At 31.9% G+C, this 57,671-nt stretch carries 54 protein-coding genes, 3 tRNA genes, 3 pseudogenes and 1 riboswitch (1 of these 61 running past the window's edge); of the genes and pseudogenes, 34 read left to right on the top strand and 26 right to left on the bottom strand.

Going from position 1 to position 57,671, the window contains the following annotated elements:
• The 3 genes in view from B3792_RS08825 to B3792_RS08815 are tightly spaced (at most 6 nt apart) and all read right to left on the bottom strand, a layout consistent with a single transcriptional unit that may run on beyond the window.
• A protein-coding gene (locus B3792_RS08825) for a hypothetical protein (RefSeq protein ID WP_125349008.1) crosses the window boundary here: on the bottom strand, positions 1 to 253 show its 5' portion. Its footprint begins 8 nt before the window's first position; 253 of the gene's 261 nt are visible here — the first part of the coding sequence; its start codon is at positions 251 to 253; its stop codon lies off the left edge, out of view.
• A gap of 6 nt (positions 254 to 259) precedes the next feature.
• On the bottom strand, positions 260 to 1,249 hold the full coding sequence (locus tag B3792_RS08820; protein WP_125349009.1) for a cytochrome c: 990 nt from the start codon (positions 1,247 to 1,249) through the stop codon (positions 260 to 262).
• Positions 1,249 to 2,982 carry a cbb3-type cytochrome c oxidase subunit I gene (locus tag B3792_RS08815; RefSeq protein ID WP_291069387.1) on the bottom strand — a complete coding sequence of 578 codons (1,734 nt, stop codon included), beginning with the start codon at positions 2,980 to 2,982 and terminating at the stop codon, positions 1,249 to 1,251. The genes B3792_RS08820 and B3792_RS08815 overlap by 1 nt, the downstream gene beginning before the upstream one ends.
• Positions 2,983 to 3,386: 404 nt before the next feature.
• Here B3792_RS08815 and B3792_RS08810 point away from each other — a divergent pair, with 404 nt between their 5' ends.
• The 3 genes and pseudogenes from B3792_RS08810 to B3792_RS08800 form a co-directional block, all read left to right on the top strand.
• Positions 3,387 to 3,716 (top strand): ArsR/SmtB family transcription factor, encoded by a 330-nt coding sequence (locus B3792_RS08810; protein WP_125349011.1) that lies wholly within the window; start codon positions 3,387 to 3,389, stop codon positions 3,714 to 3,716.
• A gap of 77 nt (positions 3,717 to 3,793) precedes the next feature.
• Complete coding sequence (locus B3792_RS08805) at positions 3,794 to 4,258, top strand: DUF6428 family protein (RefSeq protein WP_125349012.1); 465 nt, start codon at positions 3,794 to 3,796, stop codon at positions 4,256 to 4,258.
• A gap of 15 nt (positions 4,259 to 4,273) precedes the next feature.
• Positions 4,274 to 4,876, top strand: a pseudogene (locus tag B3792_RS08800) (protein-tyrosine-phosphatase); the annotation flags it as partial.
• On the opposite strand, the pseudogene B3792_RS14125 reads toward B3792_RS08800, so the two are convergent.
• From B3792_RS14125 to B3792_RS08765, 8 genes and pseudogenes are all read right to left on the bottom strand, one after another.
• Positions 4,861 to 4,995, bottom strand: a pseudogene (locus B3792_RS14125) (IS3 family transposase); the annotation flags it as partial. The pseudogenes B3792_RS08800 and B3792_RS14125 overlap by 16 nt on opposite strands.
• A complete protein-coding gene (locus B3792_RS14120; RefSeq protein WP_376741540.1) occupies positions 4,992 to 5,105 on the bottom strand; it encodes a hypothetical protein in 114 nt (37 codons plus the stop codon). The gene B3792_RS14120 and the pseudogene B3792_RS14125, both read right to left, overlap by 4 nt.
• 278 nt (positions 5,106 to 5,383) lie before the next feature.
• Positions 5,384 to 6,970, bottom strand: a pseudogene (abc-f, locus tag B3792_RS08790) (ribosomal protection-like ABC-F family protein).
• Between the two features lie 197 nt (positions 6,971 to 7,167).
• Positions 7,168 to 7,374, bottom strand: coding sequence for a (4Fe-4S)-binding protein (locus B3792_RS08785; protein WP_180904884.1), 207 nt, complete (start codon positions 7,372 to 7,374; stop codon positions 7,168 to 7,170).
• A gap of 29 nt (positions 7,375 to 7,403) precedes the next feature.
• The gene (locus B3792_RS08780; RefSeq protein ID WP_291069385.1) at positions 7,404 to 8,798 is read right to left on the bottom strand and encodes a sensor histidine kinase; all 1,395 of its coding nucleotides are present in this window, start codon (positions 8,796 to 8,798) and stop codon (positions 7,404 to 7,406) included.
• Positions 8,791 to 9,474: a response regulator transcription factor gene (locus tag B3792_RS08775; RefSeq protein WP_291069383.1), complete on the bottom strand. Its 684-nt coding sequence runs from the start codon at positions 9,472 to 9,474 to the stop codon at positions 8,791 to 8,793. The genes B3792_RS08780 and B3792_RS08775 overlap by 8 nt, the downstream gene beginning before the upstream one ends.
• A 3-nt stretch (positions 9,475 to 9,477) precedes the next feature.
• On the bottom strand, positions 9,478 to 10,365 hold the full coding sequence (locus B3792_RS08770) for a diacylglycerol/lipid kinase family protein (RefSeq protein WP_291067232.1): 888 nt from the start codon (positions 10,363 to 10,365) through the stop codon (positions 9,478 to 9,480).
• Positions 10,355 to 12,319, bottom strand: coding sequence for an LTA synthase family protein (locus tag B3792_RS08765; protein ID WP_291059132.1), 1,965 nt, complete (start codon positions 12,317 to 12,319; stop codon positions 10,355 to 10,357). The genes B3792_RS08770 and B3792_RS08765 overlap by 11 nt, the downstream gene beginning before the upstream one ends.
• Positions 12,320 to 12,511: 192 nt before the next feature.
• Between B3792_RS08765 and B3792_RS08760 the strand changes: the two genes are divergently transcribed.
• The 11 genes from B3792_RS08760 (at position 12,512) to purD (ending at position 27,300) form a co-directional block, all read left to right on the top strand.
• Entirely contained in the window at positions 12,512 to 12,757 is a 246-nt protein-coding gene (locus B3792_RS08760) for a hypothetical protein (RefSeq protein ID WP_038332385.1), read from the top strand.
• A gap of 193 nt (positions 12,758 to 12,950) precedes the next feature.
• Positions 12,951 to 13,049: riboswitch (purine riboswitch) on the top strand.
• A gap of 104 nt (positions 13,050 to 13,153) precedes the next feature.
• Complete coding sequence (locus B3792_RS08755) at positions 13,154 to 16,861, top strand: phosphoribosylformylglycinamidine synthase (protein ID WP_125349019.1); 3,708 nt, start codon at positions 13,154 to 13,156, stop codon at positions 16,859 to 16,861.
• A gap of 546 nt (positions 16,862 to 17,407) precedes the next feature.
• On the top strand, positions 17,408 to 18,130 hold the full coding sequence (purC, locus tag B3792_RS08750) for a phosphoribosylaminoimidazolesuccinocarboxamide synthase (protein WP_038332381.1): 723 nt from the start codon (positions 17,408 to 17,410) through the stop codon (positions 18,128 to 18,130).
• Positions 18,131 to 18,149: 19 nt separating this feature from the next.
• Positions 18,150 to 19,655 (top strand): amidophosphoribosyltransferase, encoded by a 1,506-nt coding sequence (purF, locus tag B3792_RS08745; protein WP_125349020.1) that lies wholly within the window; start codon positions 18,150 to 18,152, stop codon positions 19,653 to 19,655.
• A gap of 53 nt (positions 19,656 to 19,708) precedes the next feature.
• Positions 19,709 to 20,701, top strand: a complete 993-nt coding sequence (gene purM, locus B3792_RS08740; RefSeq protein ID WP_114999539.1) for a phosphoribosylformylglycinamidine cyclo-ligase — start codon at positions 19,709 to 19,711, stop codon at positions 20,699 to 20,701.
• Between the two features lie 260 nt (positions 20,702 to 20,961).
• Complete coding sequence (locus tag B3792_RS08735) at positions 20,962 to 22,641, top strand: AAA family ATPase (RefSeq protein ID WP_280036522.1); 1,680 nt, start codon at positions 20,962 to 20,964, stop codon at positions 22,639 to 22,641.
• Positions 22,642 to 22,770: 129 nt separating this feature from the next.
• Positions 22,771 to 23,271 carry an FKBP-type peptidyl-prolyl cis-trans isomerase gene (locus B3792_RS08730; RefSeq protein WP_038332370.1) on the top strand — a complete coding sequence of 167 codons (501 nt, stop codon included), beginning with the start codon at positions 22,771 to 22,773 and terminating at the stop codon, positions 23,269 to 23,271.
• Positions 23,272 to 23,430: 159 nt separating this feature from the next.
• Positions 23,431 to 23,991, top strand: a complete 561-nt coding sequence (purN, locus tag B3792_RS08725; protein WP_038332368.1) for a phosphoribosylglycinamide formyltransferase — start codon at positions 23,431 to 23,433, stop codon at positions 23,989 to 23,991.
• A gap of 89 nt (positions 23,992 to 24,080) precedes the next feature.
• Positions 24,081 to 25,592: a bifunctional phosphoribosylaminoimidazolecarboxamide formyltransferase/IMP cyclohydrolase gene (purH, locus tag B3792_RS08720; RefSeq protein ID WP_280036526.1), complete on the top strand. Its 1,512-nt coding sequence runs from the start codon at positions 24,081 to 24,083 to the stop codon at positions 25,590 to 25,592.
• A gap of 57 nt (positions 25,593 to 25,649) precedes the next feature.
• Positions 25,650 to 26,021, top strand: a complete 372-nt coding sequence (locus tag B3792_RS08715) for a four helix bundle protein (RefSeq protein ID WP_125349023.1) — start codon at positions 25,650 to 25,652, stop codon at positions 26,019 to 26,021.
• Entirely contained in the window at positions 26,008 to 27,300 is a 1,293-nt protein-coding gene (gene purD, locus B3792_RS08710; RefSeq protein ID WP_125349024.1) for a phosphoribosylamine--glycine ligase, read from the top strand. Before B3792_RS08715 ends, purD begins: the two co-directional genes overlap by 14 nt.
• A gap of 57 nt (positions 27,301 to 27,357) precedes the next feature.
• Here purD and B3792_RS08705 read toward each other — a convergent pair whose 3' ends face one another.
• The 3 genes from B3792_RS08705 to B3792_RS08695 are packed head-to-tail and all read right to left on the bottom strand — an operon-like array spanning position 27,358 to position 28,961.
• Positions 27,358 to 27,744 (bottom strand): hypothetical protein, encoded by a 387-nt coding sequence (locus B3792_RS08705; protein ID WP_114999543.1) that lies wholly within the window; start codon positions 27,742 to 27,744, stop codon positions 27,358 to 27,360.
• Entirely contained in the window at positions 27,744 to 27,965 is a 222-nt protein-coding gene (locus B3792_RS08700) for a VF530 family DNA-binding protein (protein ID WP_038332359.1), read from the bottom strand. Before B3792_RS08700 ends, B3792_RS08705 begins: the two co-directional genes overlap by 1 nt.
• 51 nt (positions 27,966 to 28,016) lie before the next feature.
• Positions 28,017 to 28,961 carry an ADP-ribosylglycohydrolase family protein gene (locus tag B3792_RS08695; protein ID WP_114999545.1) on the bottom strand — a complete coding sequence of 315 codons (945 nt, stop codon included), beginning with the start codon at positions 28,959 to 28,961 and terminating at the stop codon, positions 28,017 to 28,019.
• Positions 28,962 to 29,169: 208 nt separating this feature from the next.
• Between B3792_RS08695 and B3792_RS08690 the strand changes: the two genes are divergently transcribed.
• From B3792_RS08690 to mtgA, 5 genes are all read left to right on the top strand, one after another.
• Positions 29,170 to 30,069, top strand: a complete 900-nt coding sequence (locus B3792_RS08690; protein WP_114999547.1) for a DnaJ C-terminal domain-containing protein — start codon at positions 29,170 to 29,172, stop codon at positions 30,067 to 30,069.
• 4 nt (positions 30,070 to 30,073) lie between these two features.
• On the top strand, positions 30,074 to 30,331 hold the full coding sequence (locus tag B3792_RS08685) for a chaperone modulator CbpM (protein ID WP_135834956.1): 258 nt from the start codon (positions 30,074 to 30,076) through the stop codon (positions 30,329 to 30,331).
• 67 nt (positions 30,332 to 30,398) lie between these two features.
• A complete protein-coding gene (gene rlmF, locus B3792_RS08680) occupies positions 30,399 to 31,313 on the top strand; it encodes a 23S rRNA (adenine(1618)-N(6))-methyltransferase RlmF (RefSeq protein WP_038332349.1) in 915 nt (304 codons plus the stop codon).
• 111 nt (positions 31,314 to 31,424) lie between these two features.
• On the top strand, positions 31,425 to 31,940 hold the full coding sequence (locus tag B3792_RS08675) for a c-type cytochrome (RefSeq protein ID WP_125349029.1): 516 nt from the start codon (positions 31,425 to 31,427) through the stop codon (positions 31,938 to 31,940).
• Between the two features lie 93 nt (positions 31,941 to 32,033).
• Positions 32,034 to 32,705, top strand: a complete 672-nt coding sequence (gene mtgA / locus B3792_RS08670; RefSeq protein ID WP_291049037.1) for a monofunctional biosynthetic peptidoglycan transglycosylase — start codon at positions 32,034 to 32,036, stop codon at positions 32,703 to 32,705.
• A gap of 41 nt (positions 32,706 to 32,746) precedes the next feature.
• On the opposite strand, the gene B3792_RS08665 is transcribed toward mtgA, so the two are convergent.
• Both B3792_RS08665 and B3792_RS08660 read right to left on the bottom strand, forming a co-directional pair.
• Complete coding sequence (locus B3792_RS08665; protein ID WP_286495800.1) at positions 32,747 to 33,229, bottom strand: N-acetyltransferase; 483 nt, start codon at positions 33,227 to 33,229, stop codon at positions 32,747 to 32,749.
• Positions 33,230 to 33,262: 33 nt separating this feature from the next.
• Positions 33,263 to 34,018, bottom strand: coding sequence for a glycerophosphodiester phosphodiesterase (locus B3792_RS08660; protein ID WP_125349032.1), 756 nt, complete (start codon positions 34,016 to 34,018; stop codon positions 33,263 to 33,265).
• A gap of 168 nt (positions 34,019 to 34,186) precedes the next feature.
• Here B3792_RS08660 and guaA point away from each other — a divergent pair, with 168 nt between their 5' ends.
• The 9 genes from guaA (at position 34,187) to B3792_RS08615 (ending at position 41,159) form a co-directional block, all read left to right on the top strand.
• Positions 34,187 to 35,719: a glutamine-hydrolyzing GMP synthase gene (gene guaA / locus B3792_RS08655; RefSeq protein ID WP_125349033.1), complete on the top strand. Its 1,533-nt coding sequence runs from the start codon at positions 34,187 to 34,189 to the stop codon at positions 35,717 to 35,719.
• Positions 35,720 to 35,792: 73 nt separating this feature from the next.
• Positions 35,793 to 36,362 (top strand): xanthine phosphoribosyltransferase, encoded by a 570-nt coding sequence (gene xpt, locus B3792_RS08650; RefSeq protein WP_219034709.1) that lies wholly within the window; start codon positions 35,793 to 35,795, stop codon positions 36,360 to 36,362.
• A gap of 74 nt (positions 36,363 to 36,436) precedes the next feature.
• Positions 36,437 to 37,609 carry a hypothetical protein gene (locus tag B3792_RS08645; RefSeq protein ID WP_286495801.1) on the top strand — a complete coding sequence of 391 codons (1,173 nt, stop codon included), beginning with the start codon at positions 36,437 to 36,439 and terminating at the stop codon, positions 37,607 to 37,609.
• A 145-nt stretch (positions 37,610 to 37,754) separates the two neighbouring features.
• Positions 37,755 to 37,825, top strand: a tRNA-Gln gene (locus B3792_RS08640).
• Positions 37,826 to 37,917: 92 nt separating this feature from the next.
• A tRNA-Gln gene (locus tag B3792_RS08635) sits at positions 37,918 to 37,988 on the top strand.
• Positions 37,989 to 38,027: 39 nt separating this feature from the next.
• Positions 38,028 to 38,098, top strand: a tRNA-Gln gene (locus tag B3792_RS08630).
• 81 nt (positions 38,099 to 38,179) lie between these two features.
• Positions 38,180 to 38,722, top strand: coding sequence for an RNA polymerase sigma factor (locus B3792_RS08625; protein ID WP_038334626.1), 543 nt, complete (start codon positions 38,180 to 38,182; stop codon positions 38,720 to 38,722).
• A gap of 44 nt (positions 38,723 to 38,766) precedes the next feature.
• Positions 38,767 to 39,324 carry a C40 family peptidase gene (locus B3792_RS08620; RefSeq protein WP_038334631.1) on the top strand — a complete coding sequence of 186 codons (558 nt, stop codon included), beginning with the start codon at positions 38,767 to 38,769 and terminating at the stop codon, positions 39,322 to 39,324.
• A gap of 8 nt (positions 39,325 to 39,332) precedes the next feature.
• Positions 39,333 to 41,159, top strand: a complete 1,827-nt coding sequence (locus B3792_RS08615; RefSeq protein WP_286495803.1) for a hypothetical protein — start codon at positions 39,333 to 39,335, stop codon at positions 41,157 to 41,159.
• A 44-nt stretch (positions 41,160 to 41,203) separates the two neighbouring features.
• Here B3792_RS08615 and B3792_RS08610 read toward each other — a convergent pair whose 3' ends face one another.
• Entirely contained in the window at positions 41,204 to 42,388 is a 1,185-nt protein-coding gene (locus tag B3792_RS08610; protein WP_221855976.1) for an ABC transporter permease, read from the bottom strand.
• Positions 42,388 to 42,747 (bottom strand): 30S ribosome-binding factor RbfA, encoded by a 360-nt coding sequence (rbfA, locus tag B3792_RS08605; protein WP_038334637.1) that lies wholly within the window; start codon positions 42,745 to 42,747, stop codon positions 42,388 to 42,390. The genes B3792_RS08610 and rbfA overlap by 1 nt, the downstream gene beginning before the upstream one ends.
• 94 nt (positions 42,748 to 42,841) lie before the next feature.
• On the opposite strand from rbfA, the gene B3792_RS08600 reads away from it, so the two are divergent.
• Positions 42,842 to 43,240, top strand: coding sequence for a group III truncated hemoglobin (locus tag B3792_RS08600; RefSeq protein ID WP_019975256.1), 399 nt, complete (start codon positions 42,842 to 42,844; stop codon positions 43,238 to 43,240).
• A 61-nt stretch (positions 43,241 to 43,301) separates the two neighbouring features.
• Here the strand turns inward: B3792_RS08600 and B3792_RS08595 are convergent, their stop codons facing one another.
• From B3792_RS08595 to B3792_RS08575, 5 genes are all read right to left on the bottom strand, one after another.
• Positions 43,302 to 44,675, bottom strand: coding sequence for an NAD-dependent succinate-semialdehyde dehydrogenase (locus B3792_RS08595; protein WP_219034703.1), 1,374 nt, complete (start codon positions 44,673 to 44,675; stop codon positions 43,302 to 43,304).
• Positions 44,676 to 44,822: 147 nt separating this feature from the next.
• Positions 44,823 to 45,080 carry a hypothetical protein gene (locus B3792_RS08590; protein ID WP_125349038.1) on the bottom strand — a complete coding sequence of 86 codons (258 nt, stop codon included), beginning with the start codon at positions 45,078 to 45,080 and terminating at the stop codon, positions 44,823 to 44,825.
• A 73-nt stretch (positions 45,081 to 45,153) separates the two neighbouring features.
• Positions 45,154 to 46,713, bottom strand: coding sequence for a replicative DNA helicase (gene dnaB / locus B3792_RS08585; protein ID WP_115001280.1), 1,560 nt, complete (start codon positions 46,711 to 46,713; stop codon positions 45,154 to 45,156).
• Positions 46,714 to 46,812: 99 nt separating this feature from the next.
• Complete coding sequence (locus B3792_RS08580; protein WP_038334644.1) at positions 46,813 to 47,766, bottom strand: acetyl-CoA carboxylase carboxyltransferase subunit alpha; 954 nt, start codon at positions 47,764 to 47,766, stop codon at positions 46,813 to 46,815.
• A gap of 157 nt (positions 47,767 to 47,923) precedes the next feature.
• The gene (locus B3792_RS08575) at positions 47,924 to 49,102 is read right to left on the bottom strand and encodes a thiolase family protein (protein WP_115001279.1); all 1,179 of its coding nucleotides are present in this window, start codon (positions 49,100 to 49,102) and stop codon (positions 47,924 to 47,926) included.
• A 193-nt stretch (positions 49,103 to 49,295) separates the two neighbouring features.
• On the opposite strand from B3792_RS08575, the gene B3792_RS08570 reads away from it, so the two are divergent.
• The 3 genes from B3792_RS08570 (at position 49,296) to B3792_RS08560 (ending at position 52,200) form a co-directional block, all read left to right on the top strand.
• Positions 49,296 to 50,600, top strand: a complete 1,305-nt coding sequence (locus tag B3792_RS08570; RefSeq protein WP_291049058.1) for a M28 family metallopeptidase — start codon at positions 49,296 to 49,298, stop codon at positions 50,598 to 50,600.
• Positions 50,601 to 51,063: 463 nt separating this feature from the next.
• A complete protein-coding gene (locus tag B3792_RS08565; protein WP_125349041.1) occupies positions 51,064 to 51,636 on the top strand; it encodes a hypothetical protein in 573 nt (190 codons plus the stop codon).
• 117 nt (positions 51,637 to 51,753) lie between these two features.
• On the top strand, positions 51,754 to 52,200 hold the full coding sequence (locus B3792_RS08560; protein WP_115001277.1) for a hypothetical protein: 447 nt from the start codon (positions 51,754 to 51,756) through the stop codon (positions 52,198 to 52,200).
• 60 nt (positions 52,201 to 52,260) lie between these two features.
• On the opposite strand, the gene B3792_RS08555 is transcribed toward B3792_RS08560, so the two are convergent.
• On the bottom strand, positions 52,261 to 53,214 hold the full coding sequence (locus tag B3792_RS08555; protein ID WP_125349043.1) for an isopenicillin N synthase family dioxygenase: 954 nt from the start codon (positions 53,212 to 53,214) through the stop codon (positions 52,261 to 52,263).
• Positions 53,215 to 53,486: 272 nt separating this feature from the next.
• Between B3792_RS08555 and B3792_RS08550 the strand changes: the two genes are divergently transcribed.
• Positions 53,487 to 53,927, top strand: a complete 441-nt coding sequence (locus B3792_RS08550) for a hypothetical protein (protein WP_125349044.1) — start codon at positions 53,487 to 53,489, stop codon at positions 53,925 to 53,927.
• A gap of 57 nt (positions 53,928 to 53,984) precedes the next feature.
• Positions 53,985 to 54,887, top strand: coding sequence for an oxygen-dependent coproporphyrinogen oxidase (gene hemF / locus B3792_RS08545; protein ID WP_115001274.1), 903 nt, complete (start codon positions 53,985 to 53,987; stop codon positions 54,885 to 54,887).
• 43 nt (positions 54,888 to 54,930) lie between these two features.
• Here the strand turns inward: hemF and B3792_RS08540 are convergent, their stop codons facing one another.
• The gene (locus B3792_RS08540) at positions 54,931 to 56,376 is read right to left on the bottom strand and encodes an RtcB family protein (RefSeq protein ID WP_291050565.1); all 1,446 of its coding nucleotides are present in this window, start codon (positions 56,374 to 56,376) and stop codon (positions 54,931 to 54,933) included.
• A 17-nt stretch (positions 56,377 to 56,393) separates the two neighbouring features.
• The gene (locus B3792_RS08535; protein WP_219034698.1) at positions 56,394 to 57,485 is read right to left on the bottom strand and encodes a slipin family protein; all 1,092 of its coding nucleotides are present in this window, start codon (positions 57,483 to 57,485) and stop codon (positions 56,394 to 56,396) included.
• Positions 57,486 to 57,671 lie beyond the last annotated feature (186 nt).

Below are 57,671 nucleotides of genomic sequence, written 5' to 3'. Positions count from 1 at the left end.
TTAAAACAATATTTTTGATATGTTTTTTATCTTTTTCGCCAGGTTTAATAAGAAATTTAAACGAATAAAATAATGTATATAATGTAATTATAGTAATCAAGATCACAATGAACCAATTCCAATTTGATTCGGGACCAGTTCCATGTGTAAAATCTTGCGTAATTTTTGGTTGTTGAAGTTTACAGGCATCACATGCTTTTGCATAGCTATATAAACCTAACAATAATATTGTTTTATATTTTGTCTGTTTCATTTTATTTTATTTAATTTTGTCCATGATAGCTTTCACTTCTTCTACTGTTACTTTTTTTCCATTATTTCCCCAGCTTGCTTTCTCATAATTTATAATTGCAGTAACATCTTCTGGTGTAAAATGTGCATTTTCTCCTACAGCTGGCATAGAAGCATATTCTGGTCTTGGATCGTAACCTTTCATGATAATCGTAATATAAAGTTCTAAATTTTCTCCTAAAACAATTGGGCTTCCTTTTAATGGTGGAAATGCTCCAGGTAAACCTTCTCCATTTGTTTGATGACAAGTTGCACAGTTTGTTCCAAATAGTGCTTCTCCGTCAGGAAGATTTGAATCGGTTGAATTTCCTTCAGATTTTTTTTCTTTTTTATATAAAAATTTCACAGGCTCAACATCTTCTGTAAGTTTTACTTGTTGTAGACTGAAGAGATAAGCTACTAAATCTTTTGCTTCTCTTGAAGGAACAATTTTTCCTTTAATTCCTATTCTAAATTCATCTGGAACATTTACTTCTATCTCTCCTTCGTCCAAATAATCTTTTACATTAAATAACCATTTATAAGAAGGCATTACAGATTCTGGTACAACAGATCTTGGATTATATAAATGTGAATATTGCCATTCTAAACTTGGTTGCTTACGACCAATATTAGTTAAATCAGGTCCTGTTCTCTCTGTTCCCATTAGTGTTGCTGTATTCTGAAAAAAGCTAATACGTTTATTTCGTGCATAATCTGCAGCAATACTTGGTCTTTCTCCAAAAACCTGATCCATATCTACATTTCTGATCTGTTGTGTATGACAAGCTACACAACCTTCTCTTATATAAATTTGCTTACCACGAACTTCCTCTTCTGTAGAGACATTACTTCCTGGCAAAGGACGATTTATTTTCTGATTATTAAGTGCAGGTAGAATACAAATAATCAATGTTAGAAAAAGAAAAAATGCCAATGCGGAAAGAAAAAGCTTTTTATGATTATTAAAAAAATCCATTATAATGTTGTTTTTTCTATATTAATAATATCTAAAAGTTCAGCTGGTGATTGCGGTATTTTTATTTCCTTTTTTGGTTTTAACATTCTATAAAAGTTATAAGCGAAAATAAAATGAGATATCCACATCATTGTACCTCCTATAGCCCTCCATAACCAATAGGGCATCATTAAAATTATACCTTCAAGAAACGGTTTTTTATCCATCCATAAAATTCCTTTTTCTGTAGATCCTATCATCAACGAAACAGTATAAACAAGTAAACCTATTAATGCAAACCAAAAATGTAAACCAACAGTAATACTTGGTGGTTCATGAGAAGTAAGTCTCGGTACAAGTGTATAAGTAAATGACCATAACATAAATGTGATAATACCATACATAGTTAAATGAGAATGAGCAACAGTGAAGTCGGTAAAATGCCAAACAAGATTAGTTACCCGAAATGCTTCTACAGTTCCTTGCATTGAACCAGTGAAATAGAAAATAATTGAAACGACATAAAATGGTAGTACATAACTTAATTTTAATCTGTACCAAGAACCTCGAATAGTCATCATAAAATTAATGCTTCCTGCAGCTACAGGTATTATCATACCTACGCTCGCTACAATTGCAATAGTTTGCATCCACCATGGAATAGCACTAAATATAAAGTGATGAGTTCCAATTAGAGTGTAAAATAAGATTTGAGTCCAAAAAGCAAGTATACTTAGACTATATGAGTACACTGGGCTATTAAGTTCTTGTGGAAGGAAAAAATACATTAATCCAAGATTAAAAAACATGAACCACATACCAACACCTTGATGCATAAAATAACCTTGTGTAATGGTTTCACCTAATCCATCTTGCCAAAACGGAAGATAAGCAACAAGTAATATGACAACAACAAACATCATTGCAGATACTATATACCAATTCGAGACATAAATTTCTTCTGTTTTTCTTGATGATATTGTTTGGATATGATTATAAATACTGATAATAATTCCTATTGCAAAAAGAAGCATAACTGGCCAAACATATTCTCTGTATTCTCCACCGCTATTATTTATCCCAACCATTAAACAAATACTTCCTAATAAAACAGCTGAATTCATTAAAATTAGTGAAGTATAAGCTATTTTTAAGCTAAAGATTTTTGTATTACCTACTCTTGGAATAACATAATACGAAAAACCGACCATAGCAACAGATGCCCAACCCCAGAAAACAATATTCGTATGTACGGGTCTTAATCGACCAAAGCTTAACCAACTAACATGATCAGCATCAGGTGCGACAAATTTTATTCCCAAATACTCTCCTACGGTTGTTCCTATAATAAGCCATAAAATACCACATCCTAAGAACCAAAGTATAAGTTTTTTTTCGTTGTTAGGAATAACTATATTTTTTCTTTCTTTTCGTTTGGTTTGTAAAAAACGAATATCATGTATTTCATTTGTTTGATCTACTAATCCACGTGGATCTTCAACAGAATTATTTAATGAAAGTTCGTTTCCTATTAGTTTAAACTCAAGTTCTATCTTTCGTTTTTCAAGAGCAGCCACTTCTCCTGGTTGAAGATTCTTTAAATCTTCATAGATTTTTTTTAATTCTTTTTTTCTTAACACATTTGATATAATGCTATTGATTTTAATTAAAATAAGAATCAAAGCAAAAAATACAGGAATAAAGAAAAACAAGATAGTCAATTGAAGACCAGGTTCATTTAATAAATTATCCATTATAGTTCTGTTTATATAATTTTGATTTTCTAATTTACATAGGATAGCGTAACAAGACTTATGCGTGTGGTCATAGGTGTGTTAAATAATTGTACTTGTGTCTTTTACAGAAATTATTTATTTAATATTCATCTTATGAAAAGAAGGAAGCCTTATGGAAGAATTATTATTAAATAGAAAAATAGAAGAGTCTTATCGTAGAAAATATTAACCAATAAATTAAAATTTAATTTCTGAAAATTTAATTCTCAATACTTATATCTACTTTTTACAATACTTTAATTTGCATCAAGATTTCTCGAAGGTCATATGAATTCATTTGAAAAATAATAAGAATAAAAAGAGAAAGGAAGTTTTACATTTTAAATTTAAAATCGTAATATTGCGATGTAATAAAAAGAGAAATGGGAATTACTAAAACAGAGATGTTTACAGAAGAACAAAATAGATTAGCCGTGCTGTTTAAGGTTTTGGGACATCCGGCTCGTATTGCTATTTTACAACATATTATCAATCAAAAAGCGTGTATTTGTAACGATTTGGTAGATGAATTGGGCTTAGCACAAGCAACTATTTCTCAGCATTTAAAAGAATTAAAAAATATAGGAATTATACAAGGTTCTATAGAAGGAAAGTCTGTTTGTTATTGTATTGAAGAAAAAGTATGGAATGAGATACAAAACGAATTAGTCACTTTCTTTAATCAAGAGGTGAAAGTTAAACAATGCTGTTAAAGGCATTTTTTTTTAATCTATATACATCGTAATATTACGATGAATAAAAAAGAAAATAAATTTAAAATTCAATTCATATGACACTTGAACAAATTAAAGAAATATTGCCAAATTTAGACAATGTTGAATTTCAATTAGAAGATGGAACATTTGTACCAGAACATTTCCATGTAACAGAAGTAGGGCAAATTACTAAAAATTTTATTGATTGTGGAGGAACAATACGAAACGAGAAAGCTGTGAATTTCCAACTATGGAATGCCGACGATTATGAACATCGCTTAAAACCAAATAAATTGCTTCATATCATCGAGCTTTCTGAAAAACAGTTGGGAATCGAGAACAGTGAAATAGAGGTAGAGTATCAAGCTGAAACAATTGGGAAATATGATTTAGAATTCAATGGTAAAAACTTTGTCTTAAAAAACAAACAAACAGCTTGTTTAGCAGAGGATGCATGTGGTATTCCAAATCAAAAACCAAAAGTGAAATTATCAGAGATTCAATCGTCTTGTTGCACACCAAATTCAGGATGTTGTTAAAATTCTAACTAAACAATGTATTCAATACTAAAAGAAAACATAATCAAGTTTCAAAATTTTGATCGAATATCTACCGACAGAAAGGCTGTTTTGCAGCCTTTGGTAGATTATATTCAACAGAAAATAAATGATAATCAAGCTGTAAATCTCAACTTTATTTGTACACACAATTCACGTCGAAGTCATTTTTCACAAGTTTGGGCACAGGTTTCTGCTTCGTTTTACAACATACAAAATGTATATTGTTATTCAGGTGGAACAGAAGAAACGGCGCTATTCCCGAAAGTAGTGGAAACATTAAGGAATCAAGGTTTTACTATTTTCAAAATTGAAGAAAGTACAAATCCGATTTATTCCATTAAGTTTGATGAAAATACACTTCCAATTATAGGCTTTTCAAAGAAATATGATCATCCATTCAATCCTAGAACATTCGCAGCTATTATGACTTGTTCGCAAGCAGATGGAGATTGTCCGTTTATTGCAGGAGCTGAAAAAAGAATACCGATAACATTTGAAGATCCTAAAGTTTCAGACCATACAGCAGAGCAATCAAAAGTGTATGCAGAAAGAAGTTTGCAGATAGCAACAGAAATGTTTTACGTTTTTTCTCGAGTTATATCACCCGATAATCGCTTTTTACCTGCTTCTAAAAATTCTTTATTCCACTTATAAAATTGAGATTGACTTATACTATATTTTCTACAAAGTTGGGCTATGGAGTTTCTGCTCGTTAAGCTTCCATTACAATTAAAATTTGTTCTTTGACTTCTTTTGCAAACTCAACACCATTACCATCAGGTAATTTTACATCACATAAAATAACTTCAGGAGTAAGTGTTTTAATTTTTTTTATCCCTGATTTTAAATTTTCTGCTTGATGTATTTCAAAACCTTCTAATTCGAGCTAGGAGTGTTCTGATTTTTGTTTTATCGTCTATGATTAAAATTGAATGCATTCTTATTACTTGTGAACAATGAAGGTATTATTTTATGCATATAGCTTTTATAAACTCATTATTTTTTTCTTCTTCAAACTTTTTCAAGAATTCCAAAAATATATCGAATGTGGGATTGAGTAACTTTTGAATCCATTGAAAGGAATTTGATTATTTACTATGTTTTTTATAAATCAATCGTCCGTTCTATTTTTATTTGTTCCAAAAATGCTTCGTCGTGTGATACAACGATTAGCGTTCCTTGATATTCGTTTATAGCTTTTGTCAAAATTTCAATGTTCTGAATATCCAAATTATTGGTAGGTTCGTCCAAAATAATAATGTCAGGAGCTTTACTGTTTATTGTTAAACAACAAAGTAATAAACGCATTCTTTCACCACCACTCAACATTAAGCAAGGTTTCTCTCAGTCGTCTTTTGAAAATAAAAATCGGTTTAAACGAATCTTGATTTCATGTTCTTGTAATGCTGAGGTATTGAATTGTTGTGCTTGCTCATAAACTTTTAGTTTATTATTAAGTAACGAATAATCTTGGTCAATGTAAATGGATTTATTTTCTGCTCGATAAATTGTTCCTTTTTGCGGTTTTATCTTACCTAAAATAAGCTTTATCAACGTGGTTTTCCCTGAACCGTTTTTTCCTTTTAATGCAATGCGTTCGCGACTTGTAATCTCAAAATTTAAGTTGTTTTTCCAAATCAGTTTATCGTTATAACTAAAGTTAACGTTAGTTGCGGTAAATAAAACTTTTCCTTTATGTAAGTCTGAATGATCAAAACCAAATTTCATTTTATCTAAAGGAGATAAAGAGGAGCGAAGCGTTTGTAAATCTTGAGAAATTCCATTAATTTTTTCTGCATGAACACCTTTTAATTTTGATGTACTATTTTCGGCATTATTTCGCAAAGTGTTCATCATTATTCGAGCAACACCTGATTTTTCTTGTTTACTTTTTCCACGATTATCCAATTTTTGTTGTCGTTCTAAAGTATCTCGTTCTTTCTCTTTGGCTTTCCGCAATGCTTTTTCTTTGCTTTGAATATCTTGATTCAAGGCATTGTTTTCAATCTGTTTTTGAGCTTTATAAAAGTCGTAATTTCCACCATAAACTTTAATCCCGTGTTTACTTAACTCATAAACACTATTTAGAAGGTTTAGAAGTTTTCTGTCATGGCTTACGATGATTAACGTGCTTTTTGTATCGAGAACTAGATCGTATAAAAGTTGACGGCTTACATTATCGAGATGATTGCTAGGTTCATCCAATAAAATTAATTCGGGCTGATGAATGGAAATTCCAGCTAAAAAAACCTTTGTTTTTTGTCCACCACTTAGAGTTTCCATTTTTTTGGATAAGTCTAAATTATTGAGTTGCCAATAACTTAATGCTTCATTGCAACGGTCTTCGATTGTCCAATCATCATCGAGTGAATTGAAATTATCTTCACTTGTGTTTCCGTTTAAAATTTCGTGCAATGCACTTAATTTATCTTCAATTTTCAGTACTTGAGCTATTGTTAACTGATCGAATTGTCCGAAAATTTGTGGAACATAATAAGGTTCGGTTTCAATGTTTATTATTCCGTTTGATGATTGACTTTTTTTGGCGATAATTTTCAATAAAGTAGATTTTCCTACTCCGTTATTACCAATTAAAGCAATTTTTTCTTGATTTTGTACTGTTAAATTAATGTCGCTAAACAGTATATCCTTGTTTGGATGTTGATATGAAATATTTTGTAAAGTAAGCATAATTCCTTTCTTTAGAAGTGAAACAATACAGCAACCGTTTTGAGGTTGTTGTTCTGATTTGTCTGAAAGAAATTATTTTTTACATTGTATCTTACTTAAATTTTGATTCTGCGAATATACGAAGTTTATTTAATTAATAAGAAATCAGAGGGAAGCTAAAGATTAGCTACATAGGAACATTAAATACTGATAAAATTTTACTTCTTTATACTCAACGCGCCTGAAGGACATTGGTGAACTTGTTTGATAAGTTCATCACTACTTGCATTTTCTGGTTTTAGCCAAGGTTTTTCTTTCGGATTATATACATTTGGAAGTAGTTTTACGCAAATACCTGCATGTTGACATAATTCAGGCTTCCAGATTATAGTAATTTCTCCGTTGGTATATTCGTGTTGGTTCATTTTGATATTTTTAGATGAATTGAAGTTACTTAAAAATTTTCAATATTCAACGTTAAAATAATTTTAGTTCCAATATTTTGCTTACTCTCAATTCGCATTTTAATATCAGACATTTTAGCTAATTGTGTTGCAATATTTAGTCCTAATCCAGAACCAGAAATATGGAGTGTTGAATCATTTTTAATTCGGAAAAATCGTTCTTGAACAAATTTTAAATCTTCTTGATTCATTCCAATTCCATTGTCTTCAAAAATCAATTCATAGCAATCATTTTCGATGTTAGAAAGAATTGTGATTTGACCTTTTAAGTTCGAATATTTTATGGCATTTGATAAAATGTTATCTATAATAATCTCAAAAAATTCTTGGAAATTATCAATTTCATAAGCTTGAAGTTGTTCCGTATCGACAGAAATTTGTTTTTCTTGTAACAAAACATCAAAACGTTCAATTGATTTTAAAACTTCTGATTTTAGTTCAAATAATGAAGTTTTTAGCTCCAAACTATTATTTTCGACACGAGAAAGCAATAAAAATTGTTCCACCAAACGATCCAAACGATTCACTTGTTTCAATGTGTAATCTATTTTTTCATTATATTGTTCAGGCGTACGTTCGCGTCGAATCAAAATTTCCAATGTTCCTTTTATAATTGCTAAAGGTGTTCGAAGTTCATGTGAAGCGTCAGCCGAAAACTGTTTAGCTTTTAAAATTTGAAACTCTAATCGATCTAACAGTGAATTTATTGTCGCTGAAAGTTGAAATAATTCATCTTTATTTTTAGGTAATTGAATACGTTCTGAAAGATTATTTTCTGTGATAGACTGCGCTGTATGAATCACATTGAAAACAGGTTTAATCGATTTAGCAGCAATAAAACGAGCTAAAAGAAACGTCAATAAAACCGAAATAGGAAAGATAATAAGTAAGGCAGTTTTCAAATAATCTAGCGCTAATTGATTGTGTTTTGTTGAAACGCCGACGACCAAATATCCCACAACTTCGCCGTGATGAATCAATTTTGCTTGAGAAATTAATAACTGAATTGAATTGTATTCAGCGTAAAAAGGCTTATTTTCTGGTTCTTCATTGTTCCAATCCAATTGATTTTGCACCATATTTGGAGAGCTCTCAATTAATTTGAAATTTTTATTATAAATCGAGATAAAAACAGGATTCAGTGCAATGTCTGTATGTTCAACTTCTTCCCATTCACGTGGTTGAACAAAGTTCTCTAATGTTGGTTCGTGTAAAACATAATCAACGTGACTGTTAATTTCTTCCTCCAACGTTTCGTACATTGTTTTGTTAATTCCCCTATTTACAACAAAGAAAATTAACCCAAAAATAATGAGTAAAACAGCAGAAAATAAAATGCTGTAAAAGGTTGCAATTCTATTTTTTACAGATAATTTTTTAAACATCGTTTGTTATATAACCCACGCCACGAATAGTATGTAAGCGCGGATCGTCTTTTTTTAGATTTAATTTTTTACGAATCGCGTTAATAAAAACATCAATTACACTTGTATCGTATTCAAAGTGAATGTCCCAAACGTTTTCAATGATTTCTTTGCGTGTACAAATTCGGTTTTTATTTTTGAAAAGGTAAGCTAAAAGTTGAAATTCTTTTAATGTTAATTCAACTAAATTATTGTCTAAAAAAGTCTGATGTGTTTCTGGATTGATTGAAATATTTCCGAAATTAAAAAGATTATTCGATTCATTTTGACGAAGATAAACGTTTATTCGTGCTACCAATTCATTAAAATCAAATGGTTTTTTGATGTAGTCATTTGCACCAGCATTCAAACCTTCAATCGTTTCTTGAACTGTATCTTTCGCTGTAATGAAAATAATGGGTGTTTTTTGGTTCATATTTTCAGAATTTCGGATTGCTTTACAAACGTCTAATCCAGAAATATTTAACATCATCCAATCCAATAAAATAACATCAAATTTCTCGTTATTTATTTTCACTAAAGCATCTTCGCCTCTTAAACAGTGCGTTGGCGATAAATTTTCTTCTTCTAAACCTTGAAGCATAAAATTAGCAATTCCCAATTCATCTTCAACAATTAAAACTTTTGGTTTGTTCATTTTCTAATTCGGAATAATAACATTCAAAGCATTCGGAACAATCGAAACTTCAATAGAATTTTGGTTAAAAATAACAGCTTCACCATCAACTTGAGCAATTGTTTTTGGTTGTTTGGAATTGAATTTTACTGAATTGACTTGCAATACTTTTGCTTGCTTCATTTTTTCAATTCGTTTTCCTAAAACATTAGCCGAAAACTGAATTTGTTGTATAAAATTAAGCTTTTTTACTGCAAGAAAGTCTAATTTTCCATCATTTAATTTTGCATTGGGTGAAAATGTGATGCCGTAACCCGCTTCGTTAGAGTTAGAGCAGAACACAAAATAAAAATCATCATCTAATGTATGTTGATCATCTAATTCGATGCTAAATTTTTTCGGTTGAAAGTTAAAAATCGCTTTTGTACTGGCAGTTACATATCCCAAAAAGTTTCTGGTTTTGGTTTGAGCATAATTGTTAATCACATCTGCATCAATTCCCAATCCCATATTGCTAAAAAAGTAATTTTCGTTGATTTTTCCTGCATCAATTTTATTGATTTTTGCATTCAAAATCGTTTCAAAAGCTTTTTCGGTGGTTTTAGGGATATGCAAATTAGCCGCTAATCCATTTCCTGAACCAATCGGAATAATTCCCAAAGCAACATTGCTACCAACCAAGGCTTGTGCGACTTCGTTTATCGTTCCGTCGCCACCACAAGCTACTATTATATCAGGATTTTTTGTCAGAACTTGATTTGTAATTTCAGTTGCGTGACCAATATTTTCAGTTAAAAATGTTTCGAATTCAACATTTTTTTGACTAAAATAGTGTTGAATTTCAGTTTCAATCATTCGTCCTTTTCCCTTTCCAGCAATAGGATTGATGATAAAAATGATTTTATTTTTCATTTAATAAATGATTGCTAAATAAATAATCGGCTGTTTGATAATTAGATATGATAGAACGCTCGAAAATAGGATCAACCTTTGTATCAATTAAATTTTTGTCAATCCATTTGTATTGATTGATTTTCTTTTGATCAGATAAAATCGAAACATCTTCGCCTTTTTTCATTCCCAATTTAATATACGTACCAACAAAAGAACGCGATTTGTATTGCGGATCAAAAATATCTTTTCCATAAAATTGAGATGTATATTTCCAATTGAACAACGAAAATAACGTTGGGAAAATATCAATTTGAGAAACTTCTTTTGTGACATTTTCGTTTGCGTGCGATTTTAAATTATAGATAAATGCCGGAATGTGATGGTTTTTTACATCAATTGCATCTTTGCCCGCGCTACTTGCACAGTGATCGGCAATAAACACAAAAACGGTATTGCTGAACCAAGGTTTTGTTTTCGCTTTTGCAATTAAATCTCCAATTGCATAATCGGCATATTTTACAGCTCCAGGACGACCAGTTCCAGACGGAATATCAATTTTTCCATCTTCGTACGTATAAGGTTTGTGGTTAGAAGTTGACATGACAAAAGCAAAAAATGGTTGTTTTGTTTTGTATTTTTCATCGGCAACTTTGATCACTTTTCTGTAAATATCATCATCGGCAATTCCCCAAGCATTCTCAAAAGTAACTTCATCATCATTAATATTGTATCGATTGGTATTGATTTTATCACTCAAAACGCTACCACGACCGCGATCGTAAATGTCAAAACCATTTCCACCATAAAACGCATTCATATTATCAAAATATCCATCGCCACCATAAAAAAACATATTGTGGTATCCTTTTGCTTTGAAAACATTCGAAATAGTATATAAATTTTGATTATCAACACGCTTCACAATACTATTTCCAGGTGTAGGAGGAATTGATAATGTAACAGCTTCCATTCCACGAACAGTACGCGTTCCGTTGGCAAACATATTCGAAAAATAGATGCTGTTATTCGCTATATCGTTGAGGTTTGGAGTGATTGATTTTCCGTTGAATTGCTCTTGCAAAAATGAAGCGCTCATACTTTCCATTAACACAAAAATCACATTTGGTTTTTGTTCTGCTTGTGACGGATTACTCGCTAAAATTGTTCTTCGTATTGGATTTTTGAATTGTTGATCGAAAACAGTTTTCGAATCTTGCAATTCAGATTTCATCACTGCAAAAGCATCTTCAATCGGAATAGATTTATAATGTTCGTCGTATTTTAAATGATTATTTCGGAAAGCAGAAAAGAAAGAAAAAATTCCGGCTTTAGAAACTTCGTTGTTGTATCGATTTTCTGAAGTTGAACTACTATCATTATTTAAAAGAAACAATGAGCTAACCGCAAGTAGTAAATTGAACACAAAAACGCCAATTTTTTGACTTGTTTTTGGTTTGTTATGGAATGTGTTGTAAAAGAAATAACCTTTTTTTGTTGCGAAAATTGTCAAGCCTGTAATCAACACAATTCCGCCAATTAAAACTGGTAAAGGATATGATTCTTGAATATTTTTGACAACTTCGTAGGTATAAATTAAATAATCGACCGCAATAAAATTGAATCGGCTTTTGAATTCGTCCCAAAATGTAACTTCGGCAAAAAATGTAAAATAAATGATTACCAAATACAATGTATAAACGAAATACACGAAAGTTCGATCAAATAATGAATTGACGAATTTGTTTGGTAAAATCATAAAATAAAATGATAAGAATAACGTGAAACAGCTTACAACGCTAATGTCGTACACCAATCCATAAAAAATAGTGTGCAATAACGAGCCAATATTCCAATCGAAATCACTTTTTACCCAAATTGCAAAAATTAGGCGTAGAATAAATGAAATTAGAATAAATAACGAACTGAAAAATAGTAAAATACTGTAACGTCCTTTTAAATTATTTGTAAACATTTTGTTTTTGAATTATTGTTCAAATATCTTGATATTTAATAGATTATTAACATGGAAAAGTGAATCTTAAGCGAATCTTAAGTTTGCGATTCTTGAATGAAAGATAGAAACTGAAAACGTTAATAATTCGTGAAAAAATGGTTTTGATTAGAAATAGTTGTAAATTTGTAATTGGTTTATAAAGTAGGTAGAATGGAAGAGATATTAATCAATGAAAAAGAAGAAAAGTTTTTAACATATTGGGAGAAAAGATTCTCTACAATTTTTAAAGACAATACAAGTTGGACAACTTTGTTTATGACAGTTAACAAAGCTACTTTTCCAGATTCATTAAATATAGAAACGTTTTGCAAAAAGTTTATGCAAGATTTCAATATGAAATTATCATATAAATATGATGAATCAGACAACGAATACGATTTGACAATTACAAGATAATTACGGAAAACGAAAAATCCTTATCAATTTTGATAAGGATTTTTTTGTTGTAAAAAGGGACATTTGATTGATAATCATGCTTAAATTTTAAGAAAAATATTTAACCAAAAAATTAAATAAAATATTGTTGATTTAGATTTGATTTTACTAATTAAAATGTTTAATTTTGCAGTTCACTTTTAAAGGTGATTTAGTTTTTAAAGTTTACAACATTTGTATAGCTCATAATAAGGTTGAGCGTCTCTACGGCAGACCATAAAAAATTGCCACTACAAATGAATTTTTTTTCTACAAAATGAGTCTTGAACCACTCTCGTTAGAAAATAGTTTGTTTGTTGATGTAGATGATACAAATGGTTTAAACACATTAAACCAAATAGTACAGCAAACAATACAATGAACCACAGACTTTTCATTCAGAAGAAATCAAATTTTGACGTTATCAGTCAGAAGACTACAATAGAACTCAAAAACCTTGTACCTACAATTGTGTGCAAGGTTTTTGTTATTTATGATCTATTTAATATAGAAGAAAGCCAATTACAAGAGGTTCAAAATAAGGTGTTTGTCGATCCTGTGACAGACGTTGTTTTCAAATACGTAGAAGATGCAGTTAACGAAAGCATTCCTTATTCTAAAAATTATTTTGCAACCGAATTTTTACCAGGTCAATATAATCAACGCGATGATTCTTCGGAACAATGTTTAGTGTTGATGAATGTTGAAAATGTAACCGTAAAATCTGGTTTACTATATGTTTTCAATGATGATTTGTCTGTGGAAGATTTAAAGAAAGTAAAAGATTACTTAATCAATCCAATTGAGTCGCGCGAGAAAGATCTTTCAAAAATGGAAATTCCAGCTAATCCAGAAGCTACAGAAGTTCCAATTATTGAAGGTTTTATTTCTGCTGACGAAAATAAACTACAAGACATTTACAACCAATTTGGATTATCGTTAGAGATGGATGATTTAGTTTTTATTCAAGACTATTTCAAATCAATCAATCGTAATCCAACCGAAACTGAGTTAAAAGTTTTAGATACTTATTGGTCTGATCACTGTCGTCATACAACTTTTGAGACGGAGATTACAGATGTTCAATTTAATTCTAAATTTAACGAAACACTTCAAAAAACATTCGATTATTACCAACAAGTTCGTCAAGAATTAGGAATAACTAAACCAATTCGTTTGATGGATTTAGCAACTGTGATGGGAAAATATCTTTCTCGTACAGGAGTTGTGAAAAATATTGATGTTTCTGAAGAAATTAACGCATGTTCTATTGTCGTTCCAATCGATGTAGATGGTGTTGAAGAAGAATGGTTATTACAATTCAAAAACGAAACACATAATCACCCAACAGAAGTGGAACCATTTGGTGGAGCTTCGACATGTGTTGGTGGAGCAATACGCGACCCTTTGAGTGGACGTTCTTACGTTTTCCAAGCGATGCGTATTACAGGAGCTGCAAATCCTTTAGAAAAAATTGAAGATACGTTACCAGGTAAATTACCACAACGTAAAATCTCTAAAGAAGCAGCAAACGGATACAGTTCTTATGGAAATCAAATTGGTTTAGCGACAACTTTTGTGAAAGAAATTTATGACGAAGGGTACAAAGCAAAACGCATGGAAGTTGGTTTTGTGGCTGGAGCTGTAAAAAAAGAATATGTTCGTCGTGAAGAACCAGTTGCAGGTGACCGAATTATTTTATTAGGAGGAGCAACAGGTCGTGATGGAGTAGGAGGAGCTTCTGGTTCATCTAAAACACACGATGGTCTTAAATTAGACGATTTATCAGCAGAAGTTCAAAAAGGAAATGCAATTGTTGAACGTAAAATTCAACGTTTATTCCGTAATCCAGATGTTTTAGCATTAATCAAAAAATGTAATGACTTTGGAGCAGGAGGTGTTTCTGTTGCAATTGGTGAAATTGCACGCGGAATTAATGTTAATTTAGATTTAGTTCCATTGAAATATGCTGGATTAAACGGAACAGAATTAGCGATTTCTGAATCTCAGGAACGTATGGCTGTTGCGGTTGAGGCTAAAGATGTGGAAACATTTATCTCATTAGCAAAAGAAGAAAATCTTGATGCGACTTGTGTTGCTGAGGTAACGGGAGATGATACAATGACTTTGGTTTGGAAAGGAACAAAAATTGTTGAATTAGACCGTAAATTTTTAGATACAAATGGCGTTCGTAAACAAGCTAAAATCGAAGTTACGGACGAAGAATATACAAATCCTTTTGAGAATAAAGCCTTCAATAAAGAAGCGTTTATTGCAATGATGCAAGAGTTAAATCATGCGTCGCAAAAAGGTATGGTAGAAATGTTTGACAATAACGTTGGACGTTCTACTATTTTGAATGCTTTTGGTGGACAAACAATGGATACACCAGAAGATGTTTCGGTACAAAAATTCCCAACAGACGGATTTACAAATGCAGTTTCTATTGCTTCATTTGGTTACAATCCTACAATTTCTCGTTGGTCAAATTATCACGGAGCTTATTTTGCGGTAATTGATTCGATGACAAAAATTGTTGCTGCTGGTGGAAATTACGCTGATATTCGTTTAACTTTTCAAGAATATTTTGAAAAATTACGTGATGAAGCTACGCGTTGGGGAAAACCATTTGCGGCTTTATTAGGAACGATTGAAGCACAAAAACAGTTCGGAATTCCTGCAATTGGAGGTAAAGATTCGATGTCTGGTTCTTACCAAGATATTGATGTTCCGCCAACGTTGATTTCTTTTGCAGTTGCGCCTTCTTTGGCTGAAAAAATTGTACAAGGAACTTTAGTTGAAAAGAATTCTAAACTTTCAGTTTTTATTCCAACATTAACAGAAGATTATTTAATCGACGAAGCAAATACAAAAGCTATTTTTGATTTTATCGGAACAATTAATGCTGATGTAAAATCAATGATGACGGTTAAATTTGGTGGAATTGCAGAAACTGTAGCGAATATGGCTTTTGGTAATGAAATCGGATTTGAAATCAAAACTGATTTAGATGTAGCAAAATATTATCCAGCTTCGATTGTAATTGAACATTCAGATGATTTAAATATTCCTGCTGAAATCGCTCAAAATTATCATGTTTTAGGTCAGACAAATGATTCAACTTCGTTCAACTTTAATGGAGAAGAAATTAATTTGATTGAATTAAAACAACAATGGAAAGAAACATTCAATTCATTGTTTCCATATAAATCAACTACTGAAACTGTTGTTGAGGAAAAAGATTTAAAAGCAGAACAAATTTGTTTTGCCTTCGCCGATCATAAAGTAGAAAACCCAAAAGTTTTCATTCCAATTTTCCCAGGAACAAATTCAGAATATGATTCAGCAAAAGCGTTCCGTAGAGAAGGAGCAATCGTTTCGACTTTGCCTTTCCGTAATTTAACACAACAAGATGTTGAAGAATCAGTTGATGCTTTTGTAAATGAAATCAATCAAGCCAATATTTTCTTTGTACCAGGAGGTTTTTCAGCTGCTGATGAGCCAGATGGATCAGGTAAATTTATTGCAACGGTTTTACGCAATGAGAAAATCAAAAATGCAATTCACAATTTATTAGAGCGCGATGGTTTGGTTTTAGGAATCTGTAATGGTTTTCAAGCATTGATTAAATCAGGATTATTGCCTTATGGACGTATTCAAGATTTAGAAGAAGATACACCAACATTAACGTTCAATGAAATTGGTCGTCACATTACACAATTAGCGAAAGTGAGAGTGAATAAATCGCACTCACCTTGGTTAAAAGGAATGGAAGGTCAAGAATTCTGGATTCCATTTTCGCATGGAGAAGGTCGTTTCGTAGCAAATGAGGTTGAATTAGAAAAGTTAATTGATAAAGGACAAATCGCAACTCAGTTTGTAGATTTGGATGGAAAATTAGCTGGAAAAATGCCTTATAATCCAAATGGATCTACGTTTGCGGTAGAAGGAATTGTATCGCCTTGTGGAAAAGTTTACGGACGAATGGGACATCCAGAGCGTTACGAAGAAGGATTATTCAAGAACATTCCAGGAAATGGATATATGAATATCTTCAAAAATGCGGTGGAGTATTTTAGAGGGTAGATTATAGATATGAGATATTAGAAGTTAGATATGAGAAAATTTAACTTCTAAAAATTAAATAAAAAATGTCATTTAGAGTTTGTTGAGGAATCTAAAAAGATTTTTCATTACGCCAAGGCTTCATTCAGAATGACAATTGAAGAATAAAGTTTGAGTCATCCTGAACTTGTTTCAGGAACTCATCTTAAAAAAGTGAGAAGCTGAACTGAATTCAGCTTGACATTGAAAATAAAATAAGGAATTTTGAAGTTAGAAATAAGGTAGAAGAAAAAAAATCTAAATATTAAATATCTAACATCTAAATACTAAAAAAAGAAACAAACAACAAACTAATACCAATTTCGATCCTGAACCAATCGAAATTAATCTCGAAAGTTAACCTTGAACAAGTTAATTTTCAAAACAAACAACAAACACGAAGTGGACTTTTTCATTTCAAACAAAACAAAAAAACGATGTAATGAAGTTAGAAATAAGAAACTAGAAGTTAGATGAATTATAACTTTGAATTTCGAAAATCGAGCTTCGAAAAAACAAACAACAACGATGAGCTTAACAAAAAAAGACTTCATTTACGAAGGGAAAGCAAAACAAGTTTACTCAACAGAGGAAGCAGACAAAGTAATTGTTTATTACAAAGATGACGCAACTGCATTTAATGCACAAAAGCGCGGAACTGTTGAGGACAAAGGAGAAATGAACAACAAAATTTCGACTTTAATTTTCAACTATTTGATTGAAAAAGGAGTTAAAACTCATTTCATCGAGCAGTTGAATGATCGTGAGCAATTGGTGAAAAAAGTATCAATTATTCCAATTGAAATGGTTGTGCGCAACTATGTAGCTGGGTCTATGGCTCAACGTTTAGGATTAGAAGAAGGAGCGAAATCTCCAGTTACAATTTTTGATATCTGTTACAAAAAAGATGAATTAGGAGATCCATTAATCAACGATCATCATGCGGTTTTATTAGGAGCTGCAACATATGATGAGTTAGATGAAATGTACACACAAACAGAAGTAATTAACGAAGCGTTGAAAGAATTGTTCTTAAAAGCTGGATTAATTTTAGCTGATTTTAAAATTGAATTTGGTAAAGATGTTGATGGTAATATCATTTTAGCTGACGAAATTTCTCCAGACACATGTCGTTTATGGGATGTTGAAACAGGAAAAAAATTAGATAAAGACCGTTTTCGTCGTGATTTAGGTGATGTTTCAGAAGCTTATCACGAAGTATATAATCGTTTGACAGAAGTTTTAAAATAAACATTTTTTTCATTCTATAATGATTGATAAAAAATTACATAAAAGCCAATTAAAAGCTGAATATTTAACGAATTTCTACGAAAGAAATTTATTAAAAAAATATGCAGCCGATACTGTGGATAGTGTAAACGAAGAATGTGGTGTTTTTGGGGTTTATTCGCCAAATAATATCAACACATATTCTATTGCACAGTTTGGTTTATTTGCGCTTCAACACCGTGGACAGGAAGCGTGTGGTGTTTCTTTCTTGAAAGATGGAAACATTAAAACGGTGAAAAAAACAGGATTGGTATTAGACGTTTTCAAAACAATGGAAGCCGAGATTGAAGAATACCAAGGAAATGCTGCGATTGGACATACACGCTACACAACTGCTGGAGGTGGAAGTCGTCGTAACATTCAGCCACTTTACACGTACAATATTTATGGAAAACCTCATTTCTCTATTGCTCATAACGGAAATTTAATTGAAGTTGAAGCATTAAGAGCTGAATTAGAAGCAGAAGGTTTACCATTTTTAGCAACTTCGGATACGGAGGTTTTATTACGTTCTATTCAAAAATATTCGCATTTAGATATTGTAGAAGCTATACAGAAAGGTACAGAAAAGGTAAAAGGAGCTTATTCGGTTTTGTTATTAGCGAATAATCAAATGGCAGCTTTTCGCGATCCAAATGGTATTCGTCCTTTATGTTTAGGAAAATTGGACGATGCCTATGTTTTCTGTTCAGAAACATGTGCATTAGACGCTGTCGGAGCTGAATTTATCCGTGATGTAGAGCCAGGTGAATTGATTGTTGTAAATGAACAAGGTTTGAAATCTTATTCATTAAATCAACCAACGCAGCGTAATATTTGTGCTTTTGAGTACATTTATTTTGCACGTCCTGACTCGAATATCGAAGGAAATGAAATCTACGATTTACGTGTAGAATCTGGTCGAAAATTATACGAACAATCTCCTGTTGCTGCCGATATTGTAATTGGTGTTCCAGATTCTGGGATCCCGTCTGCAATTGGTTATTCAGAAGCTTCGGGTATTCCTTACGAACCAATTTTGATTAAGAATCGTTATATGTCGCGTTCGTTTATCGTTCCTTCACAAGAAATGCGTGAACGTGTGGTCAACTTAAAATTGAATCCCATCAAAAATAAAATCAAAGGAAAACGTTTGGTTGTTTTAGATGATTCGATTGTACGTGGAACAACTTCGAAACTTTTAATCAAAATCTTAAAAGAAGCAGGAGCAAAAGAAATTCATTTCCGTTCTGCTTCGCCTCCAATTATTGCACCTTGTTATTTAGGAATTGATATGCCTTCTAAAGCAGATTTAATTTCAGGAAATAAGTCAATTAAAGAGGTTGAAGATTATTTGAATGTCGATTCGTTAGATTTCTTAACAGTTGATAATCTGATTGATTTATTAGGAAGTAAAGAACATTGTTTTGGATGTTTTACAGAAAAATATCCCGTAAATTATTCTAATGAAGAATGTAAAGAGGTAAAACCTTTGCATATAGATTAATAAGTTATACGAATTTCGAATCTCGTATTTCGAAAAACTAAATCATAATTAAAATGAGCAATACATATAAACAAGCCGGAGTAGATAAGGAAGAAGGTTATCAAACGGTATCGAAAATTAAAGATGCAGTTGCAGCAACACACAATTCAAACGTGTTGAATGGAATTGGAAGTTTTGGTGCATTTTACCAATTAGGAGGTTACAAAAATCCTGTTTTGGTATCAGGAACCGATGGTGTAGGAACTAAACTACGTGTGGCTTTAGATTCTAAAGTTTACGATACAGTTGGGATTGATTGTTTCGCGATGTGTGCAAATGATATTTTGTGTCATGGAGCAAAACCATTATTTTTCTTAGATTATTTAGCTTGTGGAAAATTAGATTCTGATATCGCAGCAGAAATTGTAGGTGGAATTGCACAAGCGTGTAAAGAAACTGGAACAGCATTAATTGGTGGAGAAACAGCAGAAATGCCAGGAATGTACCAAGTTGGTGATTATGATGTTGCTGGATTTTGTGTTGGAGTAGTAGAACGAGATGAAATTATCGATGGTTCTAAAATAAAAGCTGGACAAGTAATTATTGCGTTACCATCAAGTGGTTTCCATTCGAATGGATTCTCTTTGGTTCGTAAAGTTTTCCCAGATTTTAACGAAGAATTTGAAGGTAAACCTTTGTTCGAAACATTATTAGTTCCAACAAAATTATATCAAAATGATATTTTCAAAATCAAAGATGCTGGAATCGAAATGTCTGGAATTGCTCATATTACAGGAGGTGGATTAATCGAGAATGTTCCTCGTATTATAAATGACGGATTAACTGCTGTAATAGAAAAAGCAAAAATAAATGTACCAACAGTGATGCAAGAATTAGCTAAACGCGGAGGAATTGCAGAAAACGAAATGTTTGGAACATTTAATATGGGTGTTGGAATGGTTGTCATCGTTGACCAAACTGATGCTGAAAAAGTATTGAATATTATTGATGGAAGTGCGTTGATTGGAGAAATTCAAGAAGGTGCTGACAAAATTATATTGAAATAGTAGATTAAATAGTTTAAAAAAGCCGGATAAGATTTCTTATCCGGTTTTTTTATTTTTTGGGATTATTTGTTTTTGATTAAGATTGATCCTTGTTATAAAATTTTGTAGTTTTTTTCTTAAATAAAAAAGCTTAATTAAAATACAATAGCTTTTAAAGTTAATTCATTTTCTTTTTTTTAATTTATTAAGCATTTCCTCACCTCATTCAATCTTCGTATCTTTGCATTTCATTCAAAAAACTCCAAATTCACTCATAAGTTATGCAACAATCAAAGGCTTTGGCAATTCTAAAATCTGGTCGAAATGTATTTTTAACAGGTTCTGCGGGTGCCGGAAAAACTTATGTGTTAAATCAATACATTCAATATCTTAAACAACATGGCGTTCCTGTTGCTATAACGGCTTCTACGGGAATTGCTGCGACGCACATGAATGGTCAAACGATACATTCTTGGGCTGGAATTGGAATAAAAGATTATGTTTCTGATCGATATTTGGCTTCGCTTCGCGACAAGAAATATTTCCGAGATAAAATGGACAAAGTAAAAGTCTTAATTATTGATGAAATCTCGATGCTGCACCGAAATCAGTTGGATGCGGTTGATTATGTTTTGAAGTTTTTCAAACAAAACGATGAACCTTTTGGAGGTGTTCAAGTAATTTTTTCGGGTGATTTTTTCCAGTTACCGCCGATTGGTGAAGAGTGGGAAGAATCGAAAGATAAATTCTGTTTTATGTCCGATGCTTGGGTTCAAGCAAAAGTGCATATTTGTTATTTGACAGAGCAATATCGTCAAACAAATAATGCATTGAATGATATTTTGAATGAAATTCGTTCGGGGAATATTTCGCAAAAAACAGTTGATTTATTAGAAACTCGAATCGAATATTTTCCAGATGAAATAGATTCACAAACTCGTTTGTATACACATAATATGGATGTGGACCGAATTAATAAAGGTCAATTGATTAATATTGATTCTTCTTCCAAAACATTTGAAGCAAAAGTTGCGGGAAATCCAGCTTTGGTTGAGGTTCTTAAAAAATCTGTTTTAGCAGAAGAAGTTTTAGAATTGAAGATAGGAGCGAAAGTGATGTTTGTTCGTAACAATTTCGAAGTTGGTTTTGTAAACGGAACGCTTGGAAATGTTTCGGGGTATACTGAAAAAGATGAGCCAATTATCAAAACATTAGATGGAGAATTTTACGTTGCAAAACCAGAAACGTGGGCAATAGAGGACGAAAGCGGAAAAGCATTGGCTTCATTTACACAAGTTCCGTTGCGTTTGGCTTGGGCGATTACGATTCATAAATCACAAGGAATGACGTTAGATTCTGCGTTTATTGATTTATCAAAAGCGTTCGAAAAAGGACAAGGGTATGTTGCACTTTCACGTTTACGAGATTTAAATTCGTTGATGTTACACGGATTGAATCAAACAGCTTTAGAAATTGATTCACTTGCAATGAAGGCTGATAGACGTTTTCAGGTTTTATCGAATGAAATGGATGAGTTTCTAGATGAAAAAGAATTGCAAAACTCTTGGGCTGCTTTTATCCGATATTCTGGTGGAACTTTGGATAAAAAACAAATTGCAAAAAATATCGAAAAGAATAAAACCAAAGAAAAAGGACAAAAGAAATCGACTTACGAAATTACATTAGAATATGTGAAAGAAGGTTTGTCTTTAGATCAAATCGCAGAGAAAAGAGGTTTAACTACTTCAGCAATTGTCGATCATATTGGTAAAATCAAAGAAAGTGAGCCTGATTTGGATTATTCAAAATTTAAACCTTCTGATAAAATTATTGATAAAGTTCGATTAGCGTATAGTGAAATCGAATTTGAAGAGAATAAAGTTTTAAAACCAATTTATGATTATTTCAATGGTGAAATTGGTTATGAAGACATCAAAAAAGCATTACTTTTTATAGATTAAATAAAAATTGTCAGTTCAAAAATCTAAATAACTGACAAAATTGGTCAAATTATTCGAAAGGAATAGTTGTTGTTAAAAGATAAGTATTAAAAATGAACGCTTTTTAAAAGCATCCATAATTTACAATTTATGTCAATAGAAAACAATAATGTAGTTTCAGTAAACTACTCATTACATACCATCGAAGCGAATGGTGAAAAAGTATTTGTAGAACAATCAAATACAGAAGAGCCATTAACTTTTTTATTTGGAGCTGGAATGATGATTCCAAAATTTGAAGAAGAATTAAAAGAATTAACAATTGGTGATAAAAAATCATTCGTAATTACTCCAGCAGAAGGATACGGTGAAAGAGTAGAAGAAGCTGTTGCTCAATTACCTTTAGATATGTTCAAAGAATCTGGATTGCCACCAGTTGGAGCAATTTTACCTTTGACTGATGATGCAGGAAATCAATTCCGTGCTTCAGTTGTAGAAGTGACAGAAGAGGCTGTAATTGCAGATTTGAATCCTCCAATGGCAGGAAAAACATTAGAATTTGAAGTTGAAATTCTTAATGTTCGTCCAGCAACTGAGGAAGAATTATCTCACGGACACGCACATGGAGTTGACGGAACTCAAGGGCACTAAAAAATATTTTCAAAAGGCTATTTCAATTTGAGATAGCCTTTCTTGTTTTTAATTGTGAATAAATCATTAATAAATAGATTAAATCCACGTTATATTTTTCGACTTGCATCAACTAAAATCTTATCTTTGTAAAACAAACAAGATTACTTACAAACAAACATGAAAATAGCTGTATTTGTTTCCGGTGGCGGAACAAATCTTCAAAATATTATTGATGCAGTTGAAGACGGAACGTTACCAAATGTCGAGATTTCGATGGTAATGGCAGACCGAGATTGTTATGCAATAGAACGATCGTTGGATAAAGATATCCGAACGTATGTCTTAGACCGAAAAACTTTTTCGGAAGATGCTGAACATAATTTAGAAGGAGAAGAAATCGACCTTATTGTTTTGGCAGGTTTTTTAACCATATTATCTCCAGAATTTACCTCGAAATGGGGCTCGAAAATGATTAATATTCATCCTGCATTATTACCAAAATTTGGTGGAAAAGGAATGTATGGCGCGAAAGTTCACAAAGCAGTTTTAGAAGCTGGTGAAAAAACATCAGGAGCAACTGTACATTTTGTAACGGCTGGTGTAGACGAAGGACAAATTATTTGTCAAGGAATTTTTGAAATTGAAGAAGGTGATGAAGTAGCAGATTTACAGCGTAAAGTTGCTGAGGTAGAAAGTGAAATCTACATTAAGGCAATCAAGCAAATCAGCGAAGCATAAAATATAGAATGCCTCAATGTTGTGTACATTGAGGTTTTTCATTTCCAATAAAATAGTAAACAAACAATAAACTTTAAAAACTAAACACAATGCAAAAACAAGCGCTAATAAGTGTTTCGGACAAGTCGAACTTGTTAGAATTTGCAAAATTCTTGGTTGAACAAGATTACAAAATCTTATCAACTGGAGGAACATTCAAACATTTACAAGACAACGGAATCGAAGTTACAGAAGTAAAAGATGTAACTGGTTTTCCTGAGATTTTAGATGGTCGCGTAAAATCTTTACATCCTGCAATTCATGGTGGTATTATGGCGCGTCGTTCGGACGAAAATCATATGGCAACAATTGCGGAACATGGAATTAACCCAATTGATATCGTTATTGTAAATCTTTATCCTTTCTTCGAAAAGATGAATACAGGTCTTTCTGAAGCGGAAATGATTGAATTTATTGATATCGGTGGTCCATCAATGTTACGTTCTTCTGCAAAGAATTTTTATGATGTAACAGTTGTAACGGATGTGAATGATTATGAAGTAGTGATGAATGAAATTCGTGAGAATGGTTCAACTTCTATCGAAACGCGTAAATTATGTGCTGGTAAAGTATTCAACTTAACTTCTGCTTATGATGCGGCGATTTCTACTTACATTTTAGGAGAAGATTTTCCTCAATTTTTAGAGTCTTCTTACGAGAAAGTGATGGATTTACGTTATGGAGAAAATCCACATCAAAAAGCAGCTTATTATGTTGATAAAACGAAAAATGGCGCAATGAAAGATTTCGAATATTTACAAGGAAAAGAACTTTCTTTCAACAATATTCGTGATATGGATTTGGCTTATAAAGTAGTTTCAGAATTTGAGGAAACAACTTGTTGTGCAGTGAAACATTCAACGCCTTGTGGAGTGGCAATTGGAGAGAATGTTTTAGAAGCTTATGAAAAAGCGTATGAATGTGATCCAATGTCAATTTTCGGTGGAATCATCGCTTTCAATAGAGAAGTTGATGGAAAAACTGCGGTTGAATTAAATAAAATTTTCTTAGAAATTGTAATTGCACCTTCATTTACAGAAGAAGCGTTAGAAATTTTTAAACAAAAGAAAAATTTACGTATCATCAAAGTGAAGAATCCTGTGTCGGATAAAGTAACTTACGTAAAAGTTGATGGAGGATTAATTGTTCAGTCTACAGATAATCAGTTTTCAACAGATCTTAAAGTTGTAACAGAAGCTCAACCAACAGATCGTCAAATGACTGATTTAGTTTTTGCTCAAAAAATTGTAAAATGGGTAAAATCTAACGCGATTGTTGTAGCGACAAATGGTCAAGCTTACGGAATCGGTGGAGGTCAAACGAATCGTATTTGGGCGGCTCAACAAGCGATTGCACGTGCAAAAGAAAAAGTGGAAGATGATTTAGTTTTAGCTTCAGATGCATTTTTCCCTTTCCGTGATGTAGCTGATTTTGCAGCAGAAAATGGAATTAAAGCAATTATTCAACCAGGAGGATCAATCAAAGATCAAGAGTCTATCGATGCTTGTAATGAACGCGAAATTCCGATGGTTTTCACAGGAATGAGACATTTTATGCACTAAAATTCGATATGCGATATTCGTTTTGCGATGTTGGAATTTAAGATTAACTTAGTGTAAATGAGAAGTTATAGAAATTTAGACATATGGCAAAAAAGTTTGGAAATTTTAAGACTGGTTTATAATCTTTCTAATAAATTTCCAGAATCAGAAAAGTATGGATTAACTGTTCAAATAAAAAGAGCAGTTGTTTCAATTCTTTCAAATATCGCAGAAGGTTCTGGAAGAAATTCAAATCAGCAAATGATTAATTTTCTATCTATTTCAAAAGGTTCTGATTTTGAGGTTGAAGCTCAATTAATAATAGCTTTTGAGTTGAATTATATAACAGAGTCAGAATTAAATGAAGCTTTAGAATTAATTGATCATTATTGTAGAATGAATAAAAATTTTCAAAACTATTTAACAAAGAAAAACAATGGAACAAAATAATAGCGCAAACCGCGAATCGCAAACCGCAACTCGCATCTTAGTAATCGGTTCAGGTGGTCGTGAACATGCAATAGGATGGAAGTTTGCTGAAGATTTCAAGCAAAAAGGACAAGATTTAGAATTGTTTTTTATTCCAGGAAATGCAGGAACAGCTCAAATCGGAACAAACGTTTCAGTTTCTTCGATTGAAGAAATGAAAAATTTCGCGAAAGAAAATCAAATCGATTTAACTTTTGTTGGACCAGAAGCTGAATTAGCAGAAGGTATCGTTGATATTTTTCAGAAAGAGAATTTAAATGTTTTTGGACCTCATAAAGCAGCTGCGCAATTAGAAGCTTCTAAAGCTTTTGCGAAGGATTTTATGGATAAATATGGTGTGAAAACAGCAAAATATAAAAATTTTCAAGGACCAATGTTGGCGATTGATTATTTGAAAACACAAGATTATCCAATTGTAGTGAAAGCCTCTGGTTTAGCGGCTGGAAAAGGAGTTATTATCTGCCAAGATTTTGAAGAAGCAAAACAAGCTGTTTTGGATATCATGGAAGATAAAACCTTTGGTGATGCAGGAAACGAAGTGGTTATTGAAGAATATTTAGAAGGTTTTGAAGCCTCTATTTTGTCTTTCTTTAACGGGAAAAAAATCGTTCCATTTGTTTCGGCAAAAGATCACAAGAAAATTGGTGAAGGAGAAACTGGTCTTAATACTGGTGGAATGGGCGTTATCGCTCCAAATCCATTGTTTACGGAAGAGCATTTCAAAATGTTCGAAGAAGAAATTATGGAGCCAACAAAATGTGGTTTAATTAAGGAAAGATCAGAGTTTGCTGGTGTTATTTTCTTTGGATTGATGATTACAACAAAAGGTGTTTATTTGTTGGAATATAACCTAAGAATGGGCGATCCAGAAACGCAAACAACTTTACCTTTGTTAGAAAATGATTTGGCTGAGGTTGTAAATAAAGCAATTAAAGGAGAAGATTTTGACTTGACTTTCAAAAATCAACATGCGTGTTGTGTGGTGATGGTTTCGGGAGGATATCCAGGAAATTACGACAAAGGTTTTGAGATTCGTGGTTTAGAAAATGTAACTTGTCCTAATTTTATTGCTGGTGCAAAATTATCAGGTGAACAAATTGTTACTTCTGGTGGACGCGTAATCAACATAGTTGGATTAGGAAATACATTAGAAGAAGCACGTGAAACTGCTTACGAAAACATCAAAAAAGTACATTTTGATTACGAATATTATCGAAATGATATTGGAGTAATTCAATAAAAAATACAGTTTATATTATTAAAAAATGCGTTTCAAATGAAACGCATTTTTTTTAATTTATTCTGAAAATTCGACGTGATAAACATCGCTTTTATTTCGATTTATTTTTCGATATTCAAATCCTCCAGCTTGCGGAATAATTTCGACTAAATCAAATGATTGACAACTTTTTGGCAAACCATTAAAAATTAAAGTGAAATGAAGAGACGAACCTTCTTCGATATACGTCCAATTTGGATACATTGTAATTCCGTCCGCAAAAACCAATTGACAACGTTTTCCTGATTGATTATCAATAATAAAAGTAGAAGGCCAAATACGTGCAGCATTTGCATATTCATCTGCCGCCATACAACAATGTATAATAACCTGACTTTCTTCTTCGATATTGGTTAAGAGCTCAGAATCAATAAAAATCTTTTCTTCAAGAATAGTTGCACTCATTATTTTGCAATTTTCTTAATGTACAATTCTTCTACTTTTGCACGTGCCCAATCTGTTTTTCGAAGAAATTTCAACGATGATTTCAAACTTGGATTATCATTAAAACATCTGATGTTAATTTGATTTCCCAAACCTTCCCAACCGCCGTAATAAATTACTAATTCTTCGATAATATCGTCTAAACGTTTTCCGTGTAATGGATTATTTTTTTGACTTTCCATTTTGCAAATTTACGAAAATGTTTTTGGTGAATTTAGAATAGTTCAAGCTTTCTAAAATTCATATTTTTCTTCCAATTGTTCTGCTAAATGTAAAATATCATTCACTCGCGCTAATTGCTCAATCCAATTGGTCGGAATTGTTTCTGCATCATAATAAATCCCTGCAATTCCACCAGCAATACAAGCAATTGTATCGGTATCATGTCCTAAATTCACCGCTTTCAAAACACAATCTTTATACGAACTTGTATGTAGCAAACACCAAATAGAAGCTTCTAAACTATCCATGACATAACCAGTTGATTTAATTTCATCTTCTTTTAAATCAATTAGTTTTCCACTTAAAATTCGTTCGAAATATGTAAATTCATTTTTATAAATTTCATTTTCTTCTAAGAATAATTTTAACCAAAAATTTGTGTTCAGATAAGCTTCTTCTAGATTTTCGGCATCTAAAACGTTCAACGCAAATTCAATATAATAAATACACGCCAAAACAGAACGATTGTGCGCATGCGTGATAGAAGAAACTTCTTTGACGATTTCACAGCGTTCATCAATCGATAAATCTTTCGTGAAAATTGCTAAAGGAAGAATACGCATTAACGATCCATTTCCATTATCAGATTCGGATGTAGAACCAGCCTCAATTGGATTTTTTACAACTCGTAAACGATTTATTGCTTTTCGTGTAGAAATTCCAACATCAAAGACTTCTCCGTCAGCCGTCCAATAACCTTCGTGCATCCACATCTGAAATTTTTCTGCAATATCATTCACATTATAACCATTACACAACGATTCAGCCAAGCAAAACATCATCGAACTATCGTCAGAAAAAGTGCCAGGAGGCATATTGTATGTTCCATAACCCATCATATCTGTGACAGGATTTTGTTGTAAATATTGCCTACTTTTAAACTCAACTGGAACTCCTAATGCGTCACCAACCGCCGATCCAATTAATATATTTTTCGAAAAATTTTTTCTATTCATAACTTTCTTTTATAAATGAAAAATAATTGATTTTTTTGAATATATCCAAATTATTTTTGAAAATTTATGAATTAATCATAATAAATTTATCTTTTTCGGATAAAATATTAAAAGGTTTAAAATAGATAAAAAAGAATAAGTCGTATTGTCAGTTTTGAAAAAATTGGAACTGATTTTGATTAAATTACCACACAAACTTATTATTACTATGGCTTTTATAGATTATTATACAACATTAGGTCTGCAAAAGACCGCATCACAAGATGAGATAAAAAAAGCTTATCGGAAATTGGCACGTAAGTATCATCCCGATCTTAATCCAAATAACGATGAAGCTGCACAGAAATTTAAAGAATTAAATGAAGCAAACGAAGTGTTGAGCGATCCAGAAAAACGTAAAAAATACGATAAATATGGAGAAAATTGGCAACATGGTGAAGAATATGAAAAAGCTCGTCAGCAACAACAACAGCAACAATATCAATATAGTAATAGCGATTTTGATGGAGCTGAAGGTTTTGGTGATTTTGATGGCTATTCAGATTTTTTCAGTTCGATGTTTGGACGCGAAGGAAGGAGTAGATCAACAGGTTATAAAGGGCAAGATGTTAATGCCAGTTTGACACTAAATTTGACAGATACATTGACTTCGCATAAACAAACTTTTGCTGTGAATGGTAAAAATATACGAATTACAATTCCAGCTGGAGTAGAAGATGGGCAAACGATTAAGATAAAAGGTCACGGAGGAAAAGGTTATAACAATGGTCCAAATGGAGATTTGTATATCACGTTTCATATCGAAAATAATACGTCTTTTGAAGTTAATGGAGCAGATTTATCTACAATTGTTGAAATCGACTTATACGATGCAATTTTGGGTGGAGAAGCGATGATTGATACACTTTCTGGAAAAGTGAAAGTTCCAATAAAAGAAGGAACAGAGAATAATAAAAAGGTTAAATTGAAAGGAAAAGGTTTACCAATTTATAAGAAAGATGATCAATTTGGAGATTTGTATGTGACATTTTCAGTAAAAACTCCAACTAATTTATCAGCAGAAGAAAAAGAATTATTCGAGAAATTACGTTCACTTAAAAAAGCTTAAAACCATGAAAAATGTAACGATATCTGTTATTCAGTTTAGTAAATATCATCAGATTGAACCTCAATTTGTGATTGATTTGTATAAAAATGATTTGGTTGTTTTGCACGAGCGTAACCAAGAATATTTTATCGAAGAAAATGATTTGAAATTAATCGAACGATTTATTGAATTTCATTATAATTTGGGCGTTAATATAGAAGGTTTAGAAGTGATTCATCATCTTTTGAAACAAATCGAAACGCTACAAAAACAATTAAAATAAACGAATTCAAAAACAACCTTTGCAGAAAACTGCAAAGGTTGTCTTATTTTTGCATAAATATTTTTGTATGAATACTCCCGAAAAGAAGAGTAAATTAAAAAAATTACATTCGCGCAATCGTCATTTAGCGCCTTATAATTTCGAAAAATTGTGTGCGATTTATTCCCCACTTTCCAAATATATCAAACCCAATAAAGAGAACGAACCAACGATTAATTTCTCGGATAGAGAAGCTGTAAAAGCGTTGAATAAAGCGTTGTTGAAAACATATTATGATATTGATTATTGGGAATTGCCAAAAGATAATTTGTGTCCACCAATTCCTGGTCGCGCCGATTATATTCATTATGTTGCCGATATTTTGGGTGAAAGTTTTGATGGTGTAATTCCGCGTGGAAAAGATGTAAAAGTCTTGGATGTTGGTGTTGGAGCGAATTGTATTTATCCGATTATTGGAAATTACGAATACGACTGGAACTTTGTTGGCGCAGAGTTGGATTATGCTTCTTTCAAAAATGCGGAAGAAATTGTCAAGAAAAATGCTCGATTACGTAACAAAGTTGAGATTAGAATGCAATTTAATCCAAACAATATTTTCAAAAAAATCATCAAACAAGGCGAAAAATTTGATATTACAATTTGTAATCCTCCATTTTTTAGATCGAATCAAGAAGTGATGGAGCAAACAATGCGTAAACTGAAAAACTTAGGTCAAAAATCTGATCAAAAACCAATTCAAAACTTTGGTGGGAATAATTCTGAGCTTTGGTGTAGAGGAGGAGAGCGTCTGTTTATCACGAAAATGATAAAAGAAAGTGCGGATTATAAACATCAAGTAAAATGGTTTACAACATTGGTTTCTAAGAAAGAAAATGTTCGAATTTTGGAAGGTATTTTGAAACGTGAAAAAGTAAGAGATTACCGAATTGTAAATATGCAACAAGGGAATAAAATTTCGCGTTTACTAGTTTGGAGATTTTAATTGATTTATTTTTAATTCATTAAAGGTTTTATTTAAAATTATTCCAAATTTTTCTGAAGGGTTTATTCAGTTTAAGATTTGTTTTACCTTTTATAAACAAAATTATTACAAATGAAAACAAATAGAATAATGGTTTCTTTGGTAGTTGTAGCGTTGATGTTTAGTATTTTTTCGTTTACGACTTCTCGTCAAATTGACACAGGAAAAGCAATTTCAAGTTCAGAATGGAAAAATCTAAAAGTGTTACCACAAAACATTTCGGAAGATAGTTTGAAAGGTTTGATGCGCGGATACAACGCTGCTTTAGGAGTGAAATGTAATTTTTGCCACGCCGAAAATCCAGATACGAAAAAGATGGATTTTGCAAGTGATGCAAAAAAAGAAAAGGAATTTGCACGTCATATGATTGTAATGACACGTGATATTAACGCGAAAAATTTCAATTGGGAAAATGCAAAAAATCCTGAAATGATCAATGTTGTAACATGTGTAATGTGTCACAGAGGAAATGAAAGTCCTACAAAATCATTGATTGAGCCTGTAAACGCTGAGTTAAAAAACGTGAAAGATGTTGCAAAAGAAAAATTAGCTCCCACATCTGGTTCAACGAAAGTTGAGAAAAAATAAAGAATAGAAATATAAGCTCCATTTTTGGAGCTTTTTTTATTTTCAAAATTCAATAAATCGTATAACTTTGCTTTCATAATTTAAAGAAATAAAATGTTTAAATTTATTCGTAAGGTTGTAATTTATCTTTTTGTAGCTCATCTTGTATACATTGTTGTGTTAAAGTGGATTAATCCGCCGTTCACGATTACGCAAGTTCAGCAAGGTTTTGAACAAGGAAAATTTAAGCGCGATTATATTTCCTATGAAGAAATGGGACGAAATATAAAATTGGCTGTAATTGGTTCCGAAGATCAAAAGTTTCCTGTACACAATGGATTTGATATGGATGGAATACAAGAAGCGATCGAAAAAAATAAAGAAGGGAAAAAACTTCGTGGAGGTTCTACGATTTCTCAACAAGTAGCGAAAAATGTGTTTTTGTGGCAAGGTCGTTCTTGGTTGAGAAAAGGATTGGAAGTTTATTTTACGTTTATGATCGAAAAAATTTGGGGCAAACAACGTATTTTAGAAATGTATTTGAACACTTCAGAAATGGGAATTGGTGTTTTTGGAGTTGAAGCAGCTTCAGAATATTATTTTAATAAACCAGCTAAAGATTTAACCAAAAATGAAGCGGCTCGAATTGCAGCAGCTTTGCCATTGCCACGAAAATATAATGTGAATCCGCCTTCGTCTTTTATCAGTAGACGCGCTAGTCATATAGAGCGACAAATGCGAAATATACAAGGAAGCACTGATTTGGAAAAGGTTTTAGGAGAATAAAATAGAAAAGAGAAGTTAATAAGCTTCTCTTTTTTGTTTTATTACTCTCTCCAATTAATTTTAACCGCAGAAATTTTCTCTAATTCCAAACGAATTTCAGGAAGTAAATTGAAATCATTTTTCATGTAAAAAGCCAACGGAGAACAATAAGGCTCTCCATTCGCTTTTGTATCTTTTTCATGGTCGATTACCCAACCATTTAGTTCTGTCGAAAATGTTTTTAATCGATTAAGAATTTTACGTCCCAAACCAATTTGATGCAACTCGCTATCCACAATTATTGCAAACCATTTTTCATAATCTCTTTCAAAAATAACCGCCCAAGCTCGCATTTGATTGTTTTCATCTACAGCAAAAAAATGTTTCGCTTCAATCAAACTATTCAAATAATTTTCGGTGTCCTGTAAACTCTCAAAAGCCAAATTAATAGGATATTCGTTGTTCCAAATTTTAAAAATATACTCTTTATGAATTTGGTTCAATGTTGTAAATGAATAGATTTCGAATGAATTAAGTTGAGGCATAAAATGATTTCTTATTCCGCTAAATATACTAATTTATTTAGTCAAAATTTCTTTTAAAATCAAAGGTTTGTCAGTTGTAATATAATCAGCTTTCATATCGATCATTTCTTGCATCACTTTTGGGTCGTTAACTGTCCAAACATTAACCAATAATCCCAAGTTTTTCGCTTCTTTCACCCAAGTAGGATTTTTCTGAAAAATGCTGTAATGATAATCAATTCCATTCCAATTTCTCTCTTTTACTTCTTGAGGAGACAAATCTCCGGCTAAATAAGAAACGTGAAATTTTGGTGCTAATTTCTTAAATTCATCACAAATATTTTTACTAAATGAAATGATTTCAACTTGTTTTTCTACTTTATGTTTTTTGATGATTTCAATCGCTTTTTTTACTGCACGATCTTCATTTTCTTTTGATGAGTGAGGTTTTAATTCGAAAATTAATTTGACATTCTTATTCTTTTTTCCTTGTTCAAAATATTCTTCTAAAGTTGGCATGTTTTCGTTGTTAGCCAATTTCAACGTTTTTAAAAGAGAAGAATTTGTAGTTTCGATTGTATGACCTTGGTAATGATCATCATGATTCACCATCAAAACATCATCAGCACTAATTAATACATCAAATTCAGAACCATAAGCACCAATTTCTTGTGCAGATTTTAATGATTTAATCGAATTTTTTGCGTTGTTTTCGGTGTCCCAATAACCACGATGAGCAATAATTTTTTGAGCATTTGCCATGTTTGTAAGCATAAAGGTTGTTAAGGCAGTAAATATAATTTTTTTCATGATGAATTGTTTTTTCAAGGTAAAATTATTTCGATTAATCGGTTTTAAAGTTATGAAAATATTAAGTTCTTGGAAAACTATAAAAATCTACCTTAAAGAATGAAAAATGACGTGAATAAAATTGTGATTGCGCCGAATTTCACTTAATTTTGCACAAAGACAAACACAATGACGCAAGGAATTATTATTTTAGATTTTGGCTCGCAATACAATCAATTAATCGCGCGCCGAATTCGAGAATTTGGAGTTTATACAGAAATTATTCCCTACAACACTTCGATCGAAGAAATCAAAAAACACAATCCAAAAGGAATTATTTTATCAGGAGGACCTTCTTCAGTTTTTGGAGATGAAGCCGCTTTGGTAGAAAAAGAATTATTCGAAATGGGCGTTCCTGTTTTAGGAATTTGCTATGGAATGCAATTGATTTCGCATTTATTAGGTGGAGAAGTTAAGAAAGGAGAAAAAGGAGAATATGGAAAATCTGAATTAACAGTTTTAGCTCAAAACAGTTTATTCGCAGGAGTTCCAGAACAATCTACAGTTTGGATGAGTCACTTCGATGAAGTGATGACAGCGCCAATAGGATTTACAATTTCAGGAAAATCAAATATAGATATTGCGGCAATCGCAAACGAAGATAAAAAGATTTTTGCGGTACAATTTCACCCAGAAGTTACACATTCAGAATATGGTTCAACAATGTTAGAAAACTTTGTTTTCAATATTTGTCAGGCTGAAAAGAATTGGGTTTTAAAAGATTTTATCGAAACAGAAATTGCTCGTATAAAAGAAGTAGTTGGTGATAAAAAAGTGATTTTAGGACTTTCAGGAGGTGTTGATTCTTCTGTTGCAGCGGTTTTAATTCATCGTGCAATTGGCGATCAATTAACGTGTATTTTTGTTGATACTGGTTTATTGAGAAAAGATGAAGGGAAAAAAGTAATGGAAAATTACGGAAAGCACTTCAACATGAACATCAAAATGGTAGATGCTTCAGAACGTTTCTTAACAAACTTGAAAGGTATCGATGAACCAGAAGCAAAACGTAAATCAATTGGTAAAGATTTCGTGGCTGTTTTTGATGAAGAATCAAATAAATTTGAAGATGCAGCATTCTTAGCGCAAGGAACTATTTATCCTGATGTAATCGAATCGCAATCTGTAAAAGGACCTTCTGCAACTATTAAATCTCACCACAATGTTGGTGGATTACCAGAAGATATGAAACTTCAATTATTAGAACCATTACGCGAATTATTCAAAGATGAAGTACGTAAAGTTGGAGTAGAATTAGGTATTCCTCGTGAATTAGTTTACCGCCATCCTTTCCCAGGACCAGGTTTAGGAATCCGTGTTTTAGGTGAAGTAGACGAAGAAAAAGTACGTATTTTACAAGAAGCAGATCAAATTTTTATTGACGAGCTTTATGCACATAATTTATACGACGAAGTTTCTCAAGCTTTCGTGGTTTTATTACCTGTAAAATCTGTTGGAGTAATGGGAGACGAGCGTACGTACGAATATACGGCGGTTGTTCGTTCTGCAAATACGATCGATTTTATGACAGCAACGTGGTCAAAATTACCTTACGAATTCTTAGAATTAGTTTCGAATAGAATTATCAATGAGGTAAAAGGAATTAACCGTGTAGCTTACGATATCAGCTCAAAACCACCAGCAACTATCGAGTGGGAATAAGCTGAAAAATATATCAAAGCCAGCCAATGTGCTGGCTTTTTTTCTATGTAAACTTTAAAAAACTAAATATTAAATGGAACTTTTAAAAGAAAGAATTCTGAAGGATGGAAAAAGTTTCGATGGTGGAATTCTAAAAGTTGATAGTTTTATCAACCACCAAATGGATCCTGTTCTGATGAAAGCAATTGCGTCGGAATTTGTCCAGCGATTTTCGGATTTAAACATTAATAAAATCATTACAATCGAAGCAAGCGGCATTGCTCCAGCGATTATGGTTGGATTAGAATTGAATTTGCCTGTTGTTTTTGTGAAGAAAGCAAAGCCTAAAACAATGACAGATTTTTATGCGTCGCAAGTGTATTCATTCACGAAAGACCGAACGTACGATGTTTGCGTAAGTAGTCAATTTTTGAATGAAAATGATCATGTTATTTTTATTGATGATTTTTTAGCGAATGGAAATGCAGCGTTGGGTGTTGAAAATTTGATTAAACAATCTGGCGCAAACCTTTTGGGAATGGGCTTTATAATTGAGAAATCATTTCAAGAAGGACGCGATCGCTTATTGAATGAAAATATCAGAGTTGAATCTTTAGTAAGATTAAAATCTTTGGGAGACAACTCAATTATTTTTGAAGAATAAAAAATATCAACCAAAAGCCAATTTATATTGGCTTTCTTTTTACTTTTAAAAAACAAAAAACTTACCTTGATAATATGAAAATAAAATTACTTGCCTTAACGCTCTCTTTACTATTCTTTACAAATTGTAATTCGTACAAATCGGCGAATTCAGCATTGGTTTCTGGTAATTTTCAGCAAGCTTTTGAACAATCTACGCAAGCTTATTTCAAAAATCCATCGGAGAAAAATGGAATCAAATATGTTCCATTAATTTTTGAAGCTTATAACAAAGGACAGCAAGAAGATGAAAATAGATTGAAACAAATCGAAACGTTGACTAATCCTTCTAAATATCAGGAAGCGTATCAAATTATTAATCGTTTGCAAGAAAGACAAAAAACGATTGCTGGAATTGATGGAAGATCGATTAGCGGGAAAACGTATAATTTCAAAACAAAAGATTATTCAGTAGCTTATAAAACGATTCAAGAAAAGTATGCGCAATTTTTGTACGATGAAGGAAAATCTTTTCTAAATCAAGGAGGAAAACTGAATGCACAAACGGCTTATCAAAAGTTTCAAGTTTTAGAAAGTGTTTATTCAAATTATAAAGATACTCGTAGTTTGATGAATACGGCTCGTACAAACGGAATGTATAAAGTTTTGGTACAATTGGTGAACAACACAGAAGTTGTTATTCCTAAACTATTAGAGAAAGATTTGTTAGATTTTAATTCGTATGGATTGGATTCTAATTGGACTGAATTTTACACGGGAAAATTAAATAGTTCTTATGATTATGTAATTCAATTAAGTTTTGAGACGATAAATGTTTCACCTGAACGAGAAAAAATTGAGGTGCATAATTTTGAGAAAAAAATTGTTGATGGTAAAGAAGAATTGGTGCAAAATGGAGTAGTGGTAAAAGATAAAGACGGAAAACCCGTGATGGTAGATCGTTATATTACAGTAAAAAGTCGTTTTGAAGAAGTACAACGCATCAAGGAAGCTGCAATTACGGCAAAATATTATTTGATCGATAATCAAAAAGAGCAAGCCATCGATTCTAAAAATTTAGCAAGTCAGTTTATTTTTAGAGATTCTTACGGAACTTACAAAGGTGATCGACGTTCTTTGGATCGAGATTATATAAATATGATTGGTAGAAGACCAGCTCCATTTCCATCAAATGAGCAAATGATTTTTGATTGTGGGCAAGATTTGAAACGTAAATTCAAGAACGAAATCATCCGTATGAAGCTTTGATAAAAAAAATGTAAAAAATTTAATCATTTTTTAAAATTCATTTTCAATAGCTTATCACATAAAACGTCTGTTTTAGCTAAAAACTTGTAAAATTAGTTTTGGTGAATTAAAAAACCTTTCTATATTTGCACAGCAATTAAGACATAGACCCATGGTGTAACGGTAGCACATCGGTTTTTGGTGCCGCTAGTTGGGGTTCGAATCCCTGTGGGTCTACAAAAGTCTTATGCCTCGATAAGCAATTGTTGAGGCATTTTTATCTAACCTAGTTAAGAGAAAAGTTGCAAAAATTGAAATAAAATTTAGTCAGACCCATGGTGTAACGGTAGCACATCGGTTTTTGGTGCCGCTAGTTGGGGTTCGAATCCCTGTGGGTCTACAATTTTTTCTTTTCAATTTTAACATAATAATCATGGACAGACCCATGGTGTAACGGTAGCACATCGGTTTTTGGTGCCGCTAGTTGGGGTTCGAATCCCTGTGGGTCTACAGATTTTAAGCTTCAATATTTTTATTGAAGCTTTTTTTATACTATATATTTTGTTATATTTATCATAATTGATTTAGTAAATGACATTAGAGGACATAATTTTAGAAGCTAAAAAAGGGAAACGAAATGCTCAGAACGCAGTGATAGAGGTTTTGTGGAACAAAGTTTATCATTATGTATTTTCTAAGATTAGAAACGAAGAAGAAGCCGAAGATATCGCTATAGAAACGTTTACGAAGGTTTTTACAAAATTGAAATTATATAACGAAGATTTTGACTTTACGACTTGGGTAATTTCTATCGCACATAATACGATGATTGATCATATCAGAAGATCTCCAAAACTGAATATTTCTCTTGATGATGAAACCAATTTTTTAGAAATTTTAGAAGATCATCCTTCGCCAGAAGAACATTTGATTTTAAAACAAGATAATGACACGCTGATAAAAGCTATTGCAAAATTGAGAGAACCTTATCAAAAAATTATAGAATTGCGTTATATCGAAGATAAAACATACAAAGAGATTGCTGAAGAACTCAATTTGACCTTACCAAATGTTAAAGTTCGTCTTTTAAGAGCCAAACAATTGTTAACAGAGGTGATGCAAGATAATATTTAGTAAATTTATTCGTTGAAAATTTGTTGAAGAAAACTGGATCGAAAATGAAGAAGCACATATACCTTACAACAATTATTATCGCAAGTTTATTCTTGACGTCTTGTGGAAGTAGTAAAGTAACTTCGTATAAGAAAACTGGTTCTAAAAAAGTTTATACTTCTTCCAAAAAAAACGAATCTACAGAGGTTTTTCGTTCTAAAAATGCTGATGATAGTGCGCCTCGTGATATAAATAAAATTCTAAAAACGGCAAAATCTTACTTAGGAACACCTTACAAATATGGTGGAGTTACGAAAACAGGTTTCGATTGTTCGGGACTGGTTTATGTAAGTTTCAAGGAAATGAATTTAGAATTGCCTCGTCGTTCGAGTGATCAAGCTGAATATGGAAAAGAAATTACAATCGAAAATGTTAAAATAGGTGATTTAATATTTTTTAATACTTCAGGAAATTCAATCTCTCATGTAGGTATTGTAGAAAGTATTAATCATGACGGATCAATCAGTTTTGTACATTCTTCAACTTCGAAAGGTGTCATCATTTCTTCCCTTGATGAAAATTATTGGAAAACTAGATTTGTAAAAGCGGTTAGACTTTTATAACTTGACGTGTGCTTAAAAAAAGAACTATATTATTAACTTTTTTTGGATTACTATTTTTTAGTTTATCCATAGTTGTTAATGCTCAAGAAGATAGTGTCAAAATTGATACAGTTAGAATTGAGAATAAAAATCATTCTAAGTTTAGAAAGTTTTACCAAAAATTATTATTCAAGAAAAAACCAACGAGTTTTCCTATTCAGCCCAATAATAATGTAGGTGATGGAAAATATCAAGGAAAAATTATTCGAAATATTTACTACAAAACACAAGACCCTTTCGGATATTCTTTGCAGGACACGACAAGAAAACCGACAAAATGGATTGAAAGAACTGGAAATACACTACACGGGAAATCTAAGCAATTTGTGTTGCGTCAAAATATGTTGCTGAAACTAGGAGATAAATATGATTCTGTAAAAGCAGCTGAATCTGAGCGTTTAATACGTACCAATCGTTCTATTCGTCGAGTAGAGATTAAGGAAGAAGCTGTCGGGAATGATTCGGTTGATTTATATGTCAATTCAATTGACTCTTGGAGTATGTTTATTACAGGTTCGGTTTCGAGTTCAAAAGCTGGAATTCGCATTAGAGAGCGAAATTTTTTAGGTTTAGGACATGTGTTTGATAATCGTTACCGTCACAATTACAAAACAGGAAATTCGTTATATCAATTTAATTATACGGTTCCAAATATTGCCCAAACTCGAATTATTGGGAATGTACGTTATTTCAAAAATGAAGATAATCATTATACAAAATCAATCAGTTTTGTACGACCTTTTTATTCGCCATTAGCACATTATGCAGGTGGAGTTTCGGTTGGACAAGTGTATTTTAAAGATTCATTAGATTTCGAAAAACCTATTTTGGTTGATAACCATTTCAAATATAATTACCAAGATTATTGGTTGGCAAGAGCGTTTAGAATTGATGATGGTCATTCAGAAAATATTACCAATTTTATTGTTTCAGGGCGATTTTATGATCGATCTTATACCGAAACACCAACTCCAGAAAACGATCCTGTGAACTTTTTTTCTGACCAAACGAATTATTTAGTAGGGATAGGAATTTCTTCAAAACGATATATCAAAACAAAATATATTTTCAATTATGATATTGAAGAAGATATTGCGATAGGGAAATCATTGGGCATTATAGGAGGAATTCAAAATATTCGTCAAACTGATCGTTATTATCTTGGCGGAAAAGCTTCTGCTGGAGGTTTTTTAAATACCGGTTTTTGGGGATTTGGAGTTGAGTTTGGAGGATTTTTTAATAAAGGAAAATTTGAACAAAAAACGCTGTCTGTAGAATTACAATATATGGCAAAGTTGATAAATTGGGGAAAATGGAAGTTCAGAAACTTCATGAAAACTAATTATCTTTTGGGACATGATCGTTTAGATTCTCCTGCGGATCAACTTTCGCTTCATGAACATGATTATTTGGGAATGGCAGGTTTCAAATCGGATAGAGGCTTAACAGGTCAACAGAAATTAATGTTCGAGTATCAATTGCAATCCTATACGCCTTACGAGTTTTTAGGATTTCGTATTTCGCCTTTTTTCAATGCGATGGTTGCGGCAATTGGAGATAACAAAAAATTTATACTGAATAATAACCCAATTTATTCGCGTTTTAGTTTGGGTGTGATGTTGACAAATGATTATTTTGTGTTCAACAATATTCGTTTTTCATTGTCGTATTATCCATCAATTCCTGGACAAGGCGATAATCTAATCAAGACAAATTTATTGGATAATAGAGATTTTCAAATGATGGATTTTGACTTTTCAAAACCAAATTACATTCGTTGGAATAGGTGGGATTAAGACATAAAAAAAGCTTNNAAGCTTTTTTTATGTCTTAATATTTTTTATTTCACTTGTCTGGAAACGATCCACGAAACTAAGCTTCCCAAACCTAAAACAGTTACAATAACTGCAACAAAATTTTCGACAGAAAAGATAAATGGAAATGGAACAGTTGGCGAAGCCATAACCAAACCAAAATCTATTTGTAATAATCCAATAACAGAGGCGATTAATAAACCTGTTGTCATCGCGATAAGGGTGATAATAAAACCAGTTTGAAAGAAAATATTACGAATGTTTTTTCGTGATAATCCAAAACTATACATCGTCTGAATTTCTTTCTTTTTATCCAAAATCAAGATAATAATTGTTCCTGCCAAATTGAAACATGCAATGATAATGACTAACGTAAAAATCAAGTAACTGATTAAATTTTCCATATTCATTACTTTTAAGAAAGCTGAATCTAAATCTTGTCTGGTTTCGATTTTATAATGAGAACCTAATATTTTTTGAAGTTGAATTTTTACTTCGTTAAACGATTTTTTTCCAGTCGTTTTTACCTCAATCGAATAACATTGATTTTCGTTTAACAACAATAATTCTTGCGCCAAACCTAAAGTTGTAAATATGTGTTTGTCGTATTGTTCGTTCAAAATAAACACGCCAACACTGTACGCATCTTTGCGTGTAAAAGCATCGCTTTCTTGTTTTATTAGACCTGTTCCAGCTTTTGGCATCATCAAATCTGCTGGCGTTATCGGATCGATATAAAGTTGCAAACGCTCTGCAATTCCATTCGAAACAATAAAATTATCATCGCGATTAAAGTCTAAATATTGTCCACCATAAATTACCGTATCTAAACGTGTAATTTTGGTGAAATTTTCGTCAACACCTTTCAAATAGGCAATATCTTGCTTTCCTTTGTAATCGATGTAGACTTTTTCTTCGATGATTTTAGAAAAAGCTTTGACATCTTTTTGTTGCTTCAATTGATCCACAACAAAAGTTAAACTGTCCAATACTTTTCCTTTCGAAGGTGATATTTTAATTTCAGGATTTACATTGCTATAATACTTTAAATTCATTTTTTCTAATCCCGAAAAAACGGATAAAATAATAAATAAAGCCGCTGTAGCAACCAGAATAGCACCAACAGCAATCGATGTAATAATGTTTACGGCGTTTGTATTCGTTTTCGAAAAAATGTAGCGTTTCGCAATGTAAAGTGAAATGTTTCTCATTATAAGATTGGATTATTTCCTTCTCCTCTTAGCGCTTTGTCGATTTTATCCATTTCGTCTAACGAATTATCTAAAATGAAAATTAATTCTGGTGTAATACGCATTTGTTTAGAAGCACTTTTTGATAAAATTCCTCTAAATAATGGTGTATTAACTCTAATTTCTTTGAAAATTTCGTCTTTTTGAGTACTTGGAAAAATACTTACATAGATTTTAGAAACGCTCAAATCTGGTGTTACTTTTACTTCTGTAACACTAATCAAATTTCCAGGGAATTCCTTTACAGCCCATTTTCTAAAAGCTTCTGCTAATTCTTCTTGAAATAATTTACTTACTTTTTGTTGTCTATTGCTATCCAATTTTATTCATTTTTATGAGACTGTAAAATTACTGCATTTTTTCGTGATTAAAAACATTGATGAATTGAATTAAGTTCTTTGTAAATTTGTTTTAATGAAAAAAGATATCGAAACTTCAGAAGATGTTGCTTTATTGGTAAATACGTTTTACGATAAAGTGCAAAAAGATGATGTCATTGGTTACTTTTTTTCGGAAGTTGCAAAGGTAAATTGGGACGAACATTTGCCGCATATGATTCAGTTTTGGGAAACTGTTTTATTAGGAAAAGCAACTTTTGAAGGTTGGCCAATGCGAACACATTTGGTTTTGAGTCAGAAAGAGAAATTAAAACCGCATCATTTCGAGCGTTGGATTGAATTGTGGTACGGAATAATTGACGAAAAATTTGAAGGAGAAATAGCAAATGAAGCAAAAAATAGAGCAAAAATTATGCGTGATTTAATTCTTTTCAAAATTGACCAAATGGAACAAAAACAAGGGTTTATTCAATAAAAAAAATGCAGCTTCATAAAAGTTGCATTTTTTTTGTATAATTTGATTAATGATTGAAAAATTATTTCGCAATCATGATTAATTTTTTATTGATAAACTCCATAATTCCAGCTTTAGAAAGTTCGCGTCCGTAACCCGAATGTTTCACACCACCGAAAGGTAAATCTGGGCTTGAAGAAACTTGTTTGTTTACGTAAACCATTCCCGAATCTATTCTACGAGCGATTTTCTCCGCATTCGGAACATCTTCTGTATAAATAGAAGCACCTAATCCGTAAGGCGTATCATTCGCAATTTTGATTGCTTCTTCTACATCCTTCACTTTCCAAATACAAACTACAGGTCCAAAAACTTCTTCGTCATAGGCCTTCATTCCAGGTTTTAAATCTGTTAAAATTGTTGGTTGTAAAAAGAACCCATCACGATCAATACGTTTTCCTCCTGAAACAATTGTTGCTCCTTTATTAGCTGAATCATTAATTTGATCCAATAATTTTTCTAACGCGCTTTCCGAACTTACAGGTCCCATATTGGTGTCAGCATGTGTAGGGTCGCCAACTTTCATTCCGTTTATATAGTCCGTAATTTTTTTCAAATATTCATCGTAAATACCTTCTTGTACTATAATACGTTTCGAAGAAGTACAAGCTTGTCCAGCATTACGTAAACGACCGTTAATGGTTCCGTTCATCACTTTTTCGATATCCGCATCATTCAAAACGATCATTGGATCAGAACCACCAAGTTCTAAAACCGAAGGTTTTACATTTTTACCAGCGATACTTGCAACCTCTGCACCAGCAGCTTCTGAACCAGTTAAAGATACACCAACAATTTTTGGATTATTAATAATCGAATCTGTGTCTTTTCCTGACATCAATAAGTTTTTGTACAAACCTTTTGGAGCGCCAGCAGCAGTAAACATTTCTTCGAAAGCGATTCCACATTGCGGAATATTAGAAGCCGTTTTCAAAACAACTGTGTTACCAGCCATAATGTGAGGCCCAGCAAAACGTGCAATTTGAGAAAAAGGAAAGTTCCAAGGCATGACACCTAATAACACACCAATAGGTTCTGAAACCACATAAGCGTCACCTTTTTCTGTTTGTATAGGAACATTTGCCAAGAATTCTTCTGCATTATCAGCGTAATATTCGATGATATTTGCACTATAATCAATTTCGATTTCACTTTCATACAATGGTTTTCCCATTTCTGTTGTAATCAAAGCAGCTAATCGAGCTTTTTGCTTACGCATTTCGTTTGCGACACGTTTCATTACAGCTTTTCTTTCTTCGAAAGATTCGAATCGCCATGTTTGATATAATTCGTTTGCGTCGTCTATATATTGATTGATTTCTTCGCTTGTGTAGGCTTGAAATTCTTTTTCGATTTTACCTGTAGCAGGATTTAATGTTCTGATTGAACTTGCCATTTCACTCTTTATTTAATGTATACAAAGTTGTAGCAATTCTCGTTCCTAACAAAACTTTTAGGATAAATAAAACTGATAGTTGATGAGATTTTAGAAGGTTTGAACAATAAAGTAAGTATAAATGAACAATAGAAATTAGAAGAATGATTATTTATCTAAATCAGTTGCTGAATTTGTTCGTGATAAAAACCAAATTGTTCCGTTTTTACTTTTCATTTTTTTATTTGCTAAAATAATTCCTAATATTAATCCTGTTAGAATGAAGATAGAACCAATAATTAAATTAGAAATTGATTTATTTTGAAAATAAATCAACAATCCAATTATGAAGCCAATAATAAAGGGTGATATAAAGATTTGAATCCAACCATAAAGTTCTGCAATAAATTCTAGATTCTTTTTCATAAAGTAAATATTTATGATTGATTAAAATTATCAAATCTTAATAGAACAATTCGTTCAAAATAAAATCATTCTTTTAAAACGGTAAATTATCGTCGTCGTTGTTCATCGAACTTGTGAATTCTCCGCCGAAATCTCCAAAAGCATCAGAAGGATCGATAGCAGATAAATTCATTGCACTTCCCATTTCTTGAGAACCATCATTCATCGAGCTTTGAATTTCGAAATCTCCACCAAATGAAGTTTCTAAATCGGTAAATTTAGCTTGCTCATTAATGAATCGTAGACGCACATTTTCTAACGCACCATTACGGTGTTTAGCAATGATAAATTCGGCTTGACCAGCGCAAGGTTCACTTTCATCATCCCAATATTCTAATTTATAATATTCGGGACGATAAATAAACGAAACGATATCGGCATCTTGCTCAATCGCTCCAGATTCACGTAAATCCGATAATAATGGACGCTTGCTTCCTCCACGAGTTTCTACCGAACGAGATAACTGCGAAAGTGCAATAACAGGAATACTTAACTCTTTTGCGATTGCTTTTAAGGAGCGCGAAATCATCGAAATTTCTTGCTCACGGTTTCCATTTGCTTTTCCACCAGCAGTCATTAACTGTAAGTAGTCAATCAAAATCATTTTTACACCATGTTGAGAAACCAAACGACGCGCTTTTGCTCTTAAATCGAAGATAGAAAGGGCAGGCGTATCGTCAATGTAAAGCGGTGCATTTTCAAGACCTTTTACTTTTGTATATAATTGTTTCCATTCGTGATCGGCTAATTTTGCTTTACGCAATTTTTCACCCGAAATTCCAGTTTCACCCGAAATCATACGCGTAATCAACTGAACAGAAGACATCTCTAATGAAAAAACAGCAACTGGAATATTTTTGTCCACCGTCATATTTTTCGCCATCGAAAGGATAAAAGCGGTTTTCCCCATACCAGGACGAGCGGCTAAGATAATCAAATCCGATTCTTGCCAACCCGAAGTAATTTTATCAATTTCTGTAAATCCAGAAGATAAACCAGACATTCCTTCTTTGGTAGATTGGGCTTTAATTTTGTCAATCGCTTCTGTAACTAAATCTCTTGCTTCCGAATAACTACGCTTGATTCCACCTTCTGTAATTTCGAATAATTTCGATTCAGAATAATCCAGTAAATCAAATACATCGGCAGTATCATCGTATGATTTTTCAATGACTTGATTCGAAATTTCAATTAAACGACGAAGAATATATTTTTCTTGAATGACACGAGCATAATACTCCACGTGTGCAGAAGAAGAAACTTTTTGCGTTAATTGAATCAAATAATAATCACCGCCAACACGATCTAATTTGCCTTCACTTTTCAACTCATTCGAAACCGTTAATAAATCAATAGGTTCTGAATCGTTAAATAATTTTTGAATGACAGCATAAATCGCTTGATGCTCTGGACGATAAAAAACTTGCGGTGTAAGAATGTCAATGACTTCATCCAACCCTTTTTTATCAATCATCATCGCACCAAGTACAGCTTGCTCTAAATCAACAGCTTGTGGAGGAAGTTTACCTTTCTCTAAACCAATGACATTGTGCTTGTTAGCTGGTATTTCGGGATTATAATTTGCTTGTTCCATAAGAGTTTCAAAATTAAATAAAAAAACGAGATATAACTAATTTTATATCTCGTTTTAAAATTGTATATTCTACAATAAGTATTATTGTAAAACAATATTTTATCCTGAAAATTCTCCGAATTTGATGTAACGTTCTTGACGTTGTTGTTGTAATTCTTTTGGAGAAAGTTTTTTCAATTCGTTGTAAGTGTCTAAAACTTTATTTTTCAAGTTTGTGTACGCAACTTCTGGTTTGTAGTGTGCTCCACCAAGCGGTTCTTGAATGATGTCTTCAATTAATCCTAATTCTAACATATCAGGACCAGTTAATTTCATTTGCGAAGCAGCTTGCTCTTTGTAATCCCAACTTCTCCATAAAATTGTAGAACAGTTTTCTGGTGAAATTACAGAATACCAAGTGTTTTCTAACATGAAAACTTTGTTCCCAACTCCAATTCCTAATGCTCCACCTGAAGCTCCTTCACCAATTACAATTGTAATGATAGGAACTGTAAGTTTCAACATTTCGTAGATGTTTTTAGCGATAGCTTCACCTTGACCTCTTTCTTCAGCTTCTAAACCAGGATATGCACCAGGAGTGTCGACTAAAGTCAAGACAGGAATATTAAACTTTTCTGCTAACTTCATCAAACGTAAAGCTTTGCGGTAACCATCTGGATTAGACATTCCGAAACGACGATATTGTCTTTCTTTGGTATTTTTTCCTTTTTGTTGACCAATAATCATAAAAGTTTGACCATTGATTTTTCCCATACCACCAACCATTGCTTTATCATCAGCAAAAGTTCTATCTCCGTGAATTTCGATAAACGTGTTATCTGTGATCGCGTAAGCGTAGTCTAAAGTATAAGGGCGAGAAGGATGACGAGACAATTGTACACGTTGCCATGGCGTTAAATTACCATAGATTTCCTTCTTTTTATTTTCAATTGCAATTTCAATTTCAACGCAAGCCTGTTTGATGTTAACACCGCTTCCTTCGCCGACGATTTGACAGCTTTGTAACTGTTCTTCTAAATCTTTGATAGGTTGTTCAAATTCTAAATATTCCATACAAATGTGTTTGTTCAATCCAACAAATATAGAAAAGGTTTTTAAGCCAATTATAATAAATGTCGAATGTTTTTCAGATTTTTTACAAGTATTTTAATTTCAAAAGATAAAAAAGCGTCTACAGATTAGACGCTTTCATCGTGTATTTGATCTAAAATTAGATTTTTTCGATAATCATTGCAGATGCTCCACCGCCACCATTACAGATAGCTGCACCACCAATTTTTCCTCCGTTTTGCTCTAAAACATTTAATAATGTAACCAAAATTCTTGATCCAGAATTTCCAAGTGGATGACCAATAGAAACCGCACCACCATTTACATTGACTTTAGAAGCATCAAGGTTTAATAATTTAGTATTTGCAATTCCAACAACTGAAAACGCTTCGTTAAATTCCCAGAAATCAACATCAGCAGCTGTCATATTTGCTTTTTTCAATAATTTTTCAACCGCTTTAGCTGGTGCAGTTGTAAATTTTGAAGGTTCTTGAGAAGCATCAGCATAAGCAATAACTTTTGCAAGAGGTTTTAATCCTAATTCGTTTGCTTTATCTAAAGACATTAATACTAAAGCAGAAGCTCCATCATTAATTGTAGAAGCATTTGCAGCAGTTACAGTTCCGTCTTTAGAGAAAACAGCGCGCAAACCTGGAACTTTATCAAAGTTTACATTTTTATATTCTTCGTCTTCTTTAAAAATAACTGGTTCTCCTTTGCGTTGAGGAATTTCTACAGGAACAACTTCGTTGTCAAATTTTCCAGCAGCCCAAGCAGCAGCAGATTTTTTGTAAGAATTAATTGCAAACTCATCTTGCTCTTCACGAGAAATATTGAACTCAGTTGCACAAGTATCTCCGAAAAGTCCCATCATTTCTTTGCTGTAGTAATCTTGTAAACCATCGTTCACAATTCCATCTAACAAAACAGTATTTCCGTATTTATTTCCAGTTCTTGCATTTGGTGAATAGAAAGGAACCATCGACATGTTTTCCATTCCTCCAGCAACTACAACATCTGCGTCACCTAAACGAATTGCTTGTGTAGCAAACATTACAGCTTTCATACCAGAGGCACAAACTTTGTTTACCGTTGTTGCAGGAATTGTATTTGGTAAACCTGCTTTTATCATTGCTTGCTTAGCAGGTGCTTGTCCTTCACCAGCTTGCAATACATTTCCCATATATACTTCATCAACCAAAGATCCATCTAAGTTGATTTTATCTAAAGCTCCTTTAATAGCTGTTGCGCCTAAATCTGTAGCTGGAACGTTAGATAAACTTCCCAAAAAAGATCCCATTGCTGTACGAACAGCTGAAACTATTACGACTTCTTTCATTTAATTTGTGATTTGTTGTTTTTATTATGATAACTTAATAATGCAAGATATAAAATTTATAGTAGTATTAATTTGATTTACTTTTTAAAGATTTTTTAAATTTGTTATTGACTTAATATAGATAATTGATTTTTTTTGTTAAAATGATAATTATCTTAGAATAGAATATTTTTTGAAGAATAAAATGATTAAAATGCTGAAGAATAAAATGATATTATTTGGTTTGATTTCGTGTTTTGTAATTACAATCGGAAATGCGCAAACCTTTGATCAAAAATATTTTAAATCAATTTTAGATTCGCTTACGTCAAATTCGTTTGCTGGCAGAGGTTATGTAGAAAATGGAATGACAAATGCTGGAATTTATTTACAAAACGAATTTCAAAAAAATGGATTGAAGTCTTTTTCTAATCGTTATAATCAAACATTTACTTTTCCGATTAATATTATCAAAGATGCAAAACTGAAAATTAATGGAAAAGAATTAAAATATGGAATTGATTTTATTGTAAAACCAATTTCTAAATCAATTTCGAAAACCAATTCACCTTTTTATATTTTTGACACAAAAGCCTATGTGGAATCTTTTCAGTCGAAAGATAAAACGAGGGATTTTATTGTGAAAGATGATGAATCGCAAAAAGGAAAACATATTATTTTGCCGCCTTTAGTGACTTCTGTAGATTCTATTCAGAAATATTACAAACAATGGGCGAATATTTATGAGAAAAATGAAAATAAAAATCGAGCGATTTTTAGATTTACATCAGATAAATTGACTTCAAGTCTTAGTCAACGACAATCTTCTATTTCAGAATTTATTATTTCGGATAAATTTTATTCTAAAAATTTAAAAATAAACGATTATTCTATTGATTCAGAGTTAAATAATTCATTCGAAGCAAATAATATAATTGGTTACATTGACGGAAAGAACAATGATAGCGTAATTGTGATTTCTGCTCATTATGATCATTTAGGGAAAGTTGGACAAACTATTTTTCCTGGAGCGAGTGATAATGCGAGCGGAACTGCAATGATGATGGCGCTGATGAAGTATTATTCAAAACATCAGCCTAATTATAGAACAGTTTTTATGGCTTTTGCAGGTGAAGAAGCGGGGATTTTAGGCGCAGATTATTATGTTAATCATCCTCTTTTTCCATTGAATCAAATCAAATTTTTAGTCAATTTAGATATTATGGGAGCGGGCGATCAAGGAATTCAAGTTGTGAATGGTAAAGTTTTTAAAAATCAATTTGAAAAATTAGTTGAATTCAATCAAACAAATAAATACCTAAAAGAAGTTAAAATTCGAGGAGAATCGTGTAATTCCGATCATTGTCCGTTTTATTTGAAAGGTGTTCCGTCGTTTTTTATTTACACATTAGGAGGAAAAGGTTTTTATCATGATCCCAATGATACAGCTGAAAGTTTGGATTTGAGTTCCTCTGAAAAAGTATATAATTTGTTGAAAGCTTTTATTGATAAGCTATAAAAAAATAATCCGTTCAAAGTGAACGGATTACTAACCAACCTAAACTACTATAAAAAACTCTAAAAAGTAAAAAGAGTGCGAGTAATTCCAAACTTCATAAATCAATTTCGTTATACTCGTTGTTACTCTTTGTCTTACTATCTATGAATAAATTATTTGACACTGCAAATGTCTAACTTTTATGTCTTGTTTGGAAAAATTGTAAAAGATTTTATTTATAATAGTTATAGAGAATATTTATAATAAACGTTTGTTGTCGGATATTAAACTTTGTATTAATTTGTTAAAAATAAACAATAATAGTTAAAGTGTAATTGTATGAAAGCGTACTTTAACACCTTTTTAACTATTTGTTTACGAAAATATGATGAAATGATAAGATTTGAAATCTTTTCAACTAAATTTGATTTTTGAATCGTAAAGACTTCATAAATTTAAACAAATTTTAAACCAAAACGCCAAAATGAGACTTTTTTTATTGGTTTTTTCCTTACATATTGTGTTATTTGTTGATGCGCAAAATGTTAACCCAAATCAAATTCGAACAAAAATTTACGATACTATTTTACAAGATATCCAAAAACAAAGTTTAGAATTTCCGAACAAAAAAATTGTGGTAGATCCTACGATTAATAAGTTTGAAGATTATAAAATGGACGAATTTGGGCTGAAATTAGATTCGGCGAAATATCTACAAGACACTTCAATTTGTTCTAAATTAACAACCTATAAATGCGTTTCGAAATTTGAGATTGATAATTATTCGATTACCAATGTTTACAAAGATGAAGCAGATGCGTTATATCCTGACTTTTATGGGATTTATGCACCAATCGATTCGTGGTACAATTTGATTTATTATGCGGCTGTTAATCATTTTGAGAAGGATAGAGAATTTCAATTTAACGTCTTAATTCCAGTTCGAAATGTGCAAATGAAAAATAAAACGATGAAGGAAAAAATGTTCTTTTATAACGTTTTGTTTGATGAGCAATTTAAGATTCTAAAATTTGAAAAATTATTATTAAAACATTAAAATTCAATCAGAAAAGTTGTAAATTAGCAAGACTCAAATTTTTAATTGATGTTAAACGTTAGCGCTTATATAGACGAGCTTTTGCAGTTATCAAAAGGCAATTTACGGATTTGCCGTATGAATTGGTGGCTTTTAAAATACGAAGATGAATTTGAGAAAGCAATAGAACAAACGTCTTGTAAAAAGTGGCAAAGATGGCTTTATAATGGAGAACATCCATATCCATGTGTTTGTCCAAAGCGCGAAAAATTATGCGTTTTTATCGATTTATATCGTGAATTGGATCGTTTGACACAAGTGCAACGTTTAGAGAATTTTTTTCACGAATATTTTCAAAAATTTGAGTTGATTAAAGATTCAAAAGAATCTTTAAAAAATTGGATGAATGATATTCGTCCAACGATTTCCTCTATTTATTTATTATTGGATAAGAATGATAATCTAAAAATTAGATTTTATAATTCGGATCCAGTTTTGGAAGTGAATATCAATAAAAATGATTATAAATACACTTTGTTGTGTTTGGATATTTTTAACTACAACATGTATGTAAGAGGCATGTAAATGAAAAGAGAGTTGACAAAATCAACTCTCTTTTTTATGAAATAATAGATTAAATATGGCTTATTTAATTAAACCAATTTCTCTTAAACGCTGAGTCAAGAAATCTCCAGCTGTAATATCTTCAAATTGTTTTGGATTTTCTTCTGTTACACAATCTTCTAAAACAGATAAATCCATTTCAGAAACTGGATGCATAAAGAATGGAATAGAAAAACGAGATGTTCCCCATAATTCTTTCTCTGGATTAACCACTTGGTGAATTGTTGATTTTAATCTGTTGTTTGTGTGACGAGATAACATATCACCAACATTAATCACCAATTCGTCGTCAGCAGCAATAGCATCAACCCAAGTTCCATCGTGACGTTGCACTTGTAATCCACGACCTTGCGCTCCCATTAACAATGTAATCAGGTTAATATCACCGTGGGCACCAGCACGAACTGCATCTTTAGGCTCTTCTGTGATAGGAGGATAGTGAATTGCTCTCAAAATAGAGTTTCCGTTTTTTACTTTATCATCAAAGTAAAACTCGTCTAAACCTAAGAATAAAGCCAAAGCACGTAAAACGTAAACTCCTGTTTTTTCTAATTGTTTGTATGTTTCTTCACCATAAGTGTTAAAACCTGGAACTTCATTTACATCAACATTTTCTGGATAGTTGTATTTCGCTTTATCTTCTTCAGATAAATACTGTCCAAAATGCCAAAATTCTTTCAAGTCACCAACGGTTCTACCTTTTGCATGTTCGTTACCGAAAGCTGTATAACCGCGTTGACCACCAATTCCTTCAACTACATAACTTTGTTTTGTTTCTGTAGGTAAAGCGTAAAATTCGCGAACGCTTTTATATAAATTTTCAACTAATTCGTCAGATAAAAAATGTCCTTTCAAAGCAACGAATCCTATTTCTTCGTATGCTTTACCAATTTCGTTGACAAATTTTTGTTTTCTTGCAGGATCATCAGATAAAAAGTCTGCTAAATTAACCGATGGAATTCCGTTTTGTGACATTTATATTTTTTATAAAATTTCTTCTGCAAAGGTATAGAAAGATTTCTTTTGTGAATAATATTGTTAATAACTTTTTTAATCAACTGTTGGTTTGATGCAAAACTAAGTCGTTTAAATGGTTCTAATTGTTTAAAATATTAATTATAAGTAAAATATGATTTTAAACATAGGTTTTGATAATTTCTATCTTGATAAATATAATTTATTAAAATTACATTATAAATAGTTATTAATAATAGTTGTTTTAAATAATATGAATTAATTTTAAGAATATGAAGAAATATTTATTTGTATTTTTTGTTTGTATTAGCATAATGTTGTTTTCACAAGAGTCTATAAAAACTCCTTTGATATATCTAAGTTGTAAAAAAGTTGAACAGAAGGGAAATGAGGAGTTGAATAAATGTTTTAAACAAAATTTTAGAAAAGATTTTTATAAAATGGTAAGTACGGAATTAAGGTCGAGAAACTTAATTACAAATTATCTTCTTAAAGCTGAATTCAATTTTACTTTTGATGAAAATGGTGTAATTTCTATTTCTGATTTTGAAGGAAGTGAGGATACGAAAGATATCTTAGAAAAGTCTTTATTTAGATTAAATGAGAGAATTAAAGGAGGTAAATATAAAATTATTCCAGCAAAGAATAATGAAGGGAAATTTATAAAAACCACTATAAAAGTTCCATTTCAATATGCATTTGTGAGAAGTTAATTATTAATCTTCTTTCTAATCGTTATCAATCATTCTATATTTGCAAAAATATTTATGATGAAAGATCAATTTTTTCAATATATACAAGACTTACAAAATAAAATTATTACTAAACTTGAACAAGTTGATGGTAAAGCTAAATTTTTAAGAGATAGTTGGGAACGCGAAGAAGGCGGCGGAGGTCTTTCATGTGTTTTAACTGACGGAGCTGTTTTTGAGAAAGCTGGCGTTAATATTTCAAAAGTTTATGGAGAATTACCAGAAACAATGCAAAAAGCGTTAAATGTTTCGTCAGGTAAATTTTTTGCTTGTGGATTGAGTTTGGTTATTCATCCAACTAGTCCACATATTCCGACGACTCATGCGAATTGGAGATATTTCGAAATGTATGATAAAGATGGAAATATTGTCGATCAATGGTTTGGAGGAGGTCAAGATTTAACACCGTATTATTTGGATGAAGAAGATGTGATGCATTGGCATACAATCTGTAAAAAAAGTTGTGATGCGCATGATGTGGCTTTTTATCCGAAGTATAAAGAGGAATGTGATAAATATTTTTGGAATACTCATCGTGAAGAAGCCCGTGGAATAGGAGGTTTGTTTTTTGATTACTTGAAACCAACTTCAGAAAAAACAGTTGAACAATGGTATGATTTTGTAACGGAAGTAGGAAACTCATTTTTAGAAGCGTATATTCCGATTGTTGAAAAGCACAAAAATGATGAATTTTCTGATGAACAAAAGGAATGGCAAGAAATTAGAAGAGGTCGTTATGTGGAATTTAATCTAATTCATGATAGAGGAACTTTATTTGGTTTGAAAACAAATGGACGAATAGAATCTATTTTGATGAGTTTGCCAAAACATGTACAATGGCACTATAATCACCAACCAGAAGAAGGTTCGGAAGAATATAAATTAGTCGATGTTTTGAAACATCCAAAAGATTGGATTTAATCAATAAAATATAAAATGCCTGAACATTTGTTCAGGCATTTTTTTAATCTTCTCTCGATCCGTCATCTGCCATTCTGACCATTTTAGGTGTAAAAGTAGCCACAACATCAACCAGATCTTGTTGTGCAGCCATTACTTCGTGAATATCTTTATACGCCATCGGCGCTTCATCTTTTCCGCCTCCAATTAGTGTAATTCCAAAATCATTCAAATAATCGTTTATCTTGTTTTGTGATAATGATTTAATTGCTTGTGTTCGGCTCATCTTTCGACCAGCACCATGAGAAGCCGAATGAATAGAATTTTCTTCACCTTTTCCGCGAACCAAAAATCCTGGCGCAGTCATTGAACCTGGAATAATTCCCATCACATCTTTAGAAGCTGGTGTTGCACCTTTTCGATGAACAATTACTTCTTCGCCATTGTAAATTTCTTTCCAAGCAAAATTATGATGATTTTCTACTTTAGCTAAAACTTCTGCACCGATAGATTTTTTAATTTTTTGATGAATAATTTCGTGACAAGCCGAAGCATATTCACCAGCCAAATTCATCGTAATCCAATATTCTTGACCTTCTGCAGAATCCAAATCCAAATAAGCTAAATTTTGTGCTTTATAAGGAAGTTTACAAATTTCTTTTGCAATTTTTGTATAATGTCCAGCGATTGTAGCACCGAAACCTCTCGATCCAGAATGCGTTAATAACGCTAAATACGAACCTTTTTTGATGTTCAGTTTCTTATCATCTTCTTTGAAATCAATCAGACCAAATTCTACAAAATGATTTCCTCCTCCAGAAGAACCCAATTGCGACCACGCTTTATCTTTTAAATTTTGAATAAATGAATTTGTTTCGAATTTTGCATCATCCAAAATCTGATGTTCGGCTTTGTATTGACCATGAAAACCATGTCCTGCACCAAACTTTGTGTTTTTTATTAAAGTTTTTTTTAAAGAATCATGATGCTTAAAATAATAAGAAGCAGGTAAATCATAAATCGATAAAGCCATTCTACATCCAATATCAACGCCGACACCATAAGGAATAATTGCATTTTTTGTTGCTAAAACTCCGCCAATCGGTAAACCATAACCTTGATGAGCATCTGGCATTATTGCGCCGGCAACTGTTACAGGAAGTTTCATGGCTACTTTCATTTGTTCTAAAGCACCATCTTCAATATTTTTTGCACCATAAATGTTGAAATCGTTCGGATTTTCATTCAATTCAATTAAGTTTTCATCTTGTTGAGGTAAATGAATTCCATTGATAAAACCATTTGCAAGCGTTTTGAAAATTTTATCTTCTAAGAAATCTTGTGGCGAAGACAAAACTTGCGCATATTTATCAAGCATTTCGGCTTTTGTATAACCATTTCTTTTTCGGTTAATTTTTAAGGCAATTCCTAAAATTTCATTCTCAGGATAACCCAAGGCAATCAAATCAATTCCATTAATTGGTTTGTTTTGTTGTTCGGTTGTTTTCATATAATTTGGTTAGAATATTATTTTGTAAACATTGTTTTTAGTTCATTTAATACATTCGACCCACCAGAAATTGAGATTTCTCCTACTTTATCAGCAATTTTTTCGATGTATTCCATCTCTTTCAATTTCCATAATGTTTCGTTTTCTTCCATTAATTTTGCTGTATTCAACAAGCTTCTTGTTGAAGCAGTTTCCTCACGACGCGTAATCGAATTAGCTTGAGCCGTTTTTTCGGCAATCAAAACACGGTTCATAATTTCTCTTATTTCTCCAGGAAGAATAATGTCTTTCATACCTGCGTCAATCAATTTTAGACCAATTTCTTGGAATTCAGCTTGATATTTTTGAATGATATAATTCGTTACCGAATTTTTATCTGACATCAAATCATCAAAATTCATGTTTCCAATAAATTCTCTCAAACCTAATTGAATCGCTTGATAAATCATTTTTTCGAAATCTTTGTTCGATTGATAAGCGTTTAACAAATCAGTAATTTGATAATTTACCATAAAATTGATTCGTAATTGCGCTTTATCTTTCGTCAAAATTTCTTGTCCCGAAATTTCAATTGTTTGCGGACGCATATCAAAAGATACCATCGAGATTTTAACTTCGTTGTTGTAAAATAGGTATTCACCAGCTTTTAAAACCGAATCAAATTCATTGTCTTTAAATAAAATTCCTTCGAAATATGGCGCAACAGAAATGATACGAATTGCACCAGCTTTTCTCAAAATATCAATTTCTCTTTTTGTTAAATTCTTAATTTCGTCAGTAGAATTCAAGTCAAATTTTATAGCTTTTAATTGAGTCGAATTTTTCCAAATCATCACGTTTTTATTGTAAAAAGAATCATAGATTTGATTGTTTTTGTAAATAATCAACACTTCGTTATGTAATACTTCGATAAAATCTACCATATTTTTTAATGTTTCATTTTCCAAAATCATTGCGTGGAATTTTTCATCAATTATTTCGTTGATGTTTAATTTTTCGATGTTTTTATTAAAGAAAATCCAATAATTTCCTTTTGAGTAAATTTTATCTACTTCGTTATTTTTGATATAGATTCCAATTTCTTGGTTGTTAATTGCTAATTTTTTCATTTTATTATTTTTTATAGGTTTTTACTATTTTTTTTGTCATTCTGAGCCTGTCGAAGAATCTTTATTATGAGATACTGAAACGAGTTCAGGATGACTATTTTTTAATTCTATTCTCGATACAATTTTTCTTTATTTTCATTTCGAAAAATTACTCGAATTGACGAATTATTGTCATTCTGATTTCTA

This window comes from Empedobacter sp. UBA5924, from assembly GCF_002431085.1.
In the GTDB taxonomy this organism is placed as follows: domain Bacteria; phylum Bacteroidota; class Bacteroidia; order Flavobacteriales; family Weeksellaceae; genus Empedobacter; species Empedobacter falsenii_B.
The sequence above is the reverse complement of the archived record's forward strand: the minus strand, read 5'-3'. Positions and strand labels throughout refer to the sequence as shown.

What these genes read in the sequence shown, in the direction of transcription:
- xpt (WP_219034709.1), top strand. Translation starts at nt 35,793, where the DNA reads ATGGAACTTTTAAAAGAAAGAATTCTGAAGGATGGAAAAAGTTTCGAT.
- B3792_RS08730 (WP_038332370.1), top strand. Translation starts at nt 22,771, where the DNA reads ATGTCAATAGAAAACAATAATGTAGTTTCAGTAAACTACTCATTACAT.
- B3792_RS08735 (WP_280036522.1), top strand. Translation starts at nt 20,962, where the DNA reads ATGCAACAATCAAAGGCTTTGGCAATTCTAAAATCTGGTCGAAATGTA.
- B3792_RS08785 (WP_180904884.1), bottom strand. Translation starts at nt 7,374, where the DNA reads ATGAACCAACACGAATATACCAACGGAGAAATTACTATAATCTGGAAG.
- B3792_RS08690 (WP_114999547.1), top strand. Translation starts at nt 29,170, where the DNA reads ATGGCTTTTATAGATTATTATACAACATTAGGTCTGCAAAAGACCGCA.
- B3792_RS08700 (WP_038332359.1), bottom strand. Translation starts at nt 27,965, where the DNA reads ATGGAAAGTCAAAAAAATAATCCATTACACGGAAAACGTTTAGACGAT.
- purC (WP_038332381.1), top strand. Translation starts at nt 17,408, where the DNA reads ATGAGCTTAACAAAAAAAGACTTCATTTACGAAGGGAAAGCAAAACAA.
- purM (WP_114999539.1), top strand. Translation starts at nt 19,709, where the DNA reads ATGAGCAATACATATAAACAAGCCGGAGTAGATAAGGAAGAAGGTTAT.
- B3792_RS08715 (WP_125349023.1), top strand. Translation starts at nt 25,650, where the DNA reads ATGAGAAGTTATAGAAATTTAGACATATGGCAAAAAAGTTTGGAAATT.
- B3792_RS08755 (WP_125349019.1), top strand. Translation starts at nt 13,154, where the DNA reads ATGAACCACAGACTTTTCATTCAGAAGAAATCAAATTTTGACGTTATC.
- B3792_RS08765 (WP_291059132.1), bottom strand. Translation starts at nt 12,319, where the DNA reads ATGTTTACAAATAATTTAAAAGGACGTTACAGTATTTTACTATTTTTC.
- B3792_RS08810 (WP_125349011.1), top strand. Translation starts at nt 3,387, where the DNA reads ATGGGAATTACTAAAACAGAGATGTTTACAGAAGAACAAAATAGATTA.
- B3792_RS08780 (WP_291069385.1), bottom strand. Translation starts at nt 8,798, where the DNA reads ATGTTTAAAAAATTATCTGTAAAAAATAGAATTGCAACCTTTTACAGC.
- B3792_RS08770 (WP_291067232.1), bottom strand. Translation starts at nt 10,365, where the DNA reads ATGAAAAATAAAATCATTTTTATCATCAATCCTATTGCTGGAAAGGGA.
- hemF (WP_115001274.1), top strand. Translation starts at nt 53,985, where the DNA reads ATGAAAGATCAATTTTTTCAATATATACAAGACTTACAAAATAAAATT.
- B3792_RS08760 (WP_038332385.1), top strand. Translation starts at nt 12,512, where the DNA reads ATGGAAGAGATATTAATCAATGAAAAAGAAGAAAAGTTTTTAACATAT.
- dnaB (WP_115001280.1), bottom strand. Translation starts at nt 46,713, where the DNA reads ATGGAACAAGCAAATTATAATCCCGAAATACCAGCTAACAAGCACAAT.
- B3792_RS08620 (WP_038334631.1), top strand. Translation starts at nt 38,767, where the DNA reads ATGAAGAAGCACATATACCTTACAACAATTATTATCGCAAGTTTATTC.
- B3792_RS08580 (WP_038334644.1), bottom strand. Translation starts at nt 47,766, where the DNA reads ATGGAATATTTAGAATTTGAACAACCTATCAAAGATTTAGAAGAACAG.
- B3792_RS08705 (WP_114999543.1), bottom strand. Translation starts at nt 27,744, where the DNA reads ATGAGTGCAACTATTCTTGAAGAAAAGATTTTTATTGATTCTGAGCTC.
- B3792_RS08575 (WP_115001279.1), bottom strand. Translation starts at nt 49,102, where the DNA reads ATGAAAGAAGTCGTAATAGTTTCAGCTGTTCGTACAGCAATGGGATCT.
- B3792_RS08645 (WP_286495801.1), top strand. Translation starts at nt 36,437, where the DNA reads ATGAAAATAAAATTACTTGCCTTAACGCTCTCTTTACTATTCTTTACA.
- B3792_RS08565 (WP_125349041.1), top strand. Translation starts at nt 51,064, where the DNA reads ATGAGACTTTTTTTATTGGTTTTTTCCTTACATATTGTGTTATTTGTT.
- purN (WP_038332368.1), top strand. Translation starts at nt 23,431, where the DNA reads ATGAAAATAGCTGTATTTGTTTCCGGTGGCGGAACAAATCTTCAAAAT.
- B3792_RS08570 (WP_291049058.1), top strand. Translation starts at nt 49,296, where the DNA reads ATGCTGAAGAATAAAATGATATTATTTGGTTTGATTTCGTGTTTTGTA.
- purD (WP_125349024.1), top strand. Translation starts at nt 26,008, where the DNA reads ATGGAACAAAATAATAGCGCAAACCGCGAATCGCAAACCGCAACTCGC.
- B3792_RS08560 (WP_115001277.1), top strand. Translation starts at nt 51,754, where the DNA reads ATGAATTGGTGGCTTTTAAAATACGAAGATGAATTTGAGAAAGCAATA.
- B3792_RS08595 (WP_219034703.1), bottom strand. Translation starts at nt 44,675, where the DNA reads ATGGCAAGTTCAATCAGAACATTAAATCCTGCTACAGGTAAAATCGAA.
- B3792_RS08535 (WP_219034698.1), bottom strand. Translation starts at nt 57,485, where the DNA reads ATGAAAAAATTAGCAATTAACAACCAAGAAATTGGAATCTATATCAAA.
- B3792_RS08820 (WP_125349009.1), bottom strand. Translation starts at nt 1,249, where the DNA reads ATGGATTTTTTTAATAATCATAAAAAGCTTTTTCTTTCCGCATTGGCA.
- B3792_RS08805 (WP_125349012.1), top strand. Translation starts at nt 3,794, where the DNA reads ATGACACTTGAACAAATTAAAGAAATATTGCCAAATTTAGACAATGTT.
- B3792_RS08540 (WP_291050565.1), bottom strand. Translation starts at nt 56,376, where the DNA reads ATGAAAACAACCGAACAACAAAACAAACCAATTAATGGAATTGATTTG.
- B3792_RS08815 (WP_291069387.1), bottom strand. Translation starts at nt 2,982, where the DNA reads ATGGATAATTTATTAAATGAACCTGGTCTTCAATTGACTATCTTGTTT.
- purF (WP_125349020.1), top strand. Translation starts at nt 18,150, where the DNA reads ATGATTGATAAAAAATTACATAAAAGCCAATTAAAAGCTGAATATTTA.
- B3792_RS08555 (WP_125349043.1), bottom strand. Translation starts at nt 53,214, where the DNA reads ATGTCACAAAACGGAATTCCATCGGTTAATTTAGCAGACTTTTTATCT.
- B3792_RS08695 (WP_114999545.1), bottom strand. Translation starts at nt 28,961, where the DNA reads ATGAATAGAAAAAATTTTTCGAAAAATATATTAATTGGATCGGCGGTT.
- B3792_RS08685 (WP_135834956.1), top strand. Translation starts at nt 30,074, where the DNA reads ATGAAAAATGTAACGATATCTGTTATTCAGTTTAGTAAATATCATCAG.
- B3792_RS08665 (WP_286495800.1), bottom strand. Translation starts at nt 33,229, where the DNA reads ATGCCTCAACTTAATTCATTCGAAATCTATTCATTTACAACATTGAAC.
- rlmF (WP_038332349.1), top strand. Translation starts at nt 30,399, where the DNA reads ATGAATACTCCCGAAAAGAAGAGTAAATTAAAAAAATTACATTCGCGC.
- mtgA (WP_291049037.1), top strand. Translation starts at nt 32,034, where the DNA reads ATGTTTAAATTTATTCGTAAGGTTGTAATTTATCTTTTTGTAGCTCAT.
- guaA (WP_125349033.1), top strand. Translation starts at nt 34,187, where the DNA reads ATGACGCAAGGAATTATTATTTTAGATTTTGGCTCGCAATACAATCAA.
- B3792_RS08600 (WP_019975256.1), top strand. Translation starts at nt 42,842, where the DNA reads ATGAAAAAAGATATCGAAACTTCAGAAGATGTTGCTTTATTGGTAAAT.
- B3792_RS08610 (WP_221855976.1), bottom strand. Translation starts at nt 42,388, where the DNA reads ATGAGAAACATTTCACTTTACATTGCGAAACGCTACATTTTTTCGAAA.
- B3792_RS08625 (WP_038334626.1), top strand. Translation starts at nt 38,180, where the DNA reads ATGACATTAGAGGACATAATTTTAGAAGCTAAAAAAGGGAAACGAAAT.
- B3792_RS08675 (WP_125349029.1), top strand. Translation starts at nt 31,425, where the DNA reads ATGAAAACAAATAGAATAATGGTTTCTTTGGTAGTTGTAGCGTTGATG.
- B3792_RS08550 (WP_125349044.1), top strand. Translation starts at nt 53,487, where the DNA reads ATGAAGAAATATTTATTTGTATTTTTTGTTTGTATTAGCATAATGTTG.
- B3792_RS08660 (WP_125349032.1), bottom strand. Translation starts at nt 34,018, where the DNA reads ATGAAAAAAATTATATTTACTGCCTTAACAACCTTTATGCTTACAAAC.
- purH (WP_280036526.1), top strand. Translation starts at nt 24,081, where the DNA reads ATGCAAAAACAAGCGCTAATAAGTGTTTCGGACAAGTCGAACTTGTTA.
- B3792_RS08590 (WP_125349038.1), bottom strand. Translation starts at nt 45,080, where the DNA reads ATGAAAAAGAATCTAGAATTTATTGCAGAACTTTATGGTTGGATTCAA.
- B3792_RS08775 (WP_291069383.1), bottom strand. Translation starts at nt 9,474, where the DNA reads ATGAACAAACCAAAAGTTTTAATTGTTGAAGATGAATTGGGAATTGCT.